This window comes from Haloarcula sp. H-GB5 (genome assembly GCF_054850705.1).
This window is the reverse complement of the sequence record NZ_JBTWBG010000007.1, coordinates 1-55,903: the sequence shown is the minus strand read 5'-3', so window position 1 is coordinate 55,903 and position 55,903 is coordinate 1. Positions and strand designations below refer to the sequence as shown.

The following is a 55,903-nucleotide window of genomic DNA, read 5'->3' as shown; positions in this document are numbered from 1 at the left end:
ACAAATACCAGCAGTGCCTATCTCACCGAGTATGGGTATCGCTGGGAAATCGAGAGTGGATACAAATCGATCAAGCGATTCATGGCTGCCACTACGTCGAAAGATTTCGGGCTGCGATTCTTTTATTTCGCGTTTGCGTGTCTCCTGTACTCGATTTGGCGTGCGGTGGATCTACTCGTGCAGGTGGAGTTGACCGGAGAGTACGAGCATCAACCGATTGTGACGGCAGATAACACGCTAACGTTGGTGAAGAAGGAAACCGGAATCGGGTAGAGAAGGACTCAATCAGGGGGTAACGCGGTATCTGAGTGGCTACACTCTTGAGAGTCTTCGAAATTCGGCAATATAGTTAGAAGTACAACAGGAATCAGTGAATGAGAGCTAATCTGGATCGGTTTTCGCTCGGCGATTCGTCCAAATACACGCATCACAGCCTCGCTAAACCCGCTGTAGTCTCAACTTCCCAATATATAAATTTGATATATCATTATATGATTTATAGATATCGTCTTATCCAATCGAAGCGCTACAGAGCCACTGAAACGGTGATATTCGTGTTTTGGAATTAGGTTTGTATTACAGCAGTAAGCACCACCAGTTTAACCCGGACCGCCGCTGTATGGGAGCATGGATCGGCTTCCGCCTGAGTACGACGCTACTCCCGAGGATGACACCCCTGAAGCAGCAATCGAGAAACGGCTGGTCGACATCGACTCCGGACGCTACCGGACAAGCGTCGCCAGCGTGCTACGGAAGTTCGCCGCGTTGGCATGGGTTCAGCATGGCATCACTGACCGAGGCGGTCGTCGACGATCTCTGGGCAGTACGCCCATGAACTGTCCCAGGCTGCCGATCAAGGCGATACCTCGGCGGAGATAGCGCGTCGGCACTTCCGTACGTCCAATCTTCCACACCTGGGCCGCCTACGAAGGGCTGATACCACGAACCCAGGAGTGACAAGCGAACCCATACTCATGCCTCAGTAGTCGAGAGAACTTCCTTGATTCGGCTCCTAGCGTCGTCAGTGTCGACGCCGGTGAGACCAGCGATGGCGTCTTTGAATGAGACATTGAAACTCGCTGGTCCATGGACCGTACCGAAGTCGCCGTTTGCGGCGGCTTCCCCAGCCAAACTGAATGCGGCGGTTCCGGCCAGTGCGGCGTGTGCGGTGTCGTCAATAGCCCCTGCAAACGTTGCGACTGTCGCTCCGAGCATACACCCTGTGCCGACGATAGTTCCCATCTTGGAGTGGCCGGCGCTGACTTCGTAGGCGACGTCCTCAGTCGCGACGATGTCTGTCTCGCCGGAGGCGACGACAACAGTGTTGAACGTTTGTGCAACGGCGACGGCCGTCGTCGCGATATCGGAGTATTCGCCGATGGACTCAACGCCCCGGACCTCAGCCTCATCGCCGACTAAGGCTGTGATCTCGCCGTAGTTGCCCTTGACTACCGCGGCATCGAGTTCTGTGACGAGACGCTCAGCGACTCGGTTCCGTGTCGGCGTCGCACCGACACCGACAGGATCGACGACAACCGGGACGCCATGATCGTTGGCAGACTCGCCGGCTTCAAGCATTGTCGCCTCGCCTGTCTCGCTGACAGTACCCATGTTCAGCAAGCAGGCCTGAGCACCAGCAACCATGTCCCCGACCTCTCGCTCGTCGTCCGACATCACTGGCAGGCCACCCCAGTGAAGGATAGTCTGTGCCACGTCGTTGACGGTGACATCGTTCGTGACGGCGTTGACCAACGGCGATTCTTCAGCGACCGTTTCCAGATCAGCGTCAAGTTCGACTGGCATACATTCGTAGAAACAGATGGTGCTACCTCATTCTTCGGTTGTACCGCAAGGTAATTGCCAGCCAACCACAGTATGGAGAACTCCTTGTGCTACTTTAGCTACACAGGTTCGCGTACGCGCACACCGATCCGACGGCTGTTTCATTGAGAAAATAGTCAAGACTAGGATTTCAACAGAACAAGATGGGTGACGATTCGTTCGGCTGTTGATGTTAATGGACAGAAATGAGATGATCAGGTTACTGTCTCGTCGCAATCCGCAGGGAGTAGGCAATACACAGCAACCCACTGAGCTGGACGACTCTGACAAGTAAACGGATAATATTCTGGAAGCGGATCGGAAAAATACGGAAGGCAAGCAGTCCCTGACCAACAACAGCAAGCGTGTACGCTAGCCCAAAGAGCAATATCATGCCGGTTGAGAGCCAGCGCATCGACCGTTCCTCGTTACGCTGGAGCCCACGATACGCCTGATAGCCGATGTACAATCCAAGTAGCGCTGTGGCCGCCGCCACGATGCCAGTAACCAGAGCGATTGGAGAGCCAAGTCCAACAATAGACATCAGAATTTTCCCCACATACGTGTTAGCTGGTCCGAAATGTCGTCACTACGGCGAGTGATGCCCCAGTTGAGCTCGCCATTGTGGATCGTGAGCTCGAATCGATCAAGTCGAGAGGCGTATACAGTTTCGTGGTGGCCGTCAGAACGTGGACGTGTCTGCTCACTTATGAGACCAGCGTCGGTCAGCCGATCAAGTCGCCGATAGATAGACGATGTGGAGACACCACACTTCTCACCGAGTTCGGTAGCCGACAGCGGTGTCTCGCTAGTCGCAGTCAGGATTGAACGGATATGTTCATCATCTAGCAGTCCGACAACGGTTGCGAGGTCTACATCGCTCGTTTCTGTGTTAGATGTCATCCAAGTTGTGTAGGCATCCAGCAGTCGAAGTGCAGTCAGTTTAGAATAAAGGCACTGTCGAACTCCGACCAGTGACCGCACAGTGACATCAGTCATCGTGCTCTCCATGCAAATCGACGTAGGTGAGCATGACAAAATGGACCCCACCCGTGGAATACACAAGCGAAATCCCTTGCGCGCGAGGATGTTTGCTTAGGTCAATATCAACTTCTGAGCCGGGTGAAACGGTTTCTGTATCCTTCCACAGCGGCCGTTTTTCTACTTCACCGGAGTCCGAACCGTTAACATCATAGTAGAGCCTGCTCGCAGGAACAGACTCCCCTGCCTCGTGACGGAAGCTAACAGTCTCTGTATCTGGGTCATGCGTCCCGCTCCACGTTACTTGCGGAAGCTCATATTCAGGGGCAAGCTCTGCTGTCGAATCGAGCGGGCTTTTCGCTTCGAGTGTCGCAAGGTTCTCGTCTATCTGGACATCGATTGTCGTGGGATTCTCAGTGAACAGTGTTCTTTCCTCAAGTGCCCCCTTGAGCTCCCGCTCCGTCGGTACGAAGTCTGATTTATACTGGTAGTGGATTACGTGATAGGCTGTATTGGCGTCGAATCTGTACGCATCTGCGACCATGGCCTTTTCATCTGTCGGGTCGCGGCTATCTGTGGCAATCCCAAGAAACGGATTCCCACCGGCCGCCGTCGTAAGCTGATTGAGTCCGGGATTTTCCTCGTGGTATCGAGGTCGTTTACCCGCATTAGCGTCGATAAGTGCCTCTATATGTGGTCTCTCGTGTCTCTGTCTGCTCGTCCAGACGATGGCACCGTCGCCGATAGCAACACGGCGTGGGATATCCATCCGGTCAAACACCCTGTAGTCTCGATACTCACCGGCGCGCTCGTAGCCGCTGTCGATGACAGTTTGTATAACGCTCTTTCGGTCAAACGCTGCCTCAATCACGGTTCCGAAAGCGGAATCAATGATTCGATCGTAATTCTTGAATCCGATTCCGAAGTAGTCTACATGACACTTTTGTCTCGCTTGTGCTGAAATAAACGTCTCCTGGGCGTCGGGTCGGGGGCTGGCTGGTTGCATGGCGCTAAACGAGTACTGATCTGCTGGTGGATCGAGGCTCTCCGGTGCGGGAAGCCATGTTCGGTATGTTGGATCTCCTGCAGAGGGGACGTCGACGCGACCATATGACCGAGCATCTCCCAAAGGTGGAAGGCTGGACAAACACCCAGAGGTCAGCGCGGACAGTGACGTTACGACTGCTGTACCGCCCATGGAAAGCACCTGACGGCGTGTTCTCTCGTTGGAGGACCGATGTCGGTTGGGGGACATACTGCAGTTGGACTTTCTCCCTCAGAACTATATAGGTCAACTCTGGGTCACGCGCAAGTGCAGATCACCACTGGGTTTTATATTTGATGAGACAAGCGCGGCGATCCACTCAACGCCTCAACCCCCCAAGCTAAGCAGGACTGTTCGTCCAGCGAGTATGTCCGTCTTTCTTGCCCAGTAAGCACCACCAATTTGACCAGCACCGCCGCTGTATGGGAAACATGGATCGGCTTCCGCCTGAGTACGACGCTACTCCCGGGGATGACGCCCTCGAAACAGCCATCGAAAAGCGACTGGTCGATATCGACTCCGGACGCTACCGAACAAACGTCGCGAGCGTCCTGCGAAAGTTCGCCGCGTGGGCACGGGACCATCACGCCATCACCAACCCAAAGGACATTGACGATGATCTCTGCAGGCAGTACGCTCGTGAGCTAGCCAGAGCCGACGACCGGGACAATATCTCGCCGGAAACAGCACGGCGGTACTTCGCATACGTCCGCTCGTTTCTCACCTGGGCCGTCTACGAGGGCCTGATTCCGGCGAACCCAGCCAAGACCAACCACGCCGAAGGCCCGCTTCCGACCGACGAGACCGAAACTGACCAGCAATACTGGACCACACGCGACCGCGAAGCAATTTGCGCGACTGCCACTGCTCGCGTCGACGAAGCCGGTGAACACGACGACGTTGATCGGGAAGCAGCCTACCGGGACCAAGCGCTCATCTTTCTACTCGCGTACTCCGGAGCCCGCAGCGCAGAACTCGTCGCTGTCTCTGATGATGAAGAACGGAACGGCCTGCGGTGGCGACACGTCAATCTTGATGCTGGCACGATGCAGGTGTTCGGCAAGAATCGAACCCGCGAGTCTGCGCCGATCCTCGACGATGCGCTTCGCCCACTTCGACGCTGGAAGCAACTGCGAGAACCCGACGAGAATGAAGCCGTGTTCCCCAGACTCGATAACGCGGCGAAACCAATGGACCCAACACCGTCGATCACAACCCAGTCTGCCCGAAACATCCTCGCTGACCTCTGTGAGTGGTCCGATTACGAGTTTGAGGAACCGCTGAAGCCACACGGCGCTCGCCGGGGGCTTGGACGGGAAATCTATCGCGAGAACCCGCAACTGGCTCAAGACGTACTCCGACACAAGTCCATCGAGACGACCCACGAAGGGTACGCTCAGGAGGCTGCAAAGCGAACGCGTGACGAAGCGAACGATATCATCGGCGGTGAGTAGGTTGCTGCTATCTCTTCAAAAGGGGTAGACAGTTGACACCTCAACTGAGCCAGCCAGCGAGGTGAGAACGTATCGTGTGTTCTGGAACCGCTTCTACAGCCGCCGGTAGATGATCTAACGTTACACTGCGTACAACGAGACGGGGCTCAAAATGAGAGTCAGGACCTCGCCGTGTTCACGTACGATCCTGAGGCGGGGATTTTCGTCCCGCTGAACTCCACTGTCGACGCTGCTAACAACACAGCAACTGCAGAAACAAGCCACTTCTCTACGTTCTCGGTCTTTGACATCAGCAACTGGGCGGCGACGTACAACGCAACCGAGCCAGTGCGACAAACGGACGACGATGGTGTCCAGCCCGTCGATGTCGTCATGCTGTTGGACGCGTCCGGGTCGATGAAAGGCGAAGACCCTGACCGACTGGCGAAGGATGCTGCACAGCGGTTCACGGGCAGTCTGTTAGAGACCGACCGTGCGGCGGTCATTGAATTTGACAACTTTGGTCGTGTCAAACAGCCGCTGACGAGTAACCACACAGCGGTCAACCGCTCGATACGGGATGTCGATTACGAGGGTGGTAACGGCGGGACGGACTTCGCATCGATTAGCGCAGCGAACGAACACTTTGCCGAACAGAGTAGTCCGGACCGCAGCAAGATTATAATCTTCCTGACGGACGGGAAATCAAAGTACTCCGATGGTGTGACCGAAGCCAAGCAAGCGGCCGAACAGAATATTACAATCTACCCGATCGGATTCGGCGGTGCGACGCGGGACCAACTCTCAGCCATCGCAAACGAGACCGGTGGTGAGGTCAACTTCGTCGATGATGCAGAAGGGCTCCCGACGGTGTTCTCGCGTGTTGCGAACACTACGACCAAGATCAACGATACCGACGGCGACGGCCTGAGTGACGAGATGGAACGCGAGGGGTTCATACTGGGTGGACCTGACGGGGCTCGCGTCACAACAGATCCAGGGACCACTGACACCGACGGCGACGGGCTCTCAGACAGTCGAGAAATCGGCCAGTACGCCGAAGTCAAGCATCGCGGCGAGACTGCCTCCTATTACAACCACGTTTCTAATCCGAGGCAGATCGACACCGACGGCGACAACCTGACCGATGCCGAAGAAGTCACAGGCTGGGAAGTTCAGCGGACACAGAGCGCAAACGCGTCAAAGGGATATTTGAACGTTTCTCGGCCCGATCCATCGAAACGATTGCTTAGGTCATACCTCCGTTCGTTGTACCGCGGTGAGGCTGCCTCATATCAAGATCCACTCACTCGTGGAACAGGTAGCGATTCTTCAAAAGCTCTCGCAATAGCGATCGCAGAAGAAACAGATATCGACGTTTCAACGCTCAATGAAACTGGCCATGGACCTTCACCGGATCGGTCGTACCTCACGAATACAACGGTCACATCTGATCCGTTACGGTCTGACACCGATCGTGATGGGCTTACAGACAACGTTGAGCACCTTCGAGGGACAGACCCCGACCGTGCTGACACTGATGGCGACGGCATCTCTGACCAAGCCGAGTTCACGAATGGAACGGCTCCAGTTCTGTTTGATCACCGTGCTCCAACAGTAACGATCGAAAGTATTCGGACAAGACGTGTAAAAGATACGACAAAAGTGGTCGTGAGACGACAGGGTACTACAAAAACAGTAAGCCTTGACAACTTCGAGGTAACTACTTCAAGGACTTCCGGGTCCATTATCGTTCCAAAATACCGGTACAGTGTCCGCTTACGTGCGCACGATCCGAGCGGTGTCTCCAAATTGGTAGTGGAACCGGATTGTCAGTATCTTGCTCGCCGCGCAGGCTCGAGTCTGAGCTCTCTCCCTCAGTCGGCGTGTCAGGTTGACGGAGAGACAATCCGGTTCGACAACGAGACAACGACTTCATACAGACGAGTCGAATTCACTGTTCGAACACCTGTTGACAAAGCTGGAGTGTTTGCCTTTCAGGAACTCGGTCAGTCGTTTGAATCCACGCCAGTAGCTGTGACAGCAGTTGATAGCAACGGGAACAGTCGATCTAGTGACTACACTTCTCCGGGAGCAATTCCCGAGTTAGCCGAGACAGTTGCTGACAATCCAGCTACTGGCGAGTTTACGGAAGATAAAGTGATCGAGGAGATAGCATATCGTAGTGGGGGAGTCTGGGGTGTCCGACAATCAGCCCTTGATATGTCATACTTCCTCTCACATCCATGGACGGCTGTCACTGGGCTCAAGGATATTGAGCGACTCCCTGACGCGGCTCTGAGAGCGCCCGAAACCCTCCCCTCTGCAGCCAGGAATCTTCAAGACCGGCAGAACCCGTTCGACCGGCAGACCGAGACAGAGAATTACAAGCTCTATGGTCAGAGCTGGTTAGTGGGATACGGCACTGGCATCGCTGGCTCTGAGCTCACTATTGGCCTTGCAACCGGTGGTGGCTCAACGGTCTCGAAAGCCGCAAAATTGCGAAAGGTAACTGATACACTTGGTGATGCTGGAAGGGCAGCGAGAGGCTGGACATTCCATCGATCAGTCAAGATGGCCTCGACTATTTCGAAAGGCTCTGATATCGGACCAACAGGAGCGCGGCGAGCACTCGGACGGGTGGTGATACCCGAGCGAGTCCGCCACGCACAGCGGCTGAATTCACCACGGTGGACACGGGTAATCGAATCGCTGCCAGAGCGCACTTCGGGCCTATCACGAACCGAACGAGTCAGTCGCACCATGCGCCGGACTGGCGACGACGGTCGCCAACTGATGCTAGACTTGCACAACTCGGGCAACCAGCAGGCTCTAGAGACGTTCATCGACATGGACGATACGCCGGGGTCACAGCGGGCACTGGTCCGGGCGTATCGCGAGAACCCCGACGTTTCGAAACAGGATGTCGGCGAAGCGTTGGGGCGGTACCACGAATTAGATGCCGATAGCCAAGCTGACTTCAAAGAGGTAGTTGACCGTACCGGGAGCGACGCGGTTGAATTCGCGGCCCGGTCGGACTCAGATACGTTCGACGCTGTCTTTGGAGCGTGTGGACGGCGGTCGCTATCCCTCGGCAGCGCCGGAGGGCTCCGGTCTGATCGGTATCACTCGGTTGCAGGACCGTCGACAGCCCTCATCCAGAGTGGTGACGGCTGTCTGCCTGACGATGTCGAAAATGAGTTCCAGGCCGCAGTCGTCGACATCGACAGGGACGATGTCAACGTCGGGGCGGCTCGGGAGGCCATCAGCGACCTTGACCGCAATGCACAGGACGCGGCGACCGATCTGATTGATAGAGAGGGTGCAGACGGTGTGAGGCTCATCAACGACGCTGACTCCTTAGTCGATGACTTAGGACTGGACAACAGTGATGCGGGCAACCTCGTTGAGGCATATAAGGTTTCGTCACAAGTATCTGAGGGCCCAATCACTGATGCCCGCGAGCTTCAGGGTGTGCTTGACGAGTTGGAAAGTCGTGACGGCTTCGATGACCTCGATGATGTCGTCAAAAGTGCCTCACGTCAAGAATCCGGATTCAAAGGCCCAGCGGGCGAAGGGTATGTAGGCAAAGCCCTTGATGACCGGGACGGCATCGATGCGGGTAACGGTGATATCGAATTCGAACAAGAGATTACCTCAGCCGATATCGAAAAAGAGCATACAGCACGCATTGCTAGCCTAGTCGAGCGTAACAGGAAATTCAAGGACGTCAGCAGTTCGGGTAGTGACGTTGATATAGACTCGAATACTGATGTTGAAGTGAACGGCCAGACCCTTGACGGTCCGGCAATCGAATCAAAGAACTTGGCTCCAAGTAATGACAAGTTTGTTCGAGAAATCGAGTGGACCAAACTACAAAAGAAACTACGAACGCACGCCGTTGCAGGGGAAGACGAAATCATCGTGATGATGGATCAAGATTATATAAATGTCGAAGCCAATCGGATCGGCGGTAGCGGCTCCTCACGTGAAATCCTGGGTGATGCTCTCGAAAGCGACATCGAAAACACGCTCTCTAACGAACTAGGGATCGAGAAAGACGTGACCGTTGAAGTAACTAGCTACAGTGATCTCTAAACATGGTAAGTAGCCTCTTGACCGTCCATACATCAGATAAAGAAGAAGATATAATTCAAACTGGTCTCGACGCCGCGGAGCGTGTCGGGATCGACGTGTCCAGAACGAGGCAATCGGGCAGCGAAGAGTGGCCCAGTTTCGCTGGGAAGTACGGCGCAGAGGATATAAGCTTCAAGTTCGATATCTCAGCGGACCATGAGCCATATGAGCGGGTATTATGTGCCTCTCTAGGGGAAGTTCTTCCGTCACGAAAGTGGTCTGACGGGGATGCCTACGCGGAGTTCGTCGATGTGGTTATACACCTCGCCTGTGAACTGGCTGCTGCCTACGATGCGGAGTACGTTCCGCTATGCACGTCGAACACGTACACTGACATCGCACCGACGGGTATGCCGTTCGCTGACTACATAGATCAAGTACCACAACTGGCCGTTTACTCCGAGTCGTTACTCTCGGAGCTAGGCGGCTTCGACGCATTGTACGATGGAAAGCCGTGGCGGTACGCGGAACTCGACAGTGGACACGTCTTCGCGATGACTGCAGACGGTCCCTGGGAGAACTCCGAGTTCACTGACTCGGAGCGGCGAGACTTACAGCGTGGAGACACTGAAACTGATAGCGGTTTCGCGGACCCGTTTACCGCCCTTGACGCGGGCGAGTACGGGACCGATGCAGTCATCGCCAAAGACGATATCGCCCCGGAGTTCACCAACGAGGCGCTGACACTGGAGCGGGTGTATCGGGACGAGTCGGACAACCTCCGTCGTGTCGAGGATGATTCGTTCGTCCGGCGGCTCATCGACGACGGCAACGTGCTGGGCGAGCTACCGGACGGTGTCGACCCGGACGACGAGCGGCTTTCGGCGCTCATCGAGGGGTCGATTCCACCAGCGTTCGTCTGGCTGGACGACCCTGAGAGCGAGACGGTCGTCTCGAAGACGCTGGCGCTGGATATCGAGACCAGCAAGTTCGAACTGCTGGTGAGCCTGGCACAGACCGCCCATTCGGCGGATTTCTCCGATGACTTGATGACAACTATCGAGGGGATACTGGACAAACTGGCCGAAATGGATGATCAAGACGGAATCGACCAGTACATTCAGGTGAAGCTTCTGTGACAGCAGTGTCCTTTCAGCTCACTCGTAACAAATACTGAGCGACCGGGACGTTCGCCCCGACGCCGACGTCCCGGCCGAGCAGATGCGTGCGAAACTCGACGACATGTCTGGCTCACGTCGTCAGCGCACCACCGAGCAATTCGGCCGACAACCGTGGTGGCGACACGGTATCGACGGATAGCGCTAAGTTCCCGCAAGATCCGAATACATACATGAATGAACTGTTCACGCAGGTCCGTTACCTGAAGCTTGGTGATGGTGGTGGGAGCTAACCAATGGTAACACAGAACAAACTCCGGGACCGAAGTGATGAAAAAAAGAGCGACGTTGAGAACTCATACTGGGCGATAGACAACAACCGGGAGCACGGAAAGCCCTACACCACAGCACTGAGGGCCCTCTCTCACGAGGCGAGAGAGATCGTGTCCTGCGAGTTGCTGCTGGGGAACGTGACCGAAGCGCGCGAGTGGGCGGCCCGCCTTGCACTGGCGAACCGCTCGTTCATCCACCAGATAGAGACACGGACTGACGAGATTTCCAAGTCAACACTGGGTACCGGAGGTTCGCGAGCAATGTGGGGAATCTTCGGGGCCGTGTTAGCTGGTGACGAGCGGTTGATTGCGACGCTGGCTGCTCAAATGCACTCGTTTGAGTTTATCGATCGCTACACCGATCCAGAGGAATTCTACTGGTGTGGGAGCTTTCTGGCAGCGCTGCTGGCTGACGAACCAGCGGACGCCAAGCACGCTCGCAACGAATTTGAGCAGGTGCTGGATGACCCAGGTGACCACTGGCGTGGCACACGGGATGTCCAGATCGGACTCATCGAGCGTGACTCGGACCGAGTTACCAACGGTATCGAACGGATACTCAAGCACCACAGGGAGCATGTCGAAGATATGCCACGCTGGCGGGAACTGCTTTCACTCTCAGCATCTGTGTACGTGCTTGTGGCGCGAGACTACGGGCTCGAAATCGATATTGAGAGCGAGTACCTGCCTGACGCTATCCGAGAGTACAGTCTCGATGAGCGGATCTCGCTTCCCCAACCAGACTATCTGAAAGACCTCCTTCGGGTCCCGGCTGGGTCCCCCTCAGCGGAGTAGTATACATGCGCGAACTTTTGAACGAAAAATCATGCTTGGAAACTTTCGAGAGTGGTTCTCCAACTGACAATTTAGTACGTCGCCGTTCGTCACGCCAAACCGGATGATACAGACAGAGTTGGCAGGCACCATGACTGCGGAGAAGGAAGAGGACGAGGGCTATCTAGACCTTACTGGTGGCGCACAGTGCCTTGTTCTTGCCAAAGAGGTATTGCCGACACGCGGTCAGTATGAAGGGGCTTGGTTTCGTGTTACGCTGACGGTAACTGACGAGCGACAAGGCATTGAATCGCAACTCAACCCGACCATATCCATGCACGAGTTTCGTGGTCGAGCAGATGCTGACTTGAAGGCGATTAGATTTTTTGACGGGGATAGTATCCAAGGATACATCGGCTTCCATCAATTCTCTGACGAGTCGGCAGCTCTATCCTCAGACTGGGACCCAACGGACTGCTACGTTACAATCCAGATTGCGTACGACCCTGGACTTACCTGTAAGCGGACCTCATTGTTGAAGTCAGGTCGCTCACCAGACCCTGCCCTCGGATACATTACTGAATTGCCCCAGCTTGATCTTCAAGTAGACTACCGTGGTCAGATTGTCGGCACAGAGACTGAGCAACGTTTCCACAAGGCCATCGAGTGTTGTTTGCCAGTTTCAAACTCCGCTCTCATTATCCTTGACCCGGATTCAGAGGGGACGCCGAACCCAAGTTACGAGTATGAGTCGGGGCGCAATCTATTGGCTGTTAAGCCGACTGGGGAAGTAGATTGGACAGTCGGTCAAGTGACTGATTCACACGACAACGTCTACATTCATACAGATCTCTGGCGGGTTTCCAACAGGGTGTTCAGTAAGCTCCACTCGACAGGTGACGAGCCCAATATAATCGCTGAACTTGATCCTGAAACCGGCGAAGTCATCACGGCCGGTATTTGAGTCGATTGGCACGCGGTTCCGGCCGACAACCAGTAGTGTCCGACCGCTCCCACAGGCCGGGTCAAGAACCGTCTGCCGATCATCAGTATCATCTTCAGCTATAACGCCGGCAATTTCAGCCATCGTCTCGCAGACCTGTGCTAATTTCTATCAAATCAAAGTGAGGAGGCCCCTCTCCCAATTGGGTGGATAGCTGTTTGAGGAATTCAATGGACGGAAGAAAAACTACTTTTACCGGGTAAACTCAGGCTCGCAGGACTCAGAGCTGAAAGCTGCCGACCTTTTCGAGAACACCGGCCTGAAAAGCCGTCGGGCGCTGAACGATCTCGCTGAGACCGATCAAGACGCCGCCGACTGCTGTTGCGTATGGACGACGCCGCCACCCATCGGCGGTTTGCGCGGGCCTACGACAGCGGCGAGGTCGACAGTGGCGAACTGGCGACAGCACTCAATCGGTACGATGGTCTCGACAACGGCGGCAAGGACTACCTAAGCAACAATAAGACGGTGATATCGAAGTTGAGACAGGGCAGGATGCACCGACGGACCCCCCATTGGGCATCAAAAAATTCAGAACAGAGCAAAATCACGCTCGTAGATTCACGTCGTGTGACGCCATAAGGAACACGCTCAGTATCGCTATTTCCGGAATGCTGTCTAACGTAGTATTTAACCAGACTATTTAATATCAATCGAGTTGATTAATGAAATATGCGCGAGCTCCTCAATGAAGAAACATATATTGTGCGGTTCGAAGGGATATCTGACGGGTACCGGGCAGAATTCAAACATCCGGAAATGTTAGAGAAAAAGAGCGAGGATGTCGCCCCATACGAGTTTTGCGACGTTCACTACACATTGTTACCGATGAAGGGGCGCCATCACAGCTCTCTGTATTCGATCCGGCTCAGGCTGAGTGCAGAGCCGACTGACACACCAGACGAAATCGGCGATACCGTCTCCAGTGCTGTGCTTAATCTTGAAACTCTTGACGAGGACAAGCATATACTTGTTCGCGGCTGGGACGACGAAGAGAACCTCCTCGTCAGGGACCTCCATTTTTCCTCATGGTGGGACGGCCACGACGCCTCCGAATACGAGTATCTGACCATCGAACTCGAATATCTCCACCAGACACGGAGCGAACCCGATCCAGACCCGGAATATATCGAGGACTGCCGACAGTCGTTCCAGAAACAGATCGACCGCTTCGACGGGATTGCTGTCGACGATACTGCGTTCTAGCAACGGCCGTTCCACGTCGCGACAATACTCAGTGCCATTGGCACTAATAACAGCGAGTTCCTCGGTCCAAGAGGAGATCTAGATACGCCTATTCACTCAGATGACCATGGAGGTTCTATCCACCGCACATGACTGGTATTGATAAAACGGAAGACGATAGCGACAATGTTAGTAGTCAGTTGTCTTCAGCCTATGGAGAGTACAGCCGAGTCGCACGTCAATCCCGAGAATTAGACGCGCTTGAAACAGCTGGCTCTTTTTATGTGGCAGCGGCGCGGATTGGAATGGCAGAGTCGCTTCGGTTGCCCGATGAAAATCGCCAACCGGATGCGTCGACTGCAAATAAATTATTTTTTGCACAGGCAGTGAGAGAATTCCTTCTTGGTAGCCTCTGTTTCCGGTTAGCTGAGTGTGACGACCGATGCCGGCGTCACTGTGAACAAGGAGTTGCTATCATGGCCGATGCCAGAGATGCTCTTTATAACGATCCCGCTGAGATTGGATTGAGCCACGAGATTATCGGTGACTTCCGACTCGTGGCTGGTTTTGACAACTATCAAGAATCTTATTCCCTCGCCGCCGACCAATATGCGACTATCGACAACGATCTTGGATGGCAGATGGAGGACGGATTCGATGACTTTTCACTCATCGCCATCGAGTTGGCTGATTCCGCTGGATTAGCTCCCAAGGACGATGACCGGCAGCGTATTAGACGGACATCGCTTGATGCACGAATTAAATTCAAACAGGAGCAATACCCTGAGATAATTGATGCTATTATTGATTTGGGAAATTGGCAGTCTGACATAATTTAATAGCAGTTTGACGCTTGCTGGCCAACGAAACGTGAATATCAACTGAAATTGACCTTCGGTAAATATAGGCGACCAGCCACACCCTCCGATCCAATGCCCGATCCGCCCACATGATACACTGTAATTGCACTGCGGTTAGTTACGATTGGTCAGATGTTTCGAATCCTGACGACATTGTCCTACTGATTGAACTGGATCGGACGACGCATGAACTGTATCCGTCTCTCCGAGAACTTGTCTTATTGTATGATGTCGTTGCAACCGGCCGTGAAACTGGTTTTACAATCGGGACGGCAGATTATGTGTCTATATCCATACCGGAGCCAGATCTGGTCACTGTAGAGCTACCTCCGATTCAGTTTACAACGAAACAGCCTGAGTTCAAGTCTGAACTGAGAGGGGTTCTTGAGACCGCATTTACCATTAAAGATGAGCGCAGCACTGCAGAAGAGCGCAAGCATGGGCTGGCGACTATTCAGAGCTATGTAGATGCCCACAACGGTTCAACCGTTGTTGCAGACCTCTATCAGGTAGTTCAAAGCGAATCATAGCATATTTGTTTTTACTGTATTGAGCAGCTGGACGAATACTTGACTGTGTCCTCGCTACCATTCTTCCGTGGCTCCGACACCTGAGTCTCGCCGCACTCGTCTTCTTGCTCGCCTACTCCGAGCCCCTAGTGCGGAACTCGTCGCCGTCTCTGACGATGAGGAACGGAGCGGCCTGCGGTGGCGTCACGTTAACCTCGATGCTGGCACGATGCAGGTGCTCGGAAAGAATCGCACTCGTGAGTCTGCGCCGATCCTTGACGATGCACTTCGCCCACTCCGGCGCTAGAAGCAACTCCGAGAGCCTGACGAGGATGAGGCAGTGTTCCCCAGACTCGATAACGCGGCCAAAGCTATGGACCCGACGCCATCGATCACAACCCAGTCAGCCCGTAACATCCCTGCCGATCTCTGTGAGTGGTCTAAGTATGACTTCGAGGAACCGCTGAAACCACACGGGGGTTCGCCGTGGCCTCGGGCGAGAAATCTATCGCGAGAATCCACAGCTGGCTCAAGACATACTGCGGCACAAGTCTATCGAGACAACACACGAAGGCTACACACAAGAGGCTGCAAAGCGAACCCGTGACGAAGCGAACGACATCATCTCCGGCGAGTAGACTAGCCAACTCAGATATCTAAAATCGCCATGCTATTAGGTATCACAATCAGGAGGATACGCAGGACGAACATCAGGACTACTCCGGCGCAACGACGTCTCCGCACATGGGACACTCTGCCCAGATACCATCTGTACCGTCGGCCTCGATGGATGCGACCACGTCCTCCCCTCTATCGTCGTCGATATCAGAGACCACGACGTTCGCACCTTCGCTGGCGAGGCGCTCGGCTTTGCACGTCCAATTCCTGATCCGCCTCCGGTGATGAGCGCTGTCTCGTCGGTAAATCGGTCCATAGGTGAACCTCCGCCAGACCTAAGCAGTCAATATAAATATAGGTATGTTCTGATATTCTGATTCCGCTGAATTTGCACGCTTACCGAGTAGTTGTTTCGGGCGAACAACTCATTCACTGGAATGGCCCCGTCACGGTCTGAAGCGCCAGTGTCGACGTCCTTGGGTCGCCCTCAGGGAGAGTAGGGTCTACTCGACGACGATGGCGCCTTTCATTCCGACTCCTTCGTGGGGAACACAAACGTATAGGACCATCTCGGGTTCCTCGAGGGTCTGTGTGTACGTTTCGCCAGTCGACGACTTCTGCTCGCTCTCAAAGTCGGCACCGTGCCGTGTCTCGACGTTGTGCACGCCACCCTGACCGGTCCACTCCCATGTGACCGTCGTGCCGGAGTCGATACGGATTGCTGCTGGGTTGAAGCCGTAGTACGCTCCATTTGCCTCGACACCGACGTCGACCGTGACGGACCCGGTGCCAGTCTCATCGGTGATCCCGTCGTAGTTGTCAGTCTGAGAGAGGAACTCATCGATGGACGGAGCATCGTTCGACTCAGCGTGCGTATCGGCGGATGTTGGCTCCGGCGACGCTGTATCATCACTGGCTTCGTCCGTGTTGCTACTCGTCGAGCTATCGCCCCTACAACCGGCAATAGTACCAGCAACTGTGATCCCCACGGTCCGAAGCAGTGTTCGTCGGTTGTATGGACCTGTCATTGTCAACAGTGTGCACAAACGAGAGTATCCCAATATAGGTTATGGTAAGTGAATTATACTCTGAGAAGATATTGGCCCTCTGTATTAGAGTGTGAACTTGATTTTTCGAGATTTTTGCCACTATGTAGCGTACTTGTCGACAAAATCTAGTTTCAGACAGTCGTATCTTCGCCCGAGTAGCGAGATCACCCTCTGAAACTGAGGCCGCATGCCAAGATTAGGGATACTGGCGGCAAAAAGAGCCGTAAGATCCTGTCTGTCTGGTCAACACTAGCATGAGAGCGGAGGTATTAGTATCACCCCAATATATAAGTGACAGCTAATACCATAATGTGCTAGACTATGACAGGCGAAGAACTCCATGATAAAATTAGACAGGCGAGCCGCCGGAAATTTATTTCCGCGATGAGTGTCGTAACGGGTGTCTCACTCGCTGGGTGTAGCTTGAGCGATGACGGTAACGACGGCACGCCCACGGAGGCATCGGTATCAAGCCAGACCACGGACGATACCGATGATGAACCCTCCAAGCCGCCTGAACCAGATGATCGGATCAGGTCCGCGCGGCGAATCGGTCCCCGCGACGTGAGTGACTTCGGGTTCGAGGACTTGTGGGCATACCGGAAGCGCCAGGCTGTCGAGGCGCTCGTCTCCGACCCACGGGTCAACGACGTTGCCAGCGACTGGGTCGCGTCCTTCGAGGCGTACGATCCCTTGACCAACCGGCTAGATGCCGTTAGCGTGCAAGGAACCACGGGGATGACCGTCAACGGGGGTCCCGACGACACGCCGTTTGAGGTAACTGCAAAGAACCGACAGGTTGCTTACGGACTCGTCCATCGGGTAACCGACGAACTTGTCGCCCTGAAAATCAACGAACCGACCGATGTGACCTGGACCAGAGGCGACTGGGACGAGACCCAGCGGTCGCGCCACGAGAAGATGCTGGAGAAAGAGGAAATCTGGCAACATCTCGAAGGGAAGGAGTGGTACCCGATGGTCAAGGCCGCCGAAATAATCACCAGCTACGGCGACTACGCCCACGGTGAAGTCTCCAACCTTGCGTACTTCGTGATGGACGAGGGTGAGCTCAAGGTTGTCAGCGGCTTCATGGACGTAACTGGCGAGGAAGCCGAGTTGCTTGACGTTCACATAGTAAACGACTTCGCTGAGCACCCGGCATACAGGATAGCCCAGAACACCGGGACCGTAGGCGAATCTGTGTTGGGCGAAGTTCCGGAACCGCCGATGATGCAACGGCCACAGATTACGGCCCCCAACGGTTACCACCGCATCGAAGAGCCGCCGAACGAGTTCGAACAGAACGGCTGGTCGATCAACTGGAGCGGACCTCGGACGGTAGGTGCGGAGGTGAGCGCGGACTTTAACGGCAAGCCGGTTTTCTCGTTGACCGCGCCGTTCAGTACCTCAACCTGTTATGACATGCCCAAGCGCAACGGTCGAAATACCCGTGAGTGGATGTTCCCGGACAATGAACCGACCATCAGCGGTGAACTCCTCTACTGGGACATCCACAGCCTCAGCCTTGGGGGCCCCGGAATCCTCGGAAAGACCGAGTATCCCTCGACGCAGAGCCGTCCGGGTGGATTCAACATTCGCACCCACTATCACACTGGAGCCGTCCAGAACGCTCGTGACTTCCACTCCGGCCACCGCTTCGCACCATACAACTACTACATCAACTACCAGTTCTACGAGGACGGCGTCTTCATGCCGGTGTTCCAACGGCATGGCCCTGGCTACGTTAACGAGTTCTACGAGTACCGGGAGCGCGAAAACGACGGCCCGGCGCAGTACTATCTAGAAAACTGGTTGACCAAACCGACGCCCGGAACCACAGACGGTGTCGAAACGAAACTCTTCGACGGCAATGAGTGGCAGATCCCCGAAAGCGAGTTCTACCTCGACAGTAACGATGTAAGTGAAGAGCACTTACTCCGGTTTACGAACCCAGACGGACCGGAGACTATTGACATCCCGCTGGATAACCTGAAGGAAGTCGTGGTTGTCCAGCCTAAAGAGGATGAAATCGGGGAGGCGTTGCGCGTTATCGACGACGTGCAGGCAGAACTTGGCTTCTACCACCCCGCGCAGTACGTCGACGACGAACCGATCCAAGATGAGGAAGTCCTCTTCTGGCTTCTGATGGAGGCCCCAACTGACGAAGTTCCACACGCCTCGGGTATTACGACCTACACGCAGATGGGCGAATTCAACCTCAGCGGCTACTGATTTTCGCCCAGATCCATCGTTATCGATTTCGTCTGGGTGTACTCCCAGAGTGTCTCCATCGCACCTTCTCGGCCGATGCCAGATTGTTTGTAGCCACCGAATGGCTGGCCGGCAGGCAGACGATTGAACGTGTTGACCCAGATGTTGCCGGCCTTGATGTCCGCTGCGATGCGGTGAGCAAAGGAAAGGTCATCAGTCACCACACCGGCAGCCAGGCCATAATCGACGTTGTTCGCGCGTGCGACCATCTCGTCGTAGTCGTCCCATTCGAGCAGAACCTCGACGGGTCCGAAAATCTCCTGTGTCGCGACTGTGTTGTCGGCATCGATGTCAGCGATGACGGTCGGTTCGACGAAACACCCCTCGGCTAGGATTCCCTCTTCAGCGGTTCCGCCGCCCCGAAGAATGTCCGCATCGGAATCTCTTGCCAGGCCGATGTAATGGAGTGTCTTCTCGACTTCCGTACGGCTGACCTGTGGACCGATATCGGTGGCCTCGTTGAGCGGGTCACCCATCCGGAGCTGTCCGATGGCATCGAGAAACGCGTCAACGAACTCGTCCGCGCTGCTTTCATGGACGAACAGCCGAGTCCCAGCACTACAGCACTCGCCACTGTTGAAGAACATCGCATCGACAGCTATCTCCGCTGCGTCAGTCGGGGCTGCGTCTGGTGCGACGATGAGCGGACTCTTGCCGCCCAGTTCGAGTGTGATATCACTAATCGTGTTCGCGGCGGCTTTCATCACGCCTTGTCCCACTTCGGTCGATCCGGTGAAGGCTACCTTCGGGACCCGTTCGTGAGATACCAGGGGCGCACCGGTCGCCGGGCCGGACCCCGTGACAACGTTGACCACGCCATCGGGTAATATGTCATCGACTTCGCGCATGTACGTCAGCAGGGAGGCAGGGGTCTGCTCGGCTGGTTTAAGTACAACCGTATTGCCGGCGGCAAGTGCCGGCGCGAGTTTCCAGATGGCCAGTAACAGCGGGAAGTTCCACGGCACGATCTGTCCAACGACACCGTACGGTTCTCGGCGTGTCTGAACGTGCAACTCACCGTTCGGGACGGTTTTGCCTTCGATATTTCGGGCAGCGCCGGCGAAATATCGGAGATGATCGACGGCGAGTTCGATATCTTCACGGGCCTCTGTAATCGGCTTTCCGTTGTCTAGAACCTCGAGACGTGCAAAGTCCTCTGCACGCGCCTCGAGTCGGTCGGCCAGCATATGTAGTACCTGCTGTCGCTCCGCCGGCGTGGCCCCTGCCCACCGCTGTTCGTAAGCCTCCCAAGCAGCGTTGACCGCCCGGTCAATGTTCTCTTTGGTTCCCTCGTAGACCCGCACGAGCGCTTCACCCGTGGTCGGATTGATCGATTCAAACGTGTTGTCGCCGCTTCCAGTAATCCACTCGCCACCGACAAAGTGTTTGAGCGGCCCCGACGGGAGCAACGAATCAGCAAGTGCTGCGTGCCGGTCTTTAATTCGCGCGGAATCTGTCTCTGTATGTGATGCCATTCTAATCCCGCTGACACATGAGATACAGTGGTGTCCTTACACACACTCGGTAAGCAACCAGAATAAGCGTTTCACTGGTTTACCGAGACTCGGTCAGTCTCTTCCTGCTCGCTAGGGTCCTGCTCTACATCCCCAAGATACTCCTCACCTCCCATGTCACGTAGCAAGTCATTAAAGATGGCTGCCGCCGTTTCGAATTTGTGGACTGCCGGGAGCGCCGTCTTGTCGATCTGCGCGATGAAGTCACCGAATTCCTTAACGAAGTCGTGACGCCACGCCTCACTCTGCTCTGGTGAGGCAAACTGTGCGACGAACTGCCACTCGTGGTAGTCGTCAGCGCTGGCGAAGAATATTACGTGTGGGTCGTCAAGCAACCGCTTGTAGCACCTCTCCCAGTTCTCATCAAAATTCGAATAATGAAAAGCAACCTGAAAAAGGTAGTACTCGAAGATGTTCTGGTTCGGGATTGCACGCATCGAAAACACATCCTCGTCGCGCATCTCATTTAGAATTTCGTTCACTCGATTGTGTGAAAGTGAGATATCAAACTCCTCTTCTAAGATATCTCGAAGTTTACTGGCAGACTTCTCGGGATATTTAACCCTCGCCTTAAGTATAGCCACATCGCGGGGTGAAAGATCGAACTCGAAATCGTTCCCGTTGATCATTGTATTATGTTATCTCTTTTTACGGTCGGCAATCGCAATAAATGTTCTCCAACTATGCTATATGCAGAATTATCCGAATATTAAACCATCTGATTCCCGCCAAATATCGGTGAGAAGTCATTTAACGACGTTTTCCGACTTTCAATGTAAACTAAAATACCATATGTCGTCATGGGCGCGATAATTATACAATACACCCAGTGAGATCATAATATGATAGTCTCATTTCTATGCTATTTTGATGTTGAAGTATAATGTTCTCACAGTTAACTATTTACTGTCGCATGTTAAATTGTGACACTGGTCCATCATGAGTACCGCCAGTGACGATTCCGCAGAGACGACTCGTGAAATCAAACAACGTCACCGGGAGGCCGCTTCAGACGCGGTCCCGGACGACCTCGACCATTACATCGGTGGTGAGTTCATCAGTGGCGACAGCCATGACAGAATCGAGACTAGGGACCCGACAACGGGTGAAGTGCTCGGTGAGGTACCAGCAGGCAACCCCACCGACATTGACACCGCTGTTGAGGCGGCACAGAAAGCGTTCGACGAAGGTTGGAAGGACGCATCACCGGGTGAGCGCCAGCGAGTCCTCTCAGATATGGCACGAGCTGTTGAAGAGAACCAGGAGATGCTCGCGACGCTTGAAGTACTCGACACTGGGAAGACGATTACCGAAGCGATGGGTGACATGGGGCTGGTCATCGACCACCTCACTTATTACGCTGCCGCGGCCCGCAACGTCAATGGCGAGACGCGCCAGACGAACGACCTGTTCAATCGTGAGAAACAAGTTCTCACGGTCAAGGAACCGTACGGCGTTGTCGGCGCAATCGTCCCATGGAACTTCCCGCTGCTCATTGCGGTCTGGAAACTTGGCCCTGCCATCGCCGCCGGTAACACGGTGGTCCTCAAACCGTCCGAGGAGACGCCGCTGTCGATTCTGAAGCTAATGGAACTCGTCGACGATACGGTTCCTGACGGTGTCATCAACGTTGTCACTGGCTACGGTGAAGATGCCGGCGAACCGCTCTCAACACATGAGGACGTGCCCAAAATTTCTTTTACGGGGTCGACGGAAGTCGGCAAAGAGATTATCCGAAGCTCCGCGGAGGACATCAAGAAGACAACGCTCGAACTGGGCGGGAAAAGCCCCATCATCGTCTATCCGGACGCCAACCTCGAAGAGGCGATCGAGGCAGCGATGATGGCCATCTTCTTCAACAAAGGTGAGTGCTGTGCTGCCGGTTCCCGATTGTTCGTCCACGAGGACATCGAAGAGCAATTCCTCGAGGCGTTCACTAACGCCGCAGCGAGCATGGCTGTCGGTGACCCGCTACTCGAAGAGACAGATATGGGACCGAAAGTCTCCGATGAGCAGGTCGAACGAACAAACGAGTTCGTCGAAGCCGCCCGCAAAAGCGGTGCGACCATCCGAACAGGCGGCCACAAGCCCGACGACGAGTCGCTCGCCGACGGTGCGTTCTACGAACCAACCGTCATCGACGACATCGACCACGACCACCCATCGGTTCAGGAGGAAATCTTTGGCCCCGTCATGGAGACGTTCTCTTGGAGTGATGAGGACGACGTGGTTGCACAGGCCAACGACGTCGACTACGGACTGGCCGCCGGTGTCATTGCAAATGATATCACGAAGGCGCTCCGAACCGCGCGACGCCTCGAAGCGGGCGTCGTTTGGGTAAACCACTACAACGACGTTTCTGCCGGCCAGCCCTTTGGCGGCTACAAGCAGTCCGGTTCCGGCCGCGAGAACGCCATGGAAGCTATCGACGAGTTTACCCAAACCAAGGCAATCAACGTCAACCTCGGTTGATTCTCTACCTTGATTCAATACACGACAGAGTGAGTATGAGTAACCAATCAGACGAGTTGGCCCATTCTGGGGTACCTGCGACCACGGAAACCTGACAAGTGCTTATTTGTCGACAAACGCAAAAATGTAGTATTGCAGGACGTTACTCGTCTCGTTTGGGCTGAATATCCCGAAGTCGGCCACTGATATCCTGCTCATGCTCTTCTAGGAGCGTGTGGAACTCTGCAATCGTCTCCTCAGCAGTCTCACCCTTCGCCTTGATCGTCACAGTGTCTTCGTCTCGTGTCCCAGTTTCTCGTTTCAGCCGAGCCTCCATGCTACAGCCGACATCTGTTCGTTCTACTTTCTCAACGGAGTCTGGATCTTCGTCTGTTACGTTTGACATGGTTCTTCTCAGGACGCTCTCGCTGGAACGTCCCTCACCCGACTGGGGGGCACAAAACAGCCGCTAATCGCTGCTCTCGAACACACCCAGACTGGCCTGTTCACTCGGGACGGACGTCGTAACTGGAGGTGTTCGATCCTCCGAGCGCGTATCTGTTTGCTGCCCCGGACTGAGCTGGGTGCCGTCCTCAACCGTATTCTCGAAGGCGTTGGTCATCCACTCACGAAGTTCAGAGACTTCCGCGTCGTCTAGCTCGCGAACGCTGCCACCCAACGCAGAGTACGAGGTTTGCCACGCTCGCTGGAACTCAACAGTCAGTGAGTCGCCTTGGATAACGTAGGCGTCCAGATTCAGGAAACAGCAGTTCAGGGCAGATTCGTGACGACCGGTCAGCAACGTGGAACGCTGCGCTCGATGCCGATGTCGATGTAACGGAGGGCGGTCGTCCGGACTGTTCCTTGTCTCCGTCGACGACGACTGTCCCGTGAATTGCTCACTGGCAGAACATCCCAACGGGATCCACGCTGGCTGGTGCAGCTGCGCGGTCTTCCAGGCGACAACCATCTGTCCACATCTCTGTGTCCTTCGCCAGTACGCTGCTCTCGGCGATCTCGACTTGCCAATGCGGGAACAGGCCTGAACTACGATCAGTCCTCACTCATTTGTATGCCGGCCAGTGGCCGGACATCAACACGTCCAGACCGGTCGTGGTCAAGACACGGGCACAGTCGCTCCCGAACCGTCGCTTGCGAACACGGTTCGACGCCAACACCTACTCGTGGATCGTCCCGAATCTGAACATACTCCGCGTCGACATCCAGTTGCGTGTGCTTGACCCGACACCAAATTGTCTTTCCCCTTCCTGCCCTATGTCGGTCACATATCGAGCAGCCAGCGCTTCGTGGTGAAGCTCAACGAGAACTTGTTCGACAAACGATACGACCTTCGTTGGCGACCGCAGCGCCGGGGCCGACCCAAGGGCAGTCTCAGAGTCGTGCTGTGCCGCCGATTCGGGAGTGTCAGTAACGGACATGTCTGTTGTGCTGGGCTGTTTGTGGTCGCGGTCGCTGTTGAGGCGGGTGGACTGAAAGGGGGCGGTCGCCTCGCGTGCGGTCGGTGCGGGCGTCCGCTGCGCGACCCCTATCGAGGGAGCGCAGCGACCGATGATATGTCGCGCAGGGACCGCGAGCGACCGCGGGCTTTCGAGGGGTACATCTCCGGTCTGTCCCCCGCGGTCGTAGTAGGGGTGTCGAGGTGAGTTGCCATGCCTGCCCTGAAGGCGTCCTTCCAAGGCCGATCTCCCCACCAGCCAACCGTCGATGTCGTCGTCATATAGCCGCGGCCAGACCCAGTGTTAGAATCCAGATACATTCGCGTCCCTGAGTAACCTCCCTGCTGTACTGTTCCCGCCGTCTGTCCCCCCACTGTGCCTGCTGTCGCTGCGCGTCCCTTCATTGTTTCCGGAGCTGTCCCAACCCACCGTCTACTGTGATCCACTCTGTTGCCCATCCACTTCGGTGCGGTCTGTCCCCCACTGTTGCCTAGGCGGATCTCCCCACTGGCTGTCTTTGTATCGAGGTCCATCCCACCGCGGCATCCTCGCTGGTCTATCCCTTGCTACACTCGCCGTTGCTTTGTCGTGTCACCACGACCCGCTCTCCCGACACAGGCGTCTCGTCTATCTAGCCATTCTGACAATAGCCCGCCTGGGTTGTCCACGGCTGGCTGCCGTCTGAAGCCCGCTGCCAAGTGCCTCTTGGCTTCACCTCCCCTGCACCCGCTACACCCCCCTCTCTCTTTGGACAAAATCGGAGGGTGTATATTGGCTGCAACTGCCTAAGAACAAATTAAATGGCTGCATCTCTACTCTAAACCTCTAATTATGGTTGAAGCTTTTTCCGACCCTCCTACCGCACTCCTCAAAAGCCGCCAAATGGCTGCACTCGTCTGATTTCAGCAGGTAGAAGCGATATTGGTAGTTCAAGAAGGGTATGATGAACGAAAACCGGCCACAAATGGCTGCACACGTCGGATTTCAGCGGATAAGCCGAAATTCTGCGAAAAGACACTCCATTTCGTGACTGAAACGTACACAGCTGACTGCACTCGTCTGAATTTGGAGGATTAGGAAGATACTATAGCCAGTTCACGCAGTCAGATTAGAAAATCGTACTTAAACGACTGGATTCGGATAAATTCGGCAGTTTCGGTCTGTATGGCTCGTCCTTGATCCAGTCTATAACACAATTCTGGTGTTAGCTGACTGCAACCCCCGAATTTCCGAAGATACAGTCACTAGAGTCATAGTTTGGATAAACTATTTTATTCTTGATAGTATTCTACTGTCCTAGTCCAACAGGCACGAAGACTTTCACCAAAATCTGCTAAATGGGTGCGACTATTTCGAGTATTCCTTTGTAGAAATGGATGCTGATAGAGGGAGGGTGGAGACTACTGAACTGTCACTACCAATTGGACTCGAAAGAGAAATCTAGGCTCTATATTTCAGCTTCGCCTTGCAGGTCATCAAGCAGGTCGTACATCTCCTGGGGGAATGGAAGACTCTAGTATATCGAATAGGGGCAATTTTCTTTGCTGATACAGTGCCGTTTCATAACGTCGTTATCGCACCCCATCGGGAGGGCATCTCCACCGTCGATAGTCCCGTGGTCGATTTCATAAGCAACCTGATAGCTGGTCTCGTCTGGGTCGTACCAATCCCACTTCTTTTCGAAGAGATTTGCGATGTCATCAACGACTGCTCGTTTCATATTTTCATGAGATATTTGGTGGTAATCTTGTAGCCACATAACCATCGCCACAAAGTTGTAGAGGTCCTTCCTGACTGGCCCACCATTTTCGACTCGAAGGTCCTCGACCATGTTCCGGAAGCAGGGGAGTTCAAAGATATCTTCCAGCGTGTTGACGTTGATCTCTTTGCCACCGGACCCCCCGCCTCCCAGTTTGAATAGTTCGTGGTCTGCTTGAGCTCTCCTTTCGATCCCTCGAATGTCGTCCCGGTCTGTGTAACTTGTCAGTTTCGAAGAAAGGGATTTCACCCCCTTCAGTTTCGTCTTTGCGCTTTCCTCACTGAACCCATCAGCGTCGTATTTTGTAATCGCAGCATAATATTCGCTTGCTTCGTTGAACTCGGCAAGGTCTAGACCATCAACTTCATGGGCTGCATTCCGGACCAATCGAAGGAGATCCTGGTCGGGGTCCCAATTCGACCAGATTTCGTCTTTTTGTCCGTAATCTAGTAGTTCATTCACCTCTTGTTCGAAGACATTGCATTCACTGTATATCCCGGCGAAATACTCATCAGCAGTTTTCTCCCAGTTGGTGTCCAGAAGGGCCTTGAAGCTCTTTTTTTGCTGCTCCCAGAGTTGGCTGAGCCGTGCTGAACCGGGACGTACACATTGCTATCACGAATGTGGTAATTCGTTTCTCCAACGGCCTCGTTTTCCTCCGGATCGTAGCCGCCTTACCACTCTCCATTAGTGAATCTGGCTTTACAAGAATCGGATGCTGCGACCAGTGGAATCTCGAAAAATTTCTCGAATTCAGGGTGGGCATCTAGGTGGTGAACGATGGCGGTTGATACCGACCGTATGAATACCGCGAAGAGGGGGCTGCCTCTGACAACAAATGTTCTCTCGCTTGAGGCCGATATACTAATTGGTCGGAAGAGTATGGTTTACTTGCTGTACTTGTCTTCTAATGCCGCTTCTTCGCGTGCCAGTATCCTGACCCCCTCCCGGATACCTTCAGTGAGCACCACCCGCCCCATGTCCGTAAGCTCGTAGTAGGAGTATGTCTCTTTTGTCCCCGTGTTGGGGTTTCGTCTGTTCTTAATCAGTCCAACTTCTTTCAGCGTTCGAAGCGGATAGTGGAGATCATTGCCCTCTTCACCCAGAACCATCGATAGTTCACTGGTGCTGAGTTCGTTGTCCTCGGCTAATGCGTTCATGATCCGGAATTGCTTCGGTTTAGAGGCGACCTCGTACATCTTGAGGTAGTCCTCAAGGTCGAAGATACTGTCTTCGGGGAAGTCAACGTCCAACTCGAATTCGTCATCATCTCCCCCATCATCCTCTTCCCTGTCAGGTTCTAACACGCCACCATCTGGTATTCCAGTGCGCTCAGGATTGCTCATGTATCTTATTGTTGTATCCGAGCCACATTAAATATTTTTACTCCGGTGCTCAGCCAAGCCTGACGGCTCCTAATACCGAAAAACGCTACAGGTGCCAGAGAGACAATCACGCGACAGTCCGAATGTGGGCTTTGACTGCTTGGTAGAGTCCGTCGAAATTCTCGAACTCGTCGGCAGTCACATGCCATCTATCCGAGACGGCGTCGATCATGGAACTTTCAACGTTTTCCTCACCTATGAAAAGAACTCTCTCCATTAGTTCCTGTTCGGGCAAATGTTCACAGACAGACCCGATCTCAATACCTACACCGAGGTTGTCACCCATTGCAGGGGCAATGAAAATCGTCACGACTGACGCTTTTGTGTATTCGATACTTTGAGTAGCAGCGTCCATCTCGTGCAGTGGGATTTCCGGGTCTGTCGCAAGAAATGCGTTGACACCGCGTTCTGAGCGGAGTTTCCGCCTGAGTTCAATCAGCAGCCAAAGCGCTTCGTCAGCATTAAACTCACTTTCCTGTAGTCCTTCGAGTGCCTCGTCAAGCGTCTCTCGCGAAGTGGCAGCGTCACGCTCCGGATGGGCCGACTCATATGGGGGGTGAGACTTGTAGGGTCCCATCAGGTAGACCAGTAGCCGTGGTTTAGAAACTTGGTCTTTCTCAATGTATGAGCTACTCTCTAGGGCTTCGATTAGGCGTTCTTGCATTGTTTTAGTTTGTGTCGTTAGTTCGGGCTCTAACCAGTGTGGATAGTCTGTTGATGAGTCCTCCTACCAATCGTCCATCGTCTGTTGGCCTCCACGGAACCGAACTACTTCATCGGGATGGTAGCTCATCGTGAGTTTTTCTGTGACCTGTTCATCTCCTCCGATCTGGTGTATAACGTCTGTCTCAACAGTCGGGTAGCACTGAATTGAAAGAGGGCTGATACCGACGAGATCATCTATTGGGCGGAGTAGATATCTTCGCTCTCACCCAGTTTCACACACCAATTGTTGAACCGCTCTGGGTCGAAATCCACCCAGTCGTACCGTTCGGTTCCACGCTTATACGGCGGGTCCATGTAGATGAGTGTGTCTGCCCCATCACCGTACTGGTCGATAATCTTTGTGTAGTCTTTGTTGTGGAGGATGACTCCCTCCAGGCGCTCTGAAAACGAATCGAGGCGGTCCAGCGAGTTGTAGAATTGCTTCGAACTGTCTTTCCGCCCGAAGGCGACAGAGCGAAACCCCGTTGATCGCCGCCGAAAGATGCTCTTTGAGATATTCGACGAATTCAAACGAGTTCTGCTCCTCTGTGGTCTGTTCCGAGCCCGATCCGGTCTCCGTGAGTGCTGACTGCCCCATAATTCGCTGAGGCAGGGCCTCCAGAATACCACTGCGTCAGCTCTGAAACTGGATTCCCGCCTGACAAAATCCTCTGTCGGCCACTTTTAAAGAAGCGGCTCGTGTTGGTCGAAGAACGTCATCAAGGAGGGAAGGCATACACAGCACGGAGGACACAGGTGCTCGATTGTGAGACCCTTTCCATCACCACCTCTCCGTATGATTAATCAAACGCTGCCTCAAACCTACGTCCGGTTCAATCTCATGGCAGCGCTAAACGAATGGGCGCCAGAATGGTGGCCGTTAGGGGTGCTTGGGGGTGTTGTAGTGTTATCGGTGCTTGCGGCCTACTGGCTGAGTCCTGATTGGGCAGTTAACCCATTAGATGGAATTCACACTGTAGAGTTGTTTTGATGTCAGTTTTTTGATATATTTACCAGCGGCAGAACGATATTTTAGAGAACCAACAGAAGATCATGGAAAGGGAAGAAAAGATCCAAGAGATTTCACGGATTTCCCCACAACTCCATGTTGAATGGGGATTGAACACCGATGACGACCTCAGTTTAGAAGTGGAGAACAGTGGCGCAAATGACGCGTACAAATTAACCGTCCATTCGTCTGTTGAACCCACGACAGATGCATTCACTTATCAAACTGAGGTTTGGTCGGAAGAACTCAAACAGCGTCTGGTACCGGAAGAGCAGCATAGCGAAACCCTTTCAGTCGCTTATCGAAGCGAGGTGAATGGTGAGTTCCGTGATGAAACATTTAGCGTTCTCACGTGAGATTGTTAGGAATATTAGAGAGAATACGGAAAGTAATGACATTCCGATTGATTACTCGCTATGGCTAACCTTCAAAGACTCACAAGGTGAGACTGAGACTATTGAGACCGATGATAGCGTGTTCCTAAACAGTTTTCCAACAGGGAGTTGTACGATTTCGTATGGCTACGTCGGAATCACGTGTCCCCGCCGATGTTCTGAACCTCTACGACGGACTCGCGGGGATTGTCGCGTTCTCCATCCTCGCGTGGGCGTTCCTGTACGCAATCCAGCCAATCTTCGGCCTGCTACTGACGGTCGCCTTCGGCTCAGCGTACGCGGCTGGCCGTATCGACGATCTCGAACACGCTGGTGTCGTTGCAGGCCTCTGGGGTCTCGTCCTCGCGGCATTCTGGGTTATCGGGACGTACCTCGGCGTTGGTGTCGCCGGCATCCTTGCCGTTATCGCGTACGGTCGCTGGCACGGCGTGTGGTAAACTTGTATCGGCCTCATAATCGATTTGTCACCCGTTAGTGAACAATCTGTACTGACCGATATATACGGAAGAATAGTGGGCCATGACGGTCTCTAACTAACCAACAGTTGACCGCTGTTGCCACCGCGTGTTGGTTAGCGAGCCCTCTCCCGGAAGTCTAAGGGGGGGTTTACATACCAGTCGCTCGTCAGCTATGAGTACACACTCGCGCCGTCGTGGGGCCTGCCACTAACAGGGCCTAGTACGGGGTCGCGGTCAGTCAGCGGATGGAATCAGGAACCACCGCAACCCATGCAAATTACTCTTCTTCAAATAGATTCTGTGCTCGCCGATAGATCGGTTGTCCAAGCCAGGAACGTTGTTCGGCGAGGTGGTCAAGCTTCTCCAGAGCCGTTTGTCTATCGAGGACCTGCCGGGTTACCAGTGCTTTGAGAACGATAGGCGAAATAGCGACCTGTGCGTCGACAGCGGTCTGCAGTTCGGGCAGGGCACGGAGATCGTCAGTAATGAGGAACGCTGCGTCAAGGTCGTTGCACAGAAGCGCACAACTCCCCTCGCCTTCGTCAATCCGAGATGAGGACAGCGTGCCGTCGGCGTGTTTGACAGTGATCTGCGCTGTATTGTCGAGCACAGCCTGTGCGGCACGACCGTGGGTATCGTCGTAGTTACTGGTCGCGTTGAGTTCGTCGATCACTGTCTCTGTAGTCGCAACCTCGAATTCGGTGAGCAACGTATCGAACAGGTCGACCGACGCTAGGGAGATAAGCGCAGCCGTATCTGCGACAATCATACAGTGCTCACTACAGTTGCGCGAGGTCGTCGGCCATTTCCTCGCCCTGCGCAAGAAGGGCCTTCGAGGCGCGGACGGATTCGGCGTCTTGTCGCCCGATGACCTGCTTCAGAGACTCGAACCCGATCTCATCATCGATGTAGAGATCGACGACGGTCTGCTTGAATGCCTCTTGATCCTCCATCTCATCTAAGTAGTCTTCCAGCGCCGAAACGACGATCTCCGTCCGGTTTTTGTGCGTCGCTGCAGCCGCGACATCCGCCTTCTCCACGAGGTCATCAGGCAATCGAAAGTTGACTCGGGTCGTCATGTATGTACATTGTACCCACAGATTCATAAATATACGGGGCCGTTGCTCAGGCTGAAGCGGTTGTTCTGGATGTGTTTTGAGTATATTTTTGGATCTAAGACGTTGGTTTTTGAAGACGAATCCCCGATTATATCACATATCTTATTATAATAACGCGCAAAACTAATCCAATAGCTATTGCCGAAATATATAGCATTGCCAAAGCTCCCTCACCAACATACACCAGACCAGCCATCACTAACAAAAAAAGGAATAGGCAGCTATATTCGACCACGAAACTTGGTACGTTGTCATACTATTGAACGAAAATAATTTCTAGTTACTAAATAGTATTATTGGAGAATGAAATCCTGTCCCATATTTACTATATCTCCGATCTCATCAACTCCATCCTCAAGTGTGTCTTCTATCTCATCAATAACGTCTTGTCCTACTTCAACAGCATAGTCAGCGCTATCGGCGGCATCCTCAAGTCTATTTGACGTTTCTTTTGCAGCTTCTTTTGCCTCCTCAGTAGAGTCAATTCCTTCACACTCGACCCTAAACGATATTGGATACTTCGTCTCAGCAATTTTCGTATCCGTAAGATATACCCCAACGTATTGTACGTCACAGGGGGTGTTCTCTCGAATTGCGTCATTGGCTACACATCCTAAGAACGATACGCGCCGGTGGCGGCTCGGAATAGAGCGAACAGGCGGCTACGAGGTCGTTGCGGCGTGGGAGCACGGCGTTGCAGCTGACCTCGACGCTCCTGACTGGGTGCACGAACTTGTCGCTCGGGCGGTCTGAGGTGGCTGTTCGAAATCGGTTATCACGCTCTGGCCAGTCGTTGCCAATCTGGGTTCTTTGGGCAGTCGTAGTGATGAAACGCCTGTTCAGTGCATTTGCGAGTTGAGTATGTTGTGAGGGTAGTGGCAGAAAAGTTGGTGCACACTCACCGTTGGGACTAAACGAACGCCGTGTCGAATTGTAACAATGAGTCAAAATCATTAATGCATAGACATGAAATTGGGTGAATATGTCAGAAAATATTTCTGTGAGTTCAGAGATAACAGACTTCATCCATCGACTTCTGTATGGCTCAGAGGATACGCGGCTACGGGCCACTTGGCGGGTCGTTATTCCGGTATTCGCCGCTCTTGTAACCTATCTGGGCGGCCGGATCGTAATGAGGATAACATTCCAATCAGTTATTAGGAACGTTTCTAGAACGAGTGTCGTCCTTCAGACGCTGACTCCGCTCATCCTAACAGCTACACTCATGATTGCAAGCGGACTCGTTGCACTCGCCGTCGCCTCACGGCTTGATAACCGTCCACTCACCAGTTATGGATTCGCTTGGTCTACACAGTGGGTAGTGGACTTCCTCGCCGGAACAATAATCGGCGTAAGCGCTTTGATCTGTACAGTTCTCTATCAGGTAGCGAGAGGATATGCAACTCTTCGCACAGACCTGACTGGTGTTGGAGTTGATTCGATACCCCTCGGAGTTCTTGTCGTCGCTGCGCTGCTGGTGTTCTCTCTCAAATAACGTATTCGAAGAGATTGTATTTAGGACAATATTCATTCAGAATGCCGCAGAGGGTCTCGTAAAACGGTCTGTAGGGAAAAGAACAGCAGTCATGCTTGCACTCGTTGCAAGCACTCCGATATTCGGGATTTGGCATTTATTAGGTGGTGGATTGTCTGCCGTGCTCACTAGCCTTGTCGGGGGTTTTCTATTCGGAACAGCCTACATATTGAGCGGACAACTGTCGTTGCCAATTGGCGTCCACTTCGGAGGGGTGGCACTCTTAACACTGACTCAACAGCCCTTCTCGCAGAATCCAGAGTTGACGCTCCCCTCGCTTTTCGTTGTAGAAATTGCAAATATATCGCTTGCGCAATCCATCGAGATATGGGTTGTACGGGCAGCAGTCGGTATCGTCCTTATTTGTGCGTGGGTGTATTATTCCGCTGGTGAAATTGCGATTGCTGAGGAGGTACGTCCGTAGTCGGTCACACGACAAACGTCTATGTTAGGTGCACAGTTGCTGTGCCTGTTCTCTGTCTTGACAATCGCTGTTACAGCAGTTTTCAATATATCTCTCCACCGCTCTGACCGGTTGCTTGAGCGGAAACAAATCGTAGATTAGACGCCATTTACTGACCGAATAACCGGTTCTGACTAACCAACAGTTGGCCGGTGCTGCCACCGCGTGTTAGTTAGCGAGCCCTCCCCCGGAAGTCTAAGGGGGGGTTTACATACCAGTCGCTCGTCAGCTATGAGTACACACTCGCGCCGTCGTGGGGCCTGCCACTAACAGGGCCTGATGCGGGGTCGCGGTCAGTCAGCAGATGGAATCAGGAACCACCGCAACCCATGCAAAATACGCACGCAACTCAGCAAAAAAGATAGAGGTATCGCCGTCTCGCTCAGGCCATCGCCACGACGTGTTGGTGCTCAGTCTGGGTGGGCGTCGCCTGCAGCGTTAGGTCCGCAAGCGCCAGTTCCCGGAGGACATCGGGCGGGACGCCCTCGGTGTCTTGGAGGACGGCGTCAACCGTCCAGGCGTCGTGTTTCGAGCGCACCGGCGGCGTCGTTTCGACCAGCACGGTCGGCACAGCCTCCCGGAGCGCACGAGCGGCACGCCGGACACGCTGACGGTTCTCGACCGTACAGCGAACGGTCTTACTCATGCCGTCAGCCCCCGAGCGATATCGTCAACGAGCGACCCACCGACGTTTGGGCCGATATCCCAGCCGCGTTCGTTATTCGTGTACTCACACCACTGTGCGAGTGTTTCAAACGGCGTCTCGGCAAGTGGGACTTTCTCGGCGTCGCCGTCGGTCGCGACAACGGCAACGGCGAACTCATAGCTGTCCCAGTAGTGGGCCGCGCCTTCACCGCCGACGCCAAGGAAGAGATAGGCCTTGGGTGAGTAGTTCGTGACCGGGACGGTCAGTACAAAGCGGATATTAGCGCTGTTACGACGAAAACCGAGTGTCAAGAAAATATTTATTCTGCGGACTACCCACCGCTATTATGACTTCTAGAAGTGGATCTTGGTTCCACGGCTACGTATCATGGTATCTTCGAGCTGTTATTTGGTTCGTACAAACTGCCATCGTGGGGGCGGTTTTGCTAGTCATTCTCGGGACGGAAGGATTACTCGGAACAGTCGGGACTGTTTTGGCTGGACTTCTCACCGCACTCCTCCTTTTCAGACAGGTAGATATGCACATTCAACAGGAGATGAAAAACTGAGCTTACCGACACCGCAGTCCATATGTATGTGTGCTGAGCGTTAATCTCAGTAAGTTGAAACCCACTCCTATCTAGCAAACGCACTGACCGTGCTTGAAGCGGGTATTCCCGTTACTGAACTGTCGACACAAGCCCAGAGTGGCGGCGACCTTTCTGGAACGACTCGACCCAGGCGAGGCACAGGCCGTAGCCGTTGCAGAGACCGTCGATGGGACCGTCATCACTGACGACGGCGATGCTCGCACAATCGCGACCCAACGAGACATCAGGTTACCCGGATCGATCGGCCTCTTCGTCCGTTTTGTCGAGAGCACTCTGATTTCTGCGGCGAGTGCAGATACGTATCTCAAACGCTGGATCGATGAAGCTGGGTTCCACTCGCCCGCCCGCGAGTTTGAGTTCCGGACTGAGACGTTTTCGTTCCAGTCACTCCAGAACGATGACGCCAGCCAATAGTCTAATTCGCTGTGGACTGGTGTTGCTGGACACGCTCAGCAATGGCAGACTGGAACGCGGATAGCGAGGCGACAAACTCGCCATCCACGAACAGATCCACATATGCCTCGCGGGCCACATTGGCGACGAGCCGGTCACGTATTGTGTCGACAGTCACCGAGTGTCCATCTGCCTGCAGCTCAGCGATCGTCTGCTCGATTCGCTTGTCAGTCGCATACTCCGCTGCTAAATCTACCGCTGCCTGTGGTTCGGGAGCAGTCACTGTGTTTTGTTCTCGACACCATTCGGCGGCACGCCCACCGGATTTGTCTCGGATCAGCACACCAGTGGCGTGCCCCTCTCGCCACTCTGACTCAGGGAATCCATCTTGGTCTTCATACCGAGTGAAATCAGCGTGTACAGCGGACAGCTCTTTTTCTATGGCTGGTAGCGTCGGCAACCCCAACTGCTTGAATACGCCAGCCGCCGCATCCGGCGGGAGAAACTGGTCCTTACGATCGGACCAGATGTCGACACCGACGAACGCCGGGACTGTGTGCCAGTCGTACTCGATCCCCTTGTTTCGGGTGGCAATCCCGCAGAACGTCACATCACTTGGGTTGTCCGTCGCCGCTGCCAGTGCGTCGCGGTCCAGTCGCTCGTTGATTAGTTCGGCTGCCAGACGGAACTGCGGTGGGACAGTGGTGGGAGTGTCGAAAGATTGCTGGGCTGTAGCGAACGTGACCAGCCCCGACGCCGCCACTTGAAATCGGAACTTCCCACCGGTCGGGAGTTCTTGCACCCAGACGTGTCCAGAGAACTCAATCTCGTCAAGCGCGGGCGTCTCGGGACACTGCTTCACGTTGCAACCCACACAGGCTACGATAGTAAAGGAGGTGGGCTACTCCGATGCAATTGGACGCCCTCCGGTTCTCCGCGTTCAGTGGTGGTCTCCCATAGGACCGTCCGTGAGGTCGGCCAGAGGGCAGTACTGCTCAACTCTGGAATTCCGCCAGTGAGTGGTTCTCTCCGCTCGCAACTGTCTCATCAAGACGCACGTAGCGATACATGTTGAGTGGGTCGTCGAGGCTCGCCTCGATAACCTGCTTCTGACTGTCGGCTAACTCCGCAACTGGAACGAGGGTCAGTGGATGCTGCGCCAGGAAGTATCCGCTCGCCATGCCATCGAGCGTGACCGTCAATACTGACCCCGATTCCAGTATCGTGGATTCGAACACTGAGCGAGCAGCCTGATATCGAACCCTATGCGATCGGCAATCAGACTTCAACTGGGATGTGCAACGCTCAAACGTACTTTTGAGCGTTCGTTGTTTGTTTAATACTTCCTGCTCATGATTAGCTACGAGCCATGAATCTGCTTCAAGTACTCTATCCCTATGTCTTAGCTGCGATGAACCTGGGTATCGGCTGGCTGTCCGTTGCGGTCCTTGAGTTTCAGCTCGGTGTTCTCTTCGTTGGGATCGGCGTACTCGTCTTCGGCGCCGTTGTCGGACGAACGGTGGAGCGATTCGCGTGCCGGCCATCACTCTGTCGACTGGTTTCTGCCTGTCCCAAGTTCTGGGCGTAGCACCCGCCAGAGGATACGTGGACGGAGGAGACTGGTGGCCGGGCGCTCTAGCCCAAAGACCCACAGAAATGCCTCAGTCAATTCCCCCTCGTCATGCTTGTAGCTAATAAAATTACAGCCATCCCGTACGGTGAGTAGTTTGCGTGCGGTACGGTCAGTACAGGATGTGGGCATAGCAGTAGTTCAAGCCAGATGTGTCTGTAGTGAACTACTCAGTTGTGTACAAAACCGACAGAAAAACTATAACAGCGTTGGGTGAACGATATCCAAGTTCAGATGAGATTGCTTTTCCAGTATGGAGGAATCGTCTCGGGGCGTTTTAGCGATTTTCTTGTGGCTATCATCGCGTTAGTTGGAATTCCAATCACTATCTTCGTTGCAGGTCGAATATTCGAGGAATTCTTTTGAACAGTTCGCTCGTCGATGTCGCCACTGACAGCACCAAATGACACCGTCATCTAAACCTTATAAATGAAAACGACGGTGCAGAAACCGTGGAGTACCGCCGACGGACAAGACCTATTATTCGACATATCTGACGGTGGAGTGAATGCCCTCTGATCCGCTGTCCAACGCGTCGACAAGCAGACGCCGCTATCTCGCACTTGCGGGAGCTGCGGCTATGTCGACCGTTGGGGTTGCAGGGTGCCTTGGAGCCATCGATCGGCAACTCCGTGGGCTCCCAACAGAGTGGCGGACGGTACTCGACGGAGAGCGGTATCTCCAGAGCCCTATCATAAATCGTTCAAGCGAGGTACTTGCGATGGGGTCGAACCGGCTGTACGCACTCGAAGCTTCAACGGGGGCCCCTCAGTGGCGTACAACGGACTTCAAGCAGTCGACCGGTTGCCCGGTTATTGCGGACGATGTCATCGTTGCCGCGGGTCCGGACCAGCGGGCCGGGTACCACCCAAGCGGCACGAGAGCGTGGATTCGACGGGTCGATGGCTGGTTTAGCCCGTATGCAGCGTTCGGCGATGGGACGGTCATTGGAGGCTACCACGAATCCGGCACATACGAGCCACCGATTGTCCTGATCGACACCGCAGATGGCAGGCGGAAGTTGGAGACGACGCCCGAGCCCTGGCTGAACCCCAACGGAACTACCCACTCGGTGAGCGACATTATCTCCGTTGGGGAGGGCGGCGTCGCAGTTGACGAGATCGGTAGGCTCGCCGGCCTCGACTCAGAAGGGTCTGTCCGTTGGGCCACGGGTACTGACGACTGGCGTGCTCACGGCGCGCATGACCCGGCGCTTGCGACCGATGGCGAACTAGTCGTCGCAGCTGCTGGGGCAGTTATCAGTGTCGACCCATCCGACGGCACTCGCCACTGGCACGCCTCGGCCCCGAGCGAAACATCCGGTCTCGCTGTTGCTGACGGGACCGCCTTCGTGTCTTTCGACGGTCGGACGCGCCGTCGCGATGATGCGCCCGCCGGTGTACTTGCAGTCGACCTGTCTGACGGGAGCGAGCAATGGCGGACGGAGCTACCGGATGCGCCTGGGCCGCCCGGCGTCGGAATCAACGATGTCGTCGTCGGTACAGAGAGCGGCAACCTCATAGCACTTGACGCGGCTACCGGCGACCGACGCTGGAGTGGTCCAGTCGGCCGCCGGATGGACGACCGCCCGCTTGTCACACCGGAACGAGTGATCGCTGGGGGTGAGGTCAACGGAGACACCATGCTGACCGCCATCTCCCGTGAAGTTTAGAGCGCATGGATAGTCGGCCGGTGAGCGATTCGCTCACTGAGCAGTTGTTTCAAGAAGACACTCAACCAGAAGGTGAAATGCGAGTTAGCTAACCTACAATCAAAGGTTACACTCTCTTTGTTGGCCAGCGCTCTGCTCATCTACACCGTCGCTGCCACGTGCTCAAACCCCGCCAGCGACGAGGTCGGCTGCAACGTCAATCCAGCTAGCGCTAACTCTCGAAGCACCTCTGGCGGGCACCCTCTGCGTCCCGAAGTCTGATGTCGATCGCCGGAACAGTCACTATGGACGTTGTGGAGTTTAGCTAAGGATTATTTATCAATCGCTACGGTGGCGTCCCCATAATCCACTGATAACAAGTATAGCTCCTCCGACTCCGCTGAGAGAGCCGGCTCCGACAGATACCGGGTTCATCGCAATGACAACCTCAACCCGAAGGATTGACTCGTTATAGCTGACAAAGTACGAATTCACGATATCGTTTCGATAATTGAAGTGGGTCCCACTATCGGATGCTCCACGGTCTGCGTACGTCAATTGCGATGACTGACTGGCACGTGTGATGGCCGTCTGTTCTGGTGCTGAGAGATTTGAGAATGCGATAGGGTCAATTTCGGACGCAGAATATGACTCCACCGCAGTTGCCATTGCTTCTCTATTCGGTTCCTGGGCAGCTATCGAAGTCGTGTATGCTGGATAGCCCACATAAACTAATCCAGCACCTGCTATCAGGAAGATAACACCAATGTACAGAATTACCTGAGATCGCTCTAATGGAGGGCTACCCATGTAACATCGAATGAGTTGATATTTTACTTATGGGTTATGTATCGTAGCTCGGCCCCTGCTTGCGCTAAATGCAACTCACTGGTTGACCAGCGAAGAAATCGAGATTGTTGAGGCAACAGTTGAGGAGTGGTGCTTAGCACTTAGCGTACTCTTCAGTTACGGCCGCTTGTCGTTCCACTGAGGCGGCTGACGGATTTTCTCGGCTACATGAGTCTTCGAATCTGCTCAGATTCTTCTGCTAACACTGCCTGAGTAGATGATTCCCGATAATCCTGTCCAGAAAACGACTCCGGCGACACAGCCTGTTGCATCGCCTTGAGCTTCGACCGGAGTTGGCCGCTCGTCGAGCGCACCAGTTCATCATCTGGCCAGGAATGCACGTCGAGCCCGTCGAAACGCGTTGCAACCTGCTGGACGGTATTCAATCGTGCAAGCGCGTATTCAACCCAGTACTGGTGACTGTCCTGCATCTGCTGGAGTTCTGCAACAACGTCATCGTAGCCGGCTTCTTTGGCGGCGGTGAGACATTGCTGGAAGTTCGCGCCGCGGGGATTGATCGGCTCGTGGAAGACGACGACTTCACCGAGCGCTCTGAAGTAGCTGAGTAGCTCGTGAAAGTCCTCCTCGTCCATCGTCGTGTTGTGGGCGACATCAAGACGGACACCGACACACCGGCCTGCTGGAGCGTATCTAGCGCCTGCCAGGGAGGCATCGACGGCGGGGCGTTCGGCTCCGTCAATGACGATAAATCTGGACCAAATCAAACAACTCGCTTGTGCCGATTTTCACTCGCTACCGGCAACGATGACACCGTAACTTCCCTTCCAGCCCCGACCGTGCGTACGACAGCTATACCAGAGTTTGCCCTCTTCTTCGAGTGTATAGGTGAAACTGGTATCATCTCCCTCAACTCGGGGGATGTGGCTAAGCCGATCGCCATTCTCGTCTTTTAGACTGTGTTCTTCACCATCTGGCCAGACCCACTTCACTGTCTGTCCAACATCGACCCAAACGGCGGGTTCAGACATGAACCCGAATCCAACACCGTTTATAATCTCAACAGTCCCTTCGCCTCGTGCATCAAGGAACCCACCCTCGAAATGCGGGCTGTACTCTAACGTGTTCTTCTGTCTCTCCGTTAACTGCTTCCAAGGGTATGAATCCTTACCGGTGTAATCCCCGCTGGGCGTTGCGTTTTCTGTGGTTGTCGGCGTTGGTTCTGGAGTCTGACTTTCGGAAGTCGCTTGGGTTGCTTCAGATGTTGAGGCTTCTGTTGCCGTAGGCGTTGTACTGGAACGAGCCTCCGTTTGAGTCCCTCCAGAACTGCTGTCTGAACTACAGCCAGCAATTGTACCCGCAATGAGGAGTCCACCGACCTGCTTCATAAGCGACCGCCTATTCATTGCACCTGAATGTTCGGGTGTACTGTTTGTAAAGTCCTTGTTTTATTTTGAGTTTACTATTAAATTTTCTACACTATAAACACATAAGAAACTAGAAATATATCTTATAGTACTCTGACTGGCAGTTCAGTATCTTTTTTCGCTGGGATTTGCTGTCCACTTCACCCACGCTGAGTATTCAGATGAACAGTCGTTTCACACATGAATCGTCGCGCGTTCCTTTCCGGAGTGGGCTCGGTCGTTTCTCTTTCTTGTGCTGGCTGCAGTGCACATTCATCTGACTCACAGACAATGGCCCCCCATAGGGACACACCCCTGAGACAGAAACAACGGGCTCTGAGTTCGATCCCACGGTTGAGCCAACACTCCGACTCGGTACTGCATCCCGGCTTAGGTACGAGGTAATGCCAAGTCGAGAGTACGAGCATCTCGAAGCGAACAACAGCGTCCGGATTACATGGGGCGCAGGAGATAGCAGTACAATGCCGTTTGCACGGTGGGAAACACATCGAGCTGTTGACCATGCATCAGACCGACTACAGACCCTCTTAGACGAGAAGGCGCTTACCGGGACGGGCTGTCGATTTTCAAAAGATCGTAGCGAATACGCCTCGGGTCATGGAAATCACCGTGCTGTTCCCCGAGCAAGACTACACTGCCGTCTTGCCTGTCGTATGCGATAGAGGGTGGATACGGGACGAATGAGGAGGCGTTATTGCGCTACTCGACGGTCAACCCGTAATAAAAGCGCAACCCATGCGCTTGATTACCGCTGCAGTCTGTGGAATTCAAAAAAGAGCGAATGCTGACGCTGTTCGACGATTCGAACGCTGTCGTCCCCTAGTCAGAACGAGATAATTTCCTTGAGGCCGTGAAGTGACCACCGGAACGTAGCTGGCCATATACTAAAATGGTCAGTGCAGGCGATTCATGACTCTGCCATGTCACCGATAGCTCCGGCCATGCCAAGAAGCATTAGTCCATACCCAGCAAGTCCAGCGGGGGTTGATGCTTGGAGAAGCAAATACCCAGTAAATGCGCCAAGGCCTCCGATAATAGCCCCTCGCTTTCTCGTCGACCGGGTGGACTTGCCACGAGACAGAGCGAGCCACTGCTGTTTGTGGGCCAAGAGCATCGACGTTACTGCACCGTAGAGGGGAAGAAGCGAGACCATGATCAGGTGGTCCGATGTGGCGAACTCTGCTGCAAGAACTGTGACTACTAATCCAACAGTCAGTGAAATGGTGTATCGGAGGGCAGTACGCATAGACTAAATTACAACTACCGAAAATAAGTACGATACGAAATCTGAACACACAATTCGCACGCTTACCGAGCAGTCGAAGCGGTCAGAGGGTTCCTGCTGGGTGTATTGCCGGTCGGGGTTAGCGTAGAGCAACTCAGCGGTGCCGAAGAAGGCCTTCTTCTTCGCTTTGAATTCCTCCTCAAACTCTGCTGGCACCTGCGCCATGCTGCCCCGTTGGATAACTGGACAAATAAAGGGATGAACTATGGGTTGACGACGATACTGGGGTCCCTTGATTGCTGTCGACCCCCAGTAGCGGCTTTATATCGCTGAGCGTTGCTGAATAGAATCGGCGTGTTTTCAACTACTGCTATTACAGCAACTCCAGAGAGGCTATCCACAAGATTATTGCCGAGGCGGTTGGTGTCGCTCCTACAACTGCTTGGTCTCATCTCCGGACAATCGAAGCACGAGTGTTTGAAGCGCTAGTACGATAATCATCCTATTCACCTCAGCCAGCCAGTAGTGGCAAGGCGGTAGTGAGCGAAACGAAAATCCCGTGAACAAGCGCTGGAACGACGATATTATCCGTTTTAGCATAGATCCAACCAGCAATCATGCCGAAGCCACCTTGGGCCATATAGAAGAGTATGTCACCAAGAGCAAGGGCGGCGGGGTCAGCATGAGACATTCCAAAGAGTATACCACCAGCAGCGATAGCTGGCCAGAGACCGACAACGTCTTCGAGTGACCGTTGGATGATACCGTGGAAAATCACCTCCTCGGCTGGGCCGACAAGCACTAATAACGTCACTACTCGGGCGATTCGGACACGCTCTGAAAGCGTAAATAGCATCGTGCGCTCCAGTCCAAGAACATTCTGAATCAGGACGAGTGAACCGAGCAGCCAGATGAACGACACCACGACGCCCAGAGGGATATACGCCCACTCCCAATTCTTCGGACGGCGCACACCCATCCATTCGAGTGGCGATGAAATATCGAATATTCGCACGGCTAGCAGTGTGAGCCCGACAGCGAGGAATCCACGGAGGAGTTGGGCGCTTACGTCACGGACAACTGGGAACTCGCTAAGCAGGAGCGGTCCTGCCCTCGGGGAGTGACCGAGTAAGATGGCAACGAACTCCAGATATATCCACACGGTAACGGTTATAATTACGGCCACGCCAAGACGAGAGCTGACAGTGCCACGATTTTTTCGAGTGGACTGTGTGGTACTCATTTCATCAATTACTATCCACACAGCTGACAAAAAAGAGCCGCAGCACTTCTGGGGAAGAAGCCAGACCGAATATTTAACAAGCACTATTGTGGGGACAGTAATACCGAGTACCGAGCAGGCGGGATGAATCGGCTCAAACCGTGCACCGAGTCTCTATTCCTGAAATGTTGCGTGGGTGTTTATTGAATACGTGTTTGGAGTAAGACACAATGCACCTCAAACTGTCACAGGATGAATCTCGGTGGTGTGTACAATAATGCAGTTGTACGATGCGGTAAAACACCACCTCTTTCTGCTCCCATTTCACCCGTAAGTTCACACACCTACCGAGCAATAAATGACGGTCAGAAAACGGAGTGGGAGAAGTGGCTAACCAGCACTCATGGCATTACCCACCATTTGTTGGTTAGCGCTTTATCCACCAATACCGTCGCTGCCACGTGCTGGTACTCTGCTTGCGACGGCCTCGGCTGGCTACTAGTGAGATGCTGTATAGAATCACTATCCCCGGCTAACTCGGATTGCTGAGGCGAGGCTCTGTATCATCCTCGGAGAACGATTCCGGTGACACAGCCTGTTGCATTGCCTTGAGCTTCGACCGAAGTTGGCCGCTCGTCGAGCGCACCAGCTCATCGTCAGGCTAGGTTCACTTGCTTTGGGGACCTTCGAATCTGCAACTAGTATTTAGTAGGCAATCTCACCGTTCTCGTCCTGCTGTCGCACCCAAATGCTGATTCCGATGGAGTGTCAACGCTGTCAACAGGGATGTCACATCAGGTTCGTCTGGAGGACGATGTCTACGAACGGATCAAAGCAAACAAGCGTGATGACGAGTCGTTTAGCGACGCCGTGGAGCGGCTTATCGGTGGGCACTCACTCAGTGACCTACGCGGCGTGTTTGACGAGGACCAGGTGACCGAGATGCGGGACGCTATCGAGCAGGCTAACGAGGATGACCGCGACGAGGTTCGAGATGTCGCGGAGCGATTCGAATGATTGTCGATACGAGCTTTATTTTGGATATCATCGACGGTGTCGAAGCGGCCGTCGAGAAGGAACGGGAGCTCGAAGCAGCGAACGTTCCATTGGTGATTCCATCAGTGACAGTCTTGGAATTGTACATTGGCGTTGGGAAGATCGCGAATACTCGCGAGGAACGTCAGGCGGTAGAAGCCGTGCTTGACTCGTACCCACTGATCGATATGACCCCGAGCATCTCTCGTCGCGCCGGTCGGCTACTCGGTGAACAGATGGCTGATGCGGATGACGGTGAGGGGCCAGGTATTGGCAAAGGAGACGCGGCAATCGCTGCAACCGCTATAGAGCGTGATGAGCCTGTTCTGGCCGGCGACAGCCACTTCGGAACCATTCCCAGTGTAACTCACGAAAGCTATCGGTAGCGGGACTTCTCACAGTTCGAGTTCTGCAAATGCTTCATCGATAACGTCCTCGCTTGGGGCGTTCAGGGAGGGTTCGATAGCGGCGAATGAATCCCCATCCCGACACGGTGCCCGGTGACGACTGATGGCTATCACTGATACCCTCGACGCCAGCAGCAATCCGGCATTGGTGGAGACAATCCAGTCGATCGAGGAGGCGATGTGCTCGTGGTCAACGGCGACGCACGGACGTGGGATGTCACATTACATAAGAAACAGTTCGTCACGAAATGGACCGTCTCTCGGGACGGATACGAGAACACCTGCTGCTCCGGGTTGGAATATACTCCTGTTAGTCGGTCGACCGTGATCTGAAGACCTGTCTCTTCCTGTACCTCTCGCAAAATTGCCTCCTCAACCGCTTCACCTCGTTCACAACGGGTGTGTCGCCGAGAGCCAGACATAATCGAACCACTCGAATAATTCGTACTGGCTCGTCTAGAAACAGTTCGAGTTCCTGCTATTGACAGGCATCTCTTGTGGACGGTTGGACTACGTGTGATTCGGGACATCCGAAAAGGGAACATGCACCTACGGTAGTGCCTTCCGGAGGTCCTCGCAGAGGTCATCAGCATCTTCAAGGCCAACGGATACCCGAACCAACGTCTCAGGAATCTCCGCCGAATCCTCACTACGGCTGAACTCGTCGGGAATCATTAGCGACGGCACCTCAACAAGGCTCTCAACTCCATCGAGACTAGCTCCCGGTGTGAACACCTCAAGTCCCTCGATGAACGCCTCTAGTTCGATGAGAGTGCCATCGAACTCGAAGGATAGCATCCCACTGTACCCTGACATCTGCTCACTTGCAAGATCGTGTTGCGGGTGACTTTCAAGACCTGGATAGTAGACACGAGCGACTCGATCATGGTTTTCAAGGAAACGGGCGACTTCCATCGCATTCTTCTCATGATGTTCCATCCGCGCTGGCAATGTCTTGATGCCTCGCGCAACGAGGTAGCAGTCGAACGGCGATAGCATATTCCCGAATCCGACCCGCTGCGCGAACGACAATTGCTCGAACACTCCACTGTCGTCGGTGACAACGGCACCGCCAATTGAGTCAGAGTGCCCGTTGAGATACTTAGTAGTGCTGTGAACGACGACGTCAGCACCCAGTTCGAGTGGGGCTTGGTAGTACGGACTCGCAAAGGTACTGTCAACGCCGAATAGGGCATCGTTGTCATCGGCGATGTCGGCTATCGTTTGGATATCGCACAATCTAATCAGGGGGTTTGACGGTGTTTCTGCCCAGATTAAGTCGGTGTCCATGCGGACTACATCGGCAACGTTGTGGGGGTCACGGGCGTCGACAAAGTCGACGTCAACGCTGAGGTGTCCGGCCAGGTATTCCGTGAGCAACTTTTCAGTTCCGCTATAGATGGTGTCCGAGGAGACCACGTGACCTCCCGGAGGGACCAGCGATAGCATCGTCGTTGAGGTGGAGTCGTTGGACGCGCTTGAGTCGTTTAGAGCGGATGCAGACCACAAACGCGCAAAAAAGCGGTGGACGGAGTGGTACGATGCGTACGAAGTTACCGTTACGGAGGTCGTTGAAACATATGGGAGTGGGTTTGGTGACGATGCGAGTCCACTTGCGTAGGATGCCACTGAGTGATTTAGATTAGTGCACCCCGCAAACGAGTCCCGAGTTCCCACTCCGTATCAGCCAATTCACCGGCCCAGATCAAACTCTCCCGTGTCTGCAAAATACTTGGTGTGTAGCGACCACAACCTGATCAGCACTTCTCACCCGGTAAGGGTTCAACAGAGTCCAACGATTGCAGGCAAAATGGCAGGCAATGACCTCCCGAATAAAGCACTTAGAAACCACATCTCCTTCGGACGACGGCCGTACTATCTTCGAAAATCTTGATCAACTGCTGGAGCAGAAATGACGCTGGTTTGTGACCGGTCTTGATCGCGACTCCACATGGCTAACCAACTAAACGGACATCTACTGCGAGTGTGTTGGTTAGCGTATGCCTGACCGCCCCCATGCCAAGACAGCACTCGAAGAGCTCCGAGCCATTGACCATGACTCACTCCCAGCAGAGGTGACAGAAACATACGAACGAGCACTCGAGGATGTCGGGACACTCTATGCAGACCTGAAAGCGGCAGCTGAAACTGACGATCAGCCCGAAAAGCAGCCCGACACACCGAAGGATTGGGACGAGGATGACTGGGAAGACCAGCTTGCCGAGGCTCGTGAGAAGGCAGAGATTTCACGAACAACGGGCGCCCTCACGACGAAGACTATCGACGGTCGCGGCTACTACTATCTGCAGTGGCGAGACGGTGACACGATCACGAGCCAGTATGTCGGACTCGTTGATCCAGCCTAAGCGAAAAACAGGACCACACACCCCGTTTCGAGCGTTAATCATAGAAGTTAGCCTCTACTGGTATTCCCGTTCCATCACCACGTCCTGTACGAGATTATCCGCCGGAAGGGCCGGATTCGGACAGCAGCCGTGAATGACCGCTATGATGCGATTGCGGCTGTTGCCTACGATGGCCGCGACCAGACGCCGATCTCGAAGCGAGAACGGCGAACGAAGCTCACGAAACTCGTTGCGTACGACTTCCCCGATTGTGATGGCGAGGGACCGGGGCGGGAGTACTGGCCATGCGATTCGTCGGTCTCATCCCCACTTGACCTGACGGTCCCAGTGCCGTAGTGGGTGCGGATGGGCTTTGGTCATAGCGAGAAGGCGTGTAACGATTGTTCAGTGGGTTTGCGAACTTGTCCTCAGATTTCGTATCGTACTTGTTTCCGGTAGTTGTAATTTAGTCTATGCGTACTGCCCTCCGATACACCATTTCACTAACTGTTGGATTAGTAGTCACAGTTCTTGCAGCAGAGTTCGCCACATCGGACTACTTGATTATGTTCTCGCTTCTTCCACTCTACGGTGCAGTAACATCGATGCTTTTGGCACACAAACAGCAGCGGCTCGCTCTGTCTCGTGGCGAGTCCACCCGGTCGACGAGGAAGCGAGGGGCTATTATCGGTGGCCTTGGTGCATTCACTGGGTGTTTGCTTCTCCAAGCATCAATCCCTGCCGGGTTTGCTGGATACGGACTCATGCTTCTCGGCATGGCTGGAGCTATCGGTGACATGGCAGAGTCATGAACCGCCTGTACTGACCGCTGTCGTGGTTGCTGTATGCCGGCCTGTGGATCCGTAGTTGCGATGTTGGTCTGGGCAGTCGGACCTGCGTGGACTGCATAGCCACAGTTCCAGCACTCGACTGGTTGCCGTCCCACATCGCCGGGTTCGTCTCGTCGCACGTGGTAGAGTCCTCGTCAGTGGTGACCATACTCGAACATCCGGCTGACAGTGACTAAATGTGAGCTCCTGTTTTGGCACGAGAGACCGGCAGCGAGCTGGGACGCACTGTTGCGGTTCGATCAATGGGGTGATTCCGCGTTTTAGAGAGTGAGATACACCCCCTGCATTTATTATATATGGTCGATTGATGGTTTTCTGTGCGAGACCTGCAGACATCACCGATAGCGTCCGTCTACCTCGGCTGGCTGTACAGTATCGGTGCTCCGTTTCGTGCCCTCGTCACAGGTGTGGGAACTTTCCTTAGAGACGACACGCCCTTCAATGCGTATCTGAGTAACGGTACCGCTACGAGCTCGTGCACTCGGCCGATATTGAGCGATACGCTCAACCCACAGGCCACCAACCAAAGTGAATCTGTACGCGACTTCGAGCGTCCTGACTCACAGACACCATGCGTCTGATCAGGGATCGCCGGATACTGTTGGGGTCGGTTTGCGTCGAGACCGTCGCCACAGCAATCGTCCTGCTGTACGGGCACCTTTCGCTGATAGCCGTCGCCGTTCTGTATTGGATCGACCTGCTCTTTCTGACATTCCGGACAACGGCACAACAATTGCTGTCACGGCCCGTAACGGAGGATCGTTCGACCACTCTTCAGCGTCCGTTCCGCCTCCTAGCCCACAAGCGCGGATCGATCACGGTTACCGACCGCCTTCCGGGGGTCTACTTGCGAAACTTCGCCGGGGTACCGGGAGCAGTGTTCGTACTGGCTCTTTCGGCAACTACAACGGCGTACGTCGCGGCCGTCTATGTCCCTAGTGAGATGTGGGTCTCCCCGGCTGCACTGCTTTTATTCGGCGGCGGACTCATCGCAGCGGCGACAAAATCGTGGCTGGTGCTGAAGGCGTACGTGGCTTCGGGCGGACACGAGGTCAACCCCGCCTCCGCGGTTACTCCCCGGAAACGGATGCTGGCGTTCGCCGTCTACGGTGGGTTGTTGTGGCTCGCCTCGAAGTGGACGCTCACGACCCTCTCACAAGAGGGCCCGGAGATAGCACGCGCTGGGATGACGGTCTCTGCGTCCGTGTTGATCGTGTCGCGTTTCGCGTACGGTTGGTACGCGTCGCGTGCTCAACCCGACAATGGGAGGACGGGTGCGATGTCCGAATCCAACGATGAAGCGGCGTCCCACGGTCAGTCGGAGCCCACAGCGAAGCGGGACGCTCCCCTACCGTCTTCGCCGTCGGTTCCAGACGGGGAACCGCGTGAAACGATGGCGCCGGTTCGCGCGTCGATCCTCGCTGCAGGGGTGGTAAACGCGATGACGACCGGCGGTGTCGTCGACAACCGGTTCGGTCACTGGAGACAATTCACGATTCGGGTGGGGTTGGCGGGGATGATGGTCGTCGCCGTTCTCGCCCTGTGGGATGGTGCTGTCGTGGTGTCCGCGACTCTAGCCGCTATTTCCCTCAGCTTGGTTGGCGCTCTCTTGGTGGTGAGTGCAGCACATATGCTGTTAGCGCTTGGCGGCGTCGAGTACAGATTTCACAAGTCCAGGGTGGTAGCGTACGACCGATACCTCGGACGGCTACAGTGGTCGGCGTCATACGACCGCGTCCGGAACGTCTCAGTCGGGCGCGGGCTATTCGGAAGCCCGCTCTGGCTGGACGCCGGGACAGTGTTTTTCGATCGGATTCCCAACCCTGAGGGTGATGAGTCCACGCGAGAGCCGAGATCATCGATCGCGTTCGTTTCGGACCCTGAACGCGCCGGCGAACTGCTCCAATCCCGTGACGAGCAGTAACGGCTTTAGCGTGGTTGCCGCCGCTTGGGGAGCGCGATGGGCCATCAGTCTTGACTTGTCAAAGCTGTGTACCGATGTCGTGTAAGCACGGAGGACGTCTTCCGACTCCAATGTGGACGCCACAACGAGAACAGGCCGCCGAGTCGTCGGTCAGGTCGTGGTGTGCAGTTCCGGTCATCGCCATCAGCACAGCGCTGGTCGAGGATGAGAGTCATCGCGAGGGTGGCCGCCGTGGGCCCAGCAACAACGGTGGGCCTGAGTAGGCCGGCGGCACTGGCATCGGAGCGATGGCCGGCAGTGCTGCGCTATAGTAGCCATGCGCGAGTGGTCAGTACAGGTAACAAGCGGGTCAAGTAGTACAATCGCAATTATATAGTAAATGGCGAAAATATCAGTCAGTATGGATACCTCAAATAATCTCACCGAATCAGAAATTCGTCATGCGGTGAGAGAAGAAATCTCTAGAGCGGGGTGGTCGGTTCTCTCAACTGTCTTTTGGACGATACTGTCTGTATTTACCATCCTCGTCGGGCTTCAAGCGTTGCAGCTAGCATTCTATACGAGTGGCTTGGTTGCCCTAGCCTTTGTTGCGGTTGGTGTACTTGTCACAGGTGCAAGCATGTATCTTCTCTATCTCCTTCACCGGTAGTTATTATCAGGAGTTTGCCAGTATGAGACGAATGTATTCCACGAAGTGATCTGTCCGGTATTGAATAACTGCAGGAATTGAGCGACGAGCTATCGGATAAATCGTTATTCCTGATAACTCGGAACAGGTGACCCCTCACTGGCTGACAGAATGGCCCAGTGTGTCCGTATGAAAAAAGTCAATCGGGCCATGGTCGAAACAGCAACTATGCCCCCGTGTACCCGCCGTGCCCTCCTCACGACTGCTGGGACTGGAGTCATAACCTCCCTCGCCGGCTGTGGGTCTCTCCTGAACAATTCACCGTCAACAGAAGCTCCGCCCTTCGAAGGGGCTGATGGATATCGCGTTTTCATGGCTGAAGGAGTTGATTTCCCGAACGTTGAGGCTGTCTCGTTCGTTGGGGAGGAGTCCAGCGCTGATGTGAGTGTGTATCCGTCCGGCGATGGCCACGTCCAACAAGTCCGTGACTGTCTTACTGACGGTCGACCTGCTGTCGTGGCAGGCCCGGACGCCCAGTGGACGGTCATGCAGGCGTGCGCCAGAAGCGGCCGGTCATACGGATTTACGCAGAACGGGTGGACACCAACAGACAGAATCGCCGCCGCCGTCCCGAAGCAGGGCCGATTGGACACACACAAATTCGTCGGTGCGGAACTACCGCGAGACCTCCCATGGGCGGTCAGTGAAGTACTCGACCCACAGTTGCAGGATTTCCCTGAACCATTGGACTTGGGGGTACCTGACGGCTCCACGACCATCGGCCGGTCACGTATTCGCGGGGTAAACGATGTCGGTGGGTTCGATCGCTGGGATATCGTTCGCTTGGCCGTCAAAGCTGAACCAGCTGTGGTGTCCGTCGATATGCAGGCCACGATATATGGCGGCGCCACCCCGAAGAGTGCCAGTTCATACAAACCGGATAGAGTCCGTCTCGTCTCAGATGTTCCCGGGAATATTACTGGAACAAGTCCGCAAAACATTGATTTAGAGGGTCTTGCTGTTGAAACCACTGATAGTGCCGGCTCCGACGAATCTTTTACGCAGTACACTTTCACTCCCCAGAAGAATGCCGAGCTAAGATCTTTCGCAGCCTGGACACGGACACAGTTTCAGACGAACGACACCGAACCGCCGATATCCTATGACTCTAACGGCCGGTTTCGGTGGCGTGATCCACAATTGCTTGAAGACGACACATGGGTGCATCATACGCCCGGAGAAGCCGTCTGGTATCCGAACCGTTGACTCCAATTGAATTTTCTTTGACTCCTCGATATCAATTCATCCGGCATCGAGAACAGTCGACCGGTGGCTCGGCGAGGACACCGCTCGGAATAAGTGCCTGGCGTGCGGGAGTCGCCCTCGAACCGGGTTAGGGAGATCCAAGTCGCACTCATAGGCGAGGTTGAGGAATGTCTGTGTGGGAATAACAAAGTATCTCTGCCTGTGGGCTGTGTTTCTGGGTTGGTTCGTGCGAGTTTGGGGGCAGATGGCTCCCGACAGCGGGCTCAAATGGATCAGCGGCGATTGGACTGGGCGATGGCTGGCAGTGCTGTGACATGGTGGCCATGCCGGGACGTGCCGTTGATGGTAGTACGGGTTCGACATTCACTAGGAGAGCAGGGTAGATGCTCTCTTGCTTGTGTAAGTGCAGTTTATTTGTGCATTGGATCTGTTGAAATCCTATTCTTCAGACACATTATCGACTGAAACAGCCGGTTGCTGAAGACCGTATGTGTTGCGCAGTGAGAAATACGTCGAAATTAATATTCAGTCGTCTAAACAATCACCAATATGTCGAAGCTGTCTCTGATAAGTATAATACTGGGGATTGTGCTGCTCGGAGTTGCTGGATACATGGCATACTCTCAGCAACAAAGCCTCTCGTCCGGGGTGCAGATTGAAGCCACGGTAGAGAGCAAAGAAATCACCATGGATTCCTCAAAAAGGGGGGATAGGTACACCCCCCACGTCACTTACAGCTACACGTACAACGGAACCCAATACACTTCCGACAACATCAGACCGGGAATAGGAACAAAAGCGTCCGACACAAGGACTGCCGCGGAAGACAGAATTGACCAGTACAATGTCGGGGAGACAACCACGGCCTATGTCGTGCAAGGCTCGCCCTCGAAATCGTATCTTAAGAAAAAGAGTAGCCCTCTACCACTTATATTCGGCATCTTAGGCCTATTCCTGATCGGAAGACCAGTCTACAAATCCGTCGCTTCTTAACTTCGAACCGCTTTGTTAGGGTGATGTCCTTCCGCTTGGTTGCTGAATCACTACTTCATATTCTGGCTCTAAGTCTCGCACGTGATTCGTAACAATATTATGGTATTTTTGAGTGTCGGGCTGGTATGTGGGTATCCTGTCTTGACCGTTCAGAGTGATCGGTCTACGTTATGAATGAGGCAGGCGATTGTGAGTTCACGGAACTGTTTCCACCAGCGTCGTGACCGGACGAACGCGCCGTACTTCCGCTTGAGCGTTGAGTTGACCGCCTCGGATTGACTCTGCTGGACGTAGAGATCAGCATCTAAGCGGGCGTTCCATGCCTTGTGGAGTGATGTGAACTCACGATGCTTAATCAGTGGCCGAACCTCGTGTTGCCGGGCAAGTCGCCTGATCTTCTGGTCGTCGTAGCTTTGTCACCGAGAAGTATGTCGATATTCTCGGGGTTGCGCTTGATCAGCGATGGAGCGATCTGACTATCGTGTTTCCGCGTCGTCGTCATTACCGAGTACATCAACCGACTCAGTCGCTACTGTATCGCGAATTGCCCGCGCTGTACGCCTCATTCGCTTCCGTTCTTCCACGGTACGGCTCACGTCTCATGGGAGAGACATTGAGTTGGAGTATCTCGACCTATCAAGTATAAAAAGATAATTGGGCCACAGTAAGTTCTCAGGAATTACCTGCGGTGAGCCACTCATCGAAGCCGTGTAGATCATCGTAGACCGTCGTTGGAGTTGAGAAAGCCCCATCGTGTGCTTCGAGATGGCAGGTCTTGCAGAGTGTCGCAAGGTTTTCGTCTGTATTTTCTCCGCCGACAGCGACTGGAATGATGTGATGTGGACTAAGATTTTCTGTACCGCCACACCGAAGGCATTCGTTACCATCGCGCTCGATGATACGCTCTCGGGTCGCTGCAGAGACTTTTTCGGCCTGTGAACGTCTGGACCACTCTTTTTCAACCGCGGCCTCGGCATCCTCATCATACTTGAACCGTCGAGCGTAGGACGTAGAACAATCAACGGCATCCGCAAGAGCCTGTGATGGCAGTCCTTGCTCCGCAGCTTCTAACAGATCACGAATCTGTGCCTCTTTGTTATCGGTGGGATCGGCCACTTCTTCGTGTAGCTGTTTCAGATCAGGTGTCGCTGCCCGCGTGTAGTCTTCGGGATCGCTACCCGTGTTAATCTGCCGACAACTACGCTCAGAGAGGTACTGCGGGTTGTCTCTTAGATAATCACGAATAGGTATACTGATACCGAAGTCGGAAGCAACAGGGAAAACCGATTGTGCAGCCTCAACGCCATCAGATAGTGTTTCGATTTCATTGAAATTGATGTGGGGTAAGGCATGTGAGAGTAGTTCCTCACATAGTTCTGATCGGTACCCATCGTTAAGCCACCCATAGCTGTCGATCACACAAGGGACCCCAGCAAAAATATCAATAGACATCGGGCCTTTCCGCAGCGGCCGTCCATGCGGATCATGCTTCCATGCAGAGATATTCCAGCATAATTCGGTATCGAGGCCGTCATACAGGTCACCCAGATAGTGGATTTCTGTGTCGTCAATGAATGTCCCAAATTTAGACTCTAAGACGTTCTTTTGCAACTCTTCAGCATCATCTATCGAGACAGCGAAGAGCACAATGAGTTGCTGTGGATTATCACTAAGAGAGAGCGTCAAGACATACCGCAGCTTGTCGTTCAGAGCATCCCGTACCGCCTGTTGGTGTTGGGCCTCAAAGCGTTCCACTGGCCTGTCACTGTACTCATACAACACTTCGTCTGATTCTAGATAACAGTCGAAACAGAGAGATGATGAGAGTCGAAACCCGTCCGAATGCCTGGCCTCACTCTCATCAAGTTCAGTTCCACACACGTCACAGAGCATAATATAGCGGTTTGGTTCGCAAAAATAAAAGGTAGCCACTTCGTCTCGACTCACCCCCACTACAGGCTGCACCCGATTCCGTTCCTCCACGGTGCAGCTCATGCTCCCAAACCTCAAATGAGATTACCGACCAACGAGCCTCCGACATGCGGACCGAGTTTTGGAGAGTTATCGAGGGAGTATAGACCCGTGAACACCTGTTCTGAGCGCAGCTCTCACTCCTCTTTCTCAAGCGAATTCCCCAGCAGCCGTGGCCATAGAACCCCACTCACCCAGGCCATATACGGCGCACAGAGTGTCACAATGATGCCGGTGAGCAGACAACCAATGGCAATACCGAGGTAAATGCCGGCTGGGAGGGCGGATTCCGCGAAAAGTTCGAGCGCGAATCCCACATAGACCGAGAAGACGACGCCACCGGTAAGCAGCATTATGAACCCAAAGAGTGCAAGCGCACTTGGGCCGGTCCGTGAGTGCTTCTTCAACAGCCACCAGAGGTCGGCGTAGAACCGTCGAACTGCCATGGTTGTTTCCGTGTGGCCTGGGTCATAAACGTCGACGTTCCAAGCGTAGGTAGTCTGGCTGTCGTGACGGTCGAGCCACTTGCTCATGTCTCGGATGTGGTTGCTGATCGTCGTCGAACAGTCGAAGCGGTCTGCGAGTTCCTGTTGGGTGTATTGTCGGTCAGGGTTGGCGTAGAGCAACTCAGCGATGCCGAAGAGGGTCTCCCTCTTCGCTTCGAATTCCTCCTCGAACTCCGACAGTACCTGCGCCATGCCATTCGATTAGATAACAGGACAAATAAAGGGCTGAACTATGAGTTGACGACGATACTGGGGCCCTTGACGGCTTTCAACCCCCAGTAGCAGGTCTATAAACGGTCTACTCGGTTTTAGCCCCCGGCGGGTGTCCGTTGGGGTGTCGATGGTAGAAGACGAAGACAGTGCACAACGTTGCACTCCGTCAGAGCACGTATCGAACACTGATCAGAACCTGCAGCGCGGACAGAGTGACGGCCGGCTCATCCTCGGTGCCTTCGTTGTCGTTATCATCGCGGGACCACTGGCGACGGCAGCCGTCGATTCGCCCAGCGGCTGCTCGTCGACGAGCAAATGAACCCGCGTGTTGTGATGGCCGTCGGTGGGTGGGACAGCTTCGCAGCCATTGAACCGTATCTGAACACACCCAGCGAGGACGTTATCGCCAAGCCTTTGCAGAGGCCGAGTTCTGACTGCGAACAACGTTGACCCCGGATACACAATTCATACCGCCAGCCGAGAAGCCCGCCGCAAGTGGCGCTGTCGACGACTCATTATTGAGCCGCTTAGTTGTTTATAAATACGGAAAGCCCACTCGGGAGAGATATCTCTCCTGAGTGGGCTGTGATAGGTATGAATGGTGGCGGCGAACCGCGTTTCCCAGAGGCTCGCGCACTCCAGTACTTCCCGGAACGCTGGTGGGCTTATCTTCCGTGTTCGGGATGGGTACGGGAGGCAACCCCACCGCTGTGGCCGCCTAACGCCGAGTCGTGGAATCGAACCACGAGTGTACCAGTCTCGGTCGGTCTCCACCGTGTGATTACGTGCGATCCAGTTTGCGCCTGGACTCGTTCAGCGACGAGATAAT

At 54.2% G+C, this 55,903-nt stretch carries 53 protein-coding genes, 1 rRNA gene and 14 pseudogenes (1 of these 68 cut by a window edge); 34 read left to right on the top strand and 34 right to left on the bottom strand.

The features are described from left to right. Together ACYJ11_RS19775 and ACYJ11_RS19770 are read left to right on the top strand one after the other, a co-directional pair. Positions 1–273 carry the end of a transposase gene (locus ACYJ11_RS19775; RefSeq protein ID WP_461649134.1) on the top strand. The gene continues 1,404 nt to the left of window position 1, outside the view, so 273 of the gene's 1,677 nt are visible here — the last part of the coding sequence; its start codon lies beyond the left edge, outside the window; it ends in the stop codon at positions 271–273. A gap of 354 nt (positions 274–627) precedes the next feature. Next, a pseudogene (locus ACYJ11_RS19770) lies at positions 628–942 on the top strand (tyrosine-type recombinase/integrase); the annotation flags it as partial. 30 nt (positions 943–972) lie between these two features. Here the strand turns inward: ACYJ11_RS19770 and thiM are convergent. The 4 genes from thiM to ACYJ11_RS19750 all read right to left on the bottom strand — a co-directional run bounded on the left by thiM (position 973) and on the right by ACYJ11_RS19750 (position 3,808). Continuing rightward, positions 973–1,803 carry a hydroxyethylthiazole kinase gene (gene thiM, locus ACYJ11_RS19765; RefSeq protein ID WP_461649133.1) on the bottom strand — a complete coding sequence of 277 codons (831 nt, stop codon included), beginning with the start codon at positions 1,801–1,803 and terminating at the stop codon, positions 973–975. Positions 1,804–2,041: 238 nt separating this feature from the next. After that, positions 2,042–2,365, bottom strand: coding sequence for a DUF7521 family protein (locus ACYJ11_RS19760; RefSeq protein ID WP_390182283.1), 324 nt, complete (start codon positions 2,363–2,365; stop codon positions 2,042–2,044). Continuing rightward, the gene (locus ACYJ11_RS19755; protein ID WP_461649132.1) at positions 2,365–2,724 is read right to left on the bottom strand and encodes a helix-turn-helix domain-containing protein; all 360 of its coding nucleotides are present in this window, start codon (positions 2,722–2,724) and stop codon (positions 2,365–2,367) included. Before ACYJ11_RS19755 ends, ACYJ11_RS19760 begins: the two co-directional genes overlap by 1 nt. 88 nt (positions 2,725–2,812) lie before the next feature. Then, entirely contained in the window at positions 2,813–3,808 is a 996-nt protein-coding gene (locus ACYJ11_RS19750; protein ID WP_461649131.1) for a hypothetical protein, read from the bottom strand. A 470-nt stretch (positions 3,809–4,278) separates the two neighbouring features. Between ACYJ11_RS19750 and ACYJ11_RS19745 the strand changes: the two genes are divergently transcribed. After that, positions 4,279–5,301 carry a tyrosine-type recombinase/integrase gene (locus ACYJ11_RS19745; RefSeq protein ID WP_461649130.1) on the top strand — a complete coding sequence of 341 codons (1,023 nt, stop codon included), beginning with the start codon at positions 4,279–4,281 and terminating at the stop codon, positions 5,299–5,301. A 158-nt stretch (positions 5,302–5,459) separates the two neighbouring features. Here ACYJ11_RS19745 and ACYJ11_RS19740 read toward each other — a convergent pair whose 3' ends face one another. After that, positions 5,460–5,675 carry a hypothetical protein gene (locus ACYJ11_RS19740; protein ID WP_461649139.1) on the bottom strand — a complete coding sequence of 72 codons (216 nt, stop codon included), beginning with the start codon at positions 5,673–5,675 and terminating at the stop codon, positions 5,460–5,462. Here ACYJ11_RS19740 and ACYJ11_RS19735 point away from each other — a divergent pair. From ACYJ11_RS19735 to ACYJ11_RS19720, 4 genes are all read left to right on the top strand, one after another. Then, positions 5,674–9,378 (top strand): vWA domain-containing protein, encoded by a 3,705-nt coding sequence (locus ACYJ11_RS19735; RefSeq protein WP_461649138.1) that lies wholly within the window; start codon positions 5,674–5,676, stop codon positions 9,376–9,378. The genes ACYJ11_RS19740 and ACYJ11_RS19735 overlap by 2 nt on opposite strands. 290 nt (positions 9,379–9,668) lie before the next feature. Further along, a complete protein-coding gene (locus tag ACYJ11_RS19730) occupies positions 9,669–10,496 on the top strand; it encodes a hypothetical protein (RefSeq protein WP_461649129.1) in 828 nt (275 codons plus the stop codon). A 275-nt stretch (positions 10,497–10,771) separates the two neighbouring features. Beyond that, positions 10,772–11,602 carry an Imm49 family immunity protein gene (locus tag ACYJ11_RS19725; RefSeq protein WP_461649128.1) on the top strand — a complete coding sequence of 277 codons (831 nt, stop codon included), beginning with the start codon at positions 10,772–10,774 and terminating at the stop codon, positions 11,600–11,602. A 103-nt stretch (positions 11,603–11,705) separates the two neighbouring features. Beyond that, the gene (locus ACYJ11_RS19720; protein WP_461649127.1) at positions 11,706–12,545 is read left to right on the top strand and encodes a hypothetical protein; all 840 of its coding nucleotides are present in this window, start codon (positions 11,706–11,708) and stop codon (positions 12,543–12,545) included. 12 nt (positions 12,546–12,557) lie between these two features. On the opposite strand, the pseudogene ACYJ11_RS19715 reads toward ACYJ11_RS19720, so the two are convergent. After that, positions 12,558–12,680 (bottom strand): annotated as a pseudogene (locus ACYJ11_RS19715) (N-6 DNA methylase); the annotation flags it as partial. Between the two features lie 231 nt (positions 12,681–12,911). Here ACYJ11_RS19715 and ACYJ11_RS19710 point away from each other — a divergent pair. From ACYJ11_RS19710 to ACYJ11_RS19690, 5 genes and pseudogenes are all read left to right on the top strand, one after another. Next, positions 12,912–13,166, top strand: a complete 255-nt coding sequence (locus tag ACYJ11_RS19710; protein ID WP_461649126.1) for a hypothetical protein — start codon at positions 12,912–12,914, stop codon at positions 13,164–13,166. 246 nt (positions 13,167–13,412) lie between these two features. Continuing rightward, the gene (locus tag ACYJ11_RS19705) at positions 13,413–13,790 is read left to right on the top strand and encodes a hypothetical protein (protein ID WP_461649125.1); all 378 of its coding nucleotides are present in this window, start codon (positions 13,413–13,415) and stop codon (positions 13,788–13,790) included. A gap of 128 nt (positions 13,791–13,918) precedes the next feature. Beyond that, entirely contained in the window at positions 13,919–14,608 is a 690-nt protein-coding gene (locus ACYJ11_RS19700; RefSeq protein WP_461649124.1) for a hypothetical protein, read from the top strand. Positions 14,609–14,850: 242 nt separating this feature from the next. Then, complete coding sequence (locus tag ACYJ11_RS19695; protein WP_461649123.1) at positions 14,851–15,159, top strand: hypothetical protein; 309 nt, start codon at positions 14,851–14,853, stop codon at positions 15,157–15,159. A 92-nt stretch (positions 15,160–15,251) separates the two neighbouring features. Next, a pseudogene (locus tag ACYJ11_RS19690) lies at positions 15,252–15,776 on the top strand (tyrosine-type recombinase/integrase); the annotation flags it as partial. A gap of 78 nt (positions 15,777–15,854) precedes the next feature. Here ACYJ11_RS19690 and ACYJ11_RS19685 read toward each other — a convergent pair. Together ACYJ11_RS19685 and ACYJ11_RS19680 are read right to left on the bottom strand one after the other, a co-directional pair. Beyond that, positions 15,855–15,938 carry a DUF7837 family putative zinc-binding protein gene (locus ACYJ11_RS19685; RefSeq protein WP_461649137.1) on the bottom strand — a complete coding sequence of 28 codons (84 nt, stop codon included), beginning with the start codon at positions 15,936–15,938 and terminating at the stop codon, positions 15,855–15,857. 321 nt (positions 15,939–16,259) lie between these two features. Further along, positions 16,260–16,784, bottom strand: a complete 525-nt coding sequence (locus tag ACYJ11_RS19680; protein WP_461649122.1) for a halocyanin domain-containing protein — start codon at positions 16,782–16,784, stop codon at positions 16,260–16,262. 405 nt (positions 16,785–17,189) lie between these two features. Between ACYJ11_RS19680 and ACYJ11_RS19675 the strand changes: the two genes are divergently transcribed. Then, complete coding sequence (locus ACYJ11_RS19675) at positions 17,190–19,037, top strand: hypothetical protein (RefSeq protein ID WP_461649121.1); 1,848 nt, start codon at positions 17,190–17,192, stop codon at positions 19,035–19,037. Here ACYJ11_RS19675 and ACYJ11_RS19670 read toward each other — a convergent pair. Continuing rightward, the gene (locus tag ACYJ11_RS19670; RefSeq protein ID WP_461649120.1) at positions 19,031–20,551 is read right to left on the bottom strand and encodes an aldehyde dehydrogenase family protein; all 1,521 of its coding nucleotides are present in this window, start codon (positions 20,549–20,551) and stop codon (positions 19,031–19,033) included. The genes ACYJ11_RS19675 and ACYJ11_RS19670 overlap by 7 nt on opposite strands. A gap of 71 nt (positions 20,552–20,622) precedes the next feature. Beyond that, the gene (locus ACYJ11_RS19665) at positions 20,623–21,219 is read right to left on the bottom strand and encodes a helix-turn-helix domain-containing protein (protein ID WP_188980956.1); all 597 of its coding nucleotides are present in this window, start codon (positions 21,217–21,219) and stop codon (positions 20,623–20,625) included. Between the two features lie 310 nt (positions 21,220–21,529). On the opposite strand from ACYJ11_RS19665, the gene ACYJ11_RS19660 reads away from it, so the two are divergent. Next, positions 21,530–23,062: an aldehyde dehydrogenase family protein gene (locus tag ACYJ11_RS19660; RefSeq protein ID WP_461649119.1), complete on the top strand. Its 1,533-nt coding sequence runs from the start codon at positions 21,530–21,532 to the stop codon at positions 23,060–23,062. 142 nt (positions 23,063–23,204) lie between these two features. Here ACYJ11_RS19660 and ACYJ11_RS19655 read toward each other — a convergent pair whose 3' ends face one another. The 6 genes and pseudogenes from ACYJ11_RS19655 to ACYJ11_RS19630 form a co-directional block, all read right to left on the bottom strand. Further along, positions 23,205–23,447 carry a DUF7389 domain-containing protein gene (locus tag ACYJ11_RS19655; RefSeq protein ID WP_461649118.1) on the bottom strand — a complete coding sequence of 81 codons (243 nt, stop codon included), beginning with the start codon at positions 23,445–23,447 and terminating at the stop codon, positions 23,205–23,207. 63 nt (positions 23,448–23,510) lie between these two features. Further along, a pseudogene (locus ACYJ11_RS19650) lies at positions 23,511–23,822 on the bottom strand (N-6 DNA methylase); the annotation flags it as partial. A gap of 2,189 nt (positions 23,823–26,011) precedes the next feature. After that, positions 26,012–26,827 (bottom strand): annotated as a pseudogene (locus tag ACYJ11_RS19645) (primase-associated protein); the annotation flags it as partial. Positions 26,828–27,144: 317 nt separating this feature from the next. Continuing rightward, a complete protein-coding gene (locus tag ACYJ11_RS19640; RefSeq protein ID WP_461649117.1) occupies positions 27,145–27,603 on the bottom strand; it encodes a helix-turn-helix domain-containing protein in 459 nt (152 codons plus the stop codon). 106 nt (positions 27,604–27,709) lie between these two features. Continuing rightward, the gene (locus ACYJ11_RS19635) at positions 27,710–28,306 is read right to left on the bottom strand and encodes a DUF7509 family protein (protein WP_461649116.1); all 597 of its coding nucleotides are present in this window, start codon (positions 28,304–28,306) and stop codon (positions 27,710–27,712) included. Between the two features lie 236 nt (positions 28,307–28,542). Beyond that, positions 28,543–28,878: a DNA adenine methylase gene (locus tag ACYJ11_RS19630; protein ID WP_461649115.1), complete on the bottom strand. Its 336-nt coding sequence runs from the start codon at positions 28,876–28,878 to the stop codon at positions 28,543–28,545. Between the two features lie 522 nt (positions 28,879–29,400). Here ACYJ11_RS19630 and ACYJ11_RS19625 point away from each other — a divergent pair. Further along, positions 29,401–29,712 carry a hypothetical protein gene (locus tag ACYJ11_RS19625; RefSeq protein WP_461649114.1) on the top strand — a complete coding sequence of 104 codons (312 nt, stop codon included), beginning with the start codon at positions 29,401–29,403 and terminating at the stop codon, positions 29,710–29,712. A gap of 161 nt (positions 29,713–29,873) precedes the next feature. Next, positions 29,874–30,188, top strand: a complete 315-nt coding sequence (locus ACYJ11_RS19620) for a Duffy blood group (protein WP_461649113.1) — start codon at positions 29,874–29,876, stop codon at positions 30,186–30,188. 298 nt (positions 30,189–30,486) lie between these two features. Here ACYJ11_RS19620 and ACYJ11_RS19615 read toward each other — a convergent pair whose 3' ends face one another. Both ACYJ11_RS19615 and ACYJ11_RS19610 read right to left on the bottom strand, forming a co-directional pair. Beyond that, positions 30,487–30,978, bottom strand: a complete 492-nt coding sequence (locus tag ACYJ11_RS19615; protein WP_461649112.1) for a hypothetical protein — start codon at positions 30,976–30,978, stop codon at positions 30,487–30,489. A 10-nt stretch (positions 30,979–30,988) separates the two neighbouring features. Beyond that, positions 30,989–31,288: a ribbon-helix-helix protein, CopG family gene (locus tag ACYJ11_RS19610; RefSeq protein ID WP_461649111.1), complete on the bottom strand. Its 300-nt coding sequence runs from the start codon at positions 31,286–31,288 to the stop codon at positions 30,989–30,991. 639 nt (positions 31,289–31,927) lie between these two features. Here ACYJ11_RS19610 and ACYJ11_RS19605 point away from each other — a divergent pair. From ACYJ11_RS19605 to ACYJ11_RS19595, 3 genes are all read left to right on the top strand, one after another. Continuing rightward, complete coding sequence (locus ACYJ11_RS19605; protein ID WP_461649110.1) at positions 31,928–32,080, top strand: hypothetical protein; 153 nt, start codon at positions 31,928–31,930, stop codon at positions 32,078–32,080. Positions 32,081–32,309: 229 nt separating this feature from the next. Then, a complete protein-coding gene (locus ACYJ11_RS19600) occupies positions 32,310–32,822 on the top strand; it encodes a hypothetical protein (RefSeq protein WP_461649109.1) in 513 nt (170 codons plus the stop codon). Beyond that, a complete protein-coding gene (locus ACYJ11_RS19595; protein WP_461649108.1) occupies positions 32,752–33,285 on the top strand; it encodes a lysostaphin resistance A-like protein in 534 nt (177 codons plus the stop codon). Before ACYJ11_RS19600 ends, ACYJ11_RS19595 begins: the two co-directional genes overlap by 71 nt. 421 nt (positions 33,286–33,706) lie before the next feature. Here ACYJ11_RS19595 and ACYJ11_RS19590 read toward each other — a convergent pair whose 3' ends face one another. Together ACYJ11_RS19590 and ACYJ11_RS19585 are read right to left on the bottom strand one after the other, a co-directional pair. Further along, positions 33,707–33,970: a hypothetical protein gene (locus ACYJ11_RS19590; protein WP_461649107.1), complete on the bottom strand. Its 264-nt coding sequence runs from the start codon at positions 33,968–33,970 to the stop codon at positions 33,707–33,709. Then, positions 33,967–34,234, bottom strand: a pseudogene (locus ACYJ11_RS19585) (hypothetical protein); the annotation flags it as partial. The pseudogene ACYJ11_RS19585 and the gene ACYJ11_RS19590, both read right to left, overlap by 4 nt. Before the next feature lie 442 nt (positions 34,235–34,676). On the opposite strand from ACYJ11_RS19585, the gene ACYJ11_RS19580 reads away from it, so the two are divergent. Continuing rightward, positions 34,677–34,994: a hypothetical protein gene (locus ACYJ11_RS19580; RefSeq protein WP_461649106.1), complete on the top strand. Its 318-nt coding sequence runs from the start codon at positions 34,677–34,679 to the stop codon at positions 34,992–34,994. 1 nt (position 34,995) lies between these two features. On the opposite strand, the gene ACYJ11_RS19575 is transcribed toward ACYJ11_RS19580, so the two are convergent. Both ACYJ11_RS19575 and ACYJ11_RS19570 read right to left on the bottom strand, forming a co-directional pair. Then, the gene (locus ACYJ11_RS19575) at positions 34,996–35,835 is read right to left on the bottom strand and encodes a hypothetical protein (RefSeq protein WP_461649105.1); all 840 of its coding nucleotides are present in this window, start codon (positions 35,833–35,835) and stop codon (positions 34,996–34,998) included. A gap of 133 nt (positions 35,836–35,968) precedes the next feature. Continuing rightward, the gene (locus ACYJ11_RS19570) at positions 35,969–36,211 is read right to left on the bottom strand and encodes a hypothetical protein (RefSeq protein WP_461649104.1); all 243 of its coding nucleotides are present in this window, start codon (positions 36,209–36,211) and stop codon (positions 35,969–35,971) included. Positions 36,212–37,183: 972 nt separating this feature from the next. On the opposite strand from ACYJ11_RS19570, the gene ACYJ11_RS19565 reads away from it, so the two are divergent. Next, positions 37,184–38,275, top strand: a complete 1,092-nt coding sequence (locus ACYJ11_RS19565) for an outer membrane protein assembly factor BamB family protein (protein WP_461649103.1) — start codon at positions 37,184–37,186, stop codon at positions 38,273–38,275. Between the two features lie 992 nt (positions 38,276–39,267). Here ACYJ11_RS19565 and ACYJ11_RS19560 read toward each other — a convergent pair. From ACYJ11_RS19560 to ACYJ11_RS19550, 3 genes are all read right to left on the bottom strand, one after another. Further along, the gene (locus ACYJ11_RS19560) at positions 39,268–39,696 is read right to left on the bottom strand and encodes a radical SAM domain-containing protein (RefSeq protein WP_461649102.1); all 429 of its coding nucleotides are present in this window, start codon (positions 39,694–39,696) and stop codon (positions 39,268–39,270) included. A 153-nt stretch (positions 39,697–39,849) separates the two neighbouring features. Then, complete coding sequence (locus ACYJ11_RS19555) at positions 39,850–40,449, bottom strand: cupredoxin domain-containing protein (RefSeq protein ID WP_461649101.1); 600 nt, start codon at positions 40,447–40,449, stop codon at positions 39,850–39,852. A gap of 1,288 nt (positions 40,450–41,737) precedes the next feature. After that, the gene (locus tag ACYJ11_RS19550; protein WP_461649100.1) at positions 41,738–41,938 is read right to left on the bottom strand and encodes a hypothetical protein; all 201 of its coding nucleotides are present in this window, start codon (positions 41,936–41,938) and stop codon (positions 41,738–41,740) included. 158 nt (positions 41,939–42,096) lie between these two features. On the opposite strand from ACYJ11_RS19550, the pseudogene ACYJ11_RS19545 reads away from it, so the two are divergent. After that, positions 42,097–42,210, top strand: a pseudogene (locus ACYJ11_RS19545) (helix-turn-helix domain-containing protein); the annotation flags it as partial. A 14-nt stretch (positions 42,211–42,224) separates the two neighbouring features. Here the strand turns inward: ACYJ11_RS19545 and ACYJ11_RS19540 are convergent. After that, entirely contained in the window at positions 42,225–42,956 is a 732-nt protein-coding gene (locus ACYJ11_RS19540) for a lysostaphin resistance A-like protein (protein WP_461649099.1), read from the bottom strand. A 482-nt stretch (positions 42,957–43,438) separates the two neighbouring features. After that, positions 43,439–43,596, bottom strand: a pseudogene (locus tag ACYJ11_RS19535) (radical SAM domain-containing protein); the annotation flags it as partial. A gap of 125 nt (positions 43,597–43,721) precedes the next feature. Between ACYJ11_RS19535 and ACYJ11_RS19530 the strand changes: the two are divergent. After that, complete coding sequence (locus tag ACYJ11_RS19530; protein WP_058991331.1) at positions 43,722–43,952, top strand: antitoxin VapB family protein; 231 nt, start codon at positions 43,722–43,724, stop codon at positions 43,950–43,952. Then, positions 43,949–44,356: a PIN domain-containing protein gene (locus ACYJ11_RS19525; protein WP_461649098.1), complete on the top strand. Its 408-nt coding sequence runs from the start codon at positions 43,949–43,951 to the stop codon at positions 44,354–44,356. The genes ACYJ11_RS19530 and ACYJ11_RS19525 overlap by 4 nt, the downstream gene beginning before the upstream one ends. Positions 44,357–44,365: 9 nt before the next feature. Here ACYJ11_RS19525 and ACYJ11_RS19520 read toward each other — a convergent pair. From ACYJ11_RS19520 to ACYJ11_RS19510, 3 pseudogenes are all read right to left on the bottom strand, one after another. After that, a pseudogene (locus tag ACYJ11_RS19520) lies at positions 44,366–44,449 on the bottom strand (site-specific integrase); the annotation flags it as partial. Between the two features lie 146 nt (positions 44,450–44,595). Continuing rightward, positions 44,596–44,769, bottom strand: a pseudogene (locus ACYJ11_RS19515) (NUDIX hydrolase); the annotation flags it as partial. Between the two features lie 157 nt (positions 44,770–44,926). Then, a pseudogene (locus tag ACYJ11_RS19510) lies at positions 44,927–45,835 on the bottom strand (trans-sulfuration enzyme family protein); the annotation flags it as partial. On the opposite strand from ACYJ11_RS19510, the pseudogene ACYJ11_RS19505 reads away from it, so the two are divergent. The 8 genes and pseudogenes from ACYJ11_RS19505 to ACYJ11_RS19470 all read left to right on the top strand — a co-directional run. Further along, a pseudogene (locus tag ACYJ11_RS19505) lies at positions 45,825–45,998 on the top strand (antibiotic biosynthesis monooxygenase); the annotation flags it as partial. The pseudogenes ACYJ11_RS19510 and ACYJ11_RS19505 overlap by 11 nt on opposite strands. A gap of 379 nt (positions 45,999–46,377) precedes the next feature. After that, the gene (locus ACYJ11_RS19500) at positions 46,378–46,743 is read left to right on the top strand and encodes a hypothetical protein (protein ID WP_461649097.1); all 366 of its coding nucleotides are present in this window, start codon (positions 46,378–46,380) and stop codon (positions 46,741–46,743) included. A gap of 129 nt (positions 46,744–46,872) precedes the next feature. Next, positions 46,873–47,079, top strand: coding sequence for a hypothetical protein (locus tag ACYJ11_RS19495; protein WP_461649096.1), 207 nt, complete (start codon positions 46,873–46,875; stop codon positions 47,077–47,079). Positions 47,080–47,195: 116 nt separating this feature from the next. Further along, entirely contained in the window at positions 47,196–47,534 is a 339-nt protein-coding gene (locus tag ACYJ11_RS19490; RefSeq protein WP_461649095.1) for a hypothetical protein, read from the top strand. 610 nt (positions 47,535–48,144) lie between these two features. Next, entirely contained in the window at positions 48,145–49,497 is a 1,353-nt protein-coding gene (locus tag ACYJ11_RS19485; RefSeq protein ID WP_461649094.1) for a hypothetical protein, read from the top strand. A 110-nt stretch (positions 49,498–49,607) separates the two neighbouring features. After that, entirely contained in the window at positions 49,608–49,760 is a 153-nt protein-coding gene (locus ACYJ11_RS19480; protein ID WP_461649093.1) for a hypothetical protein, read from the top strand. A gap of 593 nt (positions 49,761–50,353) precedes the next feature. Next, positions 50,354–51,391 carry a hypothetical protein gene (locus ACYJ11_RS19475; protein ID WP_461649092.1) on the top strand — a complete coding sequence of 346 codons (1,038 nt, stop codon included), beginning with the start codon at positions 50,354–50,356 and terminating at the stop codon, positions 51,389–51,391. Positions 51,392–51,940: 549 nt separating this feature from the next. Then, complete coding sequence (locus tag ACYJ11_RS19470; RefSeq protein ID WP_461649091.1) at positions 51,941–52,384, top strand: DUF3592 domain-containing protein; 444 nt, start codon at positions 51,941–51,943, stop codon at positions 52,382–52,384. A 149-nt stretch (positions 52,385–52,533) separates the two neighbouring features. Here the strand turns inward: ACYJ11_RS19470 and ACYJ11_RS19465 are convergent. The 3 genes and pseudogenes from ACYJ11_RS19465 to ACYJ11_RS19455 all read right to left on the bottom strand — a co-directional run. Then, a pseudogene (locus ACYJ11_RS19465) lies at positions 52,534–52,886 on the bottom strand (transposase); the annotation flags it as partial. Between the two features lie 170 nt (positions 52,887–53,056). After that, on the bottom strand, positions 53,057–54,379 hold the full coding sequence (locus tag ACYJ11_RS19460; RefSeq protein ID WP_461649090.1) for an HNH endonuclease: 1,323 nt from the start codon (positions 54,377–54,379) through the stop codon (positions 53,057–53,059). A gap of 113 nt (positions 54,380–54,492) precedes the next feature. After that, a complete protein-coding gene (locus tag ACYJ11_RS19455; RefSeq protein ID WP_461649089.1) occupies positions 54,493–55,053 on the bottom strand; it encodes a hypothetical protein in 561 nt (186 codons plus the stop codon). 148 nt (positions 55,054–55,201) lie between these two features. Here ACYJ11_RS19455 and ACYJ11_RS19450 point away from each other — a divergent pair, with 148 nt between their 5' ends. Beyond that, entirely contained in the window at positions 55,202–55,393 is a 192-nt protein-coding gene (locus ACYJ11_RS19450; protein ID WP_188980923.1) for a hypothetical protein, read from the top strand. Then, positions 55,345–55,508, top strand: a pseudogene (locus tag ACYJ11_RS19445) (site-specific integrase); the annotation flags it as partial. The gene ACYJ11_RS19450 and the pseudogene ACYJ11_RS19445, both read left to right, overlap by 49 nt. Before the next feature lie 165 nt (positions 55,509–55,673). Here ACYJ11_RS19445 and rrf read toward each other — a convergent pair. Beyond that, positions 55,674–55,796, bottom strand: a 5S ribosomal RNA gene (gene rrf / locus ACYJ11_RS19440). Positions 55,797–55,903 lie beyond the last annotated feature (107 nt).

What these genes read in the sequence shown, in the direction of transcription:
- thiM (WP_461649133.1), bottom strand. Translation starts at nt 1,803, where the DNA reads ATGCCAGTCGAACTTGACGCTGATCTGGAAACGGTCGCTGAAGAATCG.
- ACYJ11_RS19760 (WP_390182283.1), bottom strand. Translation starts at nt 2,365, where the DNA reads ATGTCTATTGTTGGACTTGGCTCTCCAATCGCTCTGGTTACTGGCATC.
- ACYJ11_RS19755 (WP_461649132.1), bottom strand. Translation starts at nt 2,724, where the DNA reads ATGACATCTAACACAGAAACGAGCGATGTAGACCTCGCAACCGTTGTC.
- ACYJ11_RS19750 (WP_461649131.1), bottom strand. Translation starts at nt 3,808, where the DNA reads ATGCAACCAGCCAGCCCCCGACCCGACGCCCAGGAGACGTTTATTTCA.
- ACYJ11_RS19745 (WP_461649130.1), top strand. Translation starts at nt 4,279, where the DNA reads ATGGATCGGCTTCCGCCTGAGTACGACGCTACTCCCGGGGATGACGCC.
- ACYJ11_RS19735 (WP_461649138.1), top strand. Translation starts at nt 5,674, where the DNA reads ATGCTGTTGGACGCGTCCGGGTCGATGAAAGGCGAAGACCCTGACCGA.
- ACYJ11_RS19740 (WP_461649139.1), bottom strand. Translation starts at nt 5,675, where the DNA reads ATGACGACATCGACGGGCTGGACACCATCGTCGTCCGTTTGTCGCACT.
- ACYJ11_RS19725 (WP_461649128.1), top strand. Translation starts at nt 10,772, where the DNA reads ATGGTAACACAGAACAAACTCCGGGACCGAAGTGATGAAAAAAAGAGC.
- ACYJ11_RS19720 (WP_461649127.1), top strand. Translation starts at nt 11,706, where the DNA reads ATGATACAGACAGAGTTGGCAGGCACCATGACTGCGGAGAAGGAAGAG.
- ACYJ11_RS19710 (WP_461649126.1), top strand. Translation starts at nt 12,912, where the DNA reads ATGGACGACGCCGCCACCCATCGGCGGTTTGCGCGGGCCTACGACAGC.
- ACYJ11_RS19705 (WP_461649125.1), top strand. Translation starts at nt 13,413, where the DNA reads ATGAAGGGGCGCCATCACAGCTCTCTGTATTCGATCCGGCTCAGGCTG.
- ACYJ11_RS19700 (WP_461649124.1), top strand. Translation starts at nt 13,919, where the DNA reads ATGACTGGTATTGATAAAACGGAAGACGATAGCGACAATGTTAGTAGT.
- ACYJ11_RS19680 (WP_461649122.1), bottom strand. Translation starts at nt 16,784, where the DNA reads ATGACAGGTCCATACAACCGACGAACACTGCTTCGGACCGTGGGGATC.
- ACYJ11_RS19675 (WP_461649121.1), top strand. Translation starts at nt 17,190, where the DNA reads ATGAGTGTCGTAACGGGTGTCTCACTCGCTGGGTGTAGCTTGAGCGAT.
- ACYJ11_RS19670 (WP_461649120.1), bottom strand. Translation starts at nt 20,551, where the DNA reads ATGGCATCACATACAGAGACAGATTCCGCGCGAATTAAAGACCGGCAC.
- ACYJ11_RS19665 (WP_188980956.1), bottom strand. Translation starts at nt 21,219, where the DNA reads ATGATCAACGGGAACGATTTCGAGTTCGATCTTTCACCCCGCGATGTG.
- ACYJ11_RS19660 (WP_461649119.1), top strand. Translation starts at nt 21,530, where the DNA reads ATGAGTACCGCCAGTGACGATTCCGCAGAGACGACTCGTGAAATCAAA.
- ACYJ11_RS19655 (WP_461649118.1), bottom strand. Translation starts at nt 23,447, where the DNA reads ATGTCAAACGTAACAGACGAAGATCCAGACTCCGTTGAGAAAGTAGAA.
- ACYJ11_RS19640 (WP_461649117.1), bottom strand. Translation starts at nt 27,603, where the DNA reads ATGAGCAATCCTGAGCGCACTGGAATACCAGATGGTGGCGTGTTAGAA.
- ACYJ11_RS19635 (WP_461649116.1), bottom strand. Translation starts at nt 28,306, where the DNA reads ATGCAAGAACGCCTAATCGAAGCCCTAGAGAGTAGCTCATACATTGAG.
- ACYJ11_RS19625 (WP_461649114.1), top strand. Translation starts at nt 29,401, where the DNA reads ATGGAAAGGGAAGAAAAGATCCAAGAGATTTCACGGATTTCCCCACAA.
- ACYJ11_RS19620 (WP_461649113.1), top strand. Translation starts at nt 29,874, where the DNA reads ATGGCTACGTCGGAATCACGTGTCCCCGCCGATGTTCTGAACCTCTAC.
- ACYJ11_RS19615 (WP_461649112.1), bottom strand. Translation starts at nt 30,978, where the DNA reads ATGATTGTCGCAGATACGGCTGCGCTTATCTCCCTAGCGTCGGTCGAC.
- ACYJ11_RS19610 (WP_461649111.1), bottom strand. Translation starts at nt 31,288, where the DNA reads ATGACGACCCGAGTCAACTTTCGATTGCCTGATGACCTCGTGGAGAAG.
- ACYJ11_RS19600 (WP_461649109.1), top strand. Translation starts at nt 32,310, where the DNA reads ATGTCAGAAAATATTTCTGTGAGTTCAGAGATAACAGACTTCATCCAT.
- ACYJ11_RS19590 (WP_461649107.1), bottom strand. Translation starts at nt 33,970, where the DNA reads ATGAGTAAGACCGTTCGCTGTACGGTCGAGAACCGTCAGCGTGTCCGG.
- ACYJ11_RS19565 (WP_461649103.1), top strand. Translation starts at nt 37,184, where the DNA reads ATGTCGACCGTTGGGGTTGCAGGGTGCCTTGGAGCCATCGATCGGCAA.
- ACYJ11_RS19560 (WP_461649102.1), bottom strand. Translation starts at nt 39,696, where the DNA reads ATGGACGAGGAGGACTTTCACGAGCTACTCAGCTACTTCAGAGCGCTC.
- ACYJ11_RS19555 (WP_461649101.1), bottom strand. Translation starts at nt 40,449, where the DNA reads ATGAAGCAGGTCGGTGGACTCCTCATTGCGGGTACAATTGCTGGCTGT.
- ACYJ11_RS19550 (WP_461649100.1), bottom strand. Translation starts at nt 41,938, where the DNA reads ATGGCGCAGGTGCCAGCAGAGTTTGAGGAGGAATTCAAAGCGAAGAAG.
- ACYJ11_RS19540 (WP_461649099.1), bottom strand. Translation starts at nt 42,956, where the DNA reads ATGAGTACCACACAGTCCACTCGAAAAAATCGTGGCACTGTCAGCTCT.
- ACYJ11_RS19530 (WP_058991331.1), top strand. Translation starts at nt 43,722, where the DNA reads ATGTCACATCAGGTTCGTCTGGAGGACGATGTCTACGAACGGATCAAA.
- ACYJ11_RS19525 (WP_461649098.1), top strand. Translation starts at nt 43,949, where the DNA reads ATGATTGTCGATACGAGCTTTATTTTGGATATCATCGACGGTGTCGAA.
- ACYJ11_RS19500 (WP_461649097.1), top strand. Translation starts at nt 46,378, where the DNA reads ATGCCTGACCGCCCCCATGCCAAGACAGCACTCGAAGAGCTCCGAGCC.
- ACYJ11_RS19490 (WP_461649095.1), top strand. Translation starts at nt 47,196, where the DNA reads ATGCGTACTGCCCTCCGATACACCATTTCACTAACTGTTGGATTAGTA.
- ACYJ11_RS19485 (WP_461649094.1), top strand. Translation starts at nt 48,145, where the DNA reads ATGCGTCTGATCAGGGATCGCCGGATACTGTTGGGGTCGGTTTGCGTC.
- ACYJ11_RS19480 (WP_461649093.1), top strand. Translation starts at nt 49,608, where the DNA reads ATGTGGACGCCACAACGAGAACAGGCCGCCGAGTCGTCGGTCAGGTCG.
- ACYJ11_RS19475 (WP_461649092.1), top strand. Translation starts at nt 50,354, where the DNA reads ATGCCCCCGTGTACCCGCCGTGCCCTCCTCACGACTGCTGGGACTGGA.
- ACYJ11_RS19470 (WP_461649091.1), top strand. Translation starts at nt 51,941, where the DNA reads ATGTCGAAGCTGTCTCTGATAAGTATAATACTGGGGATTGTGCTGCTC.
- ACYJ11_RS19460 (WP_461649090.1), bottom strand. Translation starts at nt 54,379, where the DNA reads ATGAGCTGCACCGTGGAGGAACGGAATCGGGTGCAGCCTGTAGTGGGG.
- ACYJ11_RS19455 (WP_461649089.1), bottom strand. Translation starts at nt 55,053, where the DNA reads ATGGCGCAGGTACTGTCGGAGTTCGAGGAGGAATTCGAAGCGAAGAGG.
- ACYJ11_RS19450 (WP_188980923.1), top strand. Translation starts at nt 55,202, where the DNA reads ATGGTAGAAGACGAAGACAGTGCACAACGTTGCACTCCGTCAGAGCAC.